The organism is Streptomyces sp. NPDC001549 (assembly GCF_042894025.1).
Classification (GTDB): Bacteria; Actinomycetota; Actinomycetes; order Streptomycetales; family Streptomycetaceae; genus Streptomyces; species Streptomyces kutzneri.
The window spans coordinates 1-56,135 of the sequence record NZ_JBIAVJ010000012.1 but is presented as its reverse complement, the minus strand read 5'-3'; the positions used below and the strand labels follow the sequence as shown (position 1 = coordinate 56,135).

Below are 56,135 nucleotides of genomic sequence, written 5' to 3'. Positions count from 1 at the left end.
GCGCCCGCGCAGAAGGTCGGCCCGGCCCCGGTCAGCACGAGCACCCGTACCGCCGGGTCGTCCGCCAGGCCCGCCACCAGCTCCGGGAGCGCCCGCCACATGGCGGCGGTCATGGCGTTGCGCTTGGCGGGGTGCGAGATGACGATCGTGGCCACCCCGTCGGCGACCGTGTGCAGGAGGGTTGCGTCGATGGCTGCGTCCATGCGCCGGATGCTATCCCGGGCGGTCATACCTATGATCAAGGGAGTCCGTCGGGGGTGCGAGGAGGTGGCACGTCCGTGGGCGCAGACCGTGCAGACGGTACGGGGGCCAGGGCCGGGGGCCCGGAACCGCAGCGGGAGAAGAAGAAGCTCAGCCGCAGTTTCGCGCTGATGACGGCGCTCGGGGTGATCCTGGTGCTGGCCGGTCTGGTCGGTCTGGTCTACACGGGCATCGCCACGCTCACCTCGATGTTCCTCTTCGGCTGGCTGCTGCTGATCGGCGGTGTGGTGGGCCTGCTGCAGGCCGTGCAGTGGCGCAGCAGCAACTACTTCTGGCTCGCCGTCGTCGTCGCCGCGATCAACCTGGCCGCGGGCTTCGTGATCCTGCGCCGTCCCGAGGCGAGCGCCGAGGCGCTGACCATGTTCGCCGCGCTGCTCTTCCTCACGGGCGGGGTGTTCCGGCTGGTCGGGGCGCTGGTGGTGCGCGGCGCCAATTTCGGGCTCGCGGTCGTCCAGGGCGCCTTCGGGATCCTGCTGGGCTTCCTGATCCTCTCCAACTGGCCCGGCAACAGTCTGTACGTGATCGGAACCTTCTTCTCCCTCGCCCTGCTGTTCGACGGGCTGAGCCTGGTGGCCATGGGCATGGGCTCCCGCCGCATCCTGGGGTTGGTCAGGGAGGACGAGGCTCCGGCGGCGGCCGCCGCGGGGGACGGGCCGGGCGAGGCGGCCGTGAAGCGTCCGGCAGAAGATCAGGAATAGTCGAACAACTGACTCTGTCATACGCCAGTGGTCAGAAAGTGTCCGATAGGCGCTGACTTCTGGTCAGCAGTCCGGCCTGGACCAGCCCGTTCCCCACTCTTGTCGCGTGGAGACGATCGAGCGTGAAGACGGGGGACGGAACATGGACGTCAGCGGGAGTGTCCCGCCGGCCAAGGCGGGTGAGGCGGAGGCTCCGGCCGACCCCCTCGCCTACGAGGGAGTGTGGAGGTTCACCGCGCCAGCGGTTGAAGAATCCGTTCCGCAAGCCCGCCGTGCGGTCCGGGACCTGCTCGGGCGCCAGGGGGTGCCGGCCCATCAGGACCTCGTGTACTCCCTGCTCCTGATCGTCTCCGAGCTGGTGACGAACTCGGTCCGGCACGCCGCTCTGCTCTCGCCGGAGGTCGCGGTCGAGGTCGCGATCGGCCGTGAGTGGGTGCGGGTGGCCGTGGAGGACAACCACCCCTACCGCCCCAAGGCGCTCGAGGCCGATTTCGGCCAGACCGGCGGCCGGGGCCTGCTCCTGGTCCGGGAGATCACCCTGGAGGCCGGCGGGGTCTGCGACGTCGAGCACACCTCGACCGGCGGCAAGGTGATCTGGGCGGCTCTGCCGCTCACCGCCCCGCCGTCCGCCGGCTGAGCGGCGGCCGACGGGGCGGCGGACAGCGGGAGGGCGGGACGGTGTACGGGCTACCAGCCCGCGGCGTCGCCGGTCAGCTCGCGGATCGCGGGCCGCGCCGCGTCCAGCACGGTCATGAACCAGGCCGAGAAGGGCACTTCGGCGTGCCGCTTCGCCAGTTCCCCGGCGGTGACGAAGGCGGTGTCCTCGACCTCCTCCGGATCCGGCCGCACGACCGTCTGCGCGAGTCCCACGAACAGGTGGTTGAACTCCTGCTCCACCAGACCCGACGCGGGGTCCGGGTGGTTGTAGCGCACCGTCCCCGCCTGCGCGAGCAGCGAGGGCGACAGGCCCAGCTCCTCATGGGTCCGCCGGGCCGCGGCCGCGAACGGCGACTCCCCGGGATAGGGGTGACCGCAACAGGTGTTCGACCAGACGCCGGGGGAGTGGTACTTCCCGAGGGCCCGCTGCTGGAGCAGCAGACGGCCCTGCTCGTCGAAGAGGAACACGGAGAACGCCCGGTGCAGCTGCCCGGGCGCCTGATGGGCGGAGAGCTTCTCCGCCGTGCCGATGGTGTTGCCGGCCTCGTCGACCAGTTCGAGCATGATCGGTTCTTGAGTACCGGTGCCGTTGGACGCGCTGTTCGCGGCGGTGGCTGGTGTGGTCGGCATACCCATCCTTCGCTTCGGACTTCGGCCTTCAGTCTGCCGTACAAAAGAGGCTTGTCCCCACTTCGGAGATCCACGCATGTCCGCCCCCCGTCGCGTGCTAGGCGACGGGGGGCGGATCACCTCACGTGTCACTCACATGACCTCGTGTGCACGTCAGACTCCGAACGGGGCCGGATACCTGATCGTTCCCGCCGGCACCGGGCGGGAATCATCCAGCACCAGCGCCATCATGGCTTCGTCGGGTACCTCGAAGGGGGCCCGGATCCCGAAGTGCGACGCCGGTACGAAACCGAAGCGCGGGTAGTACCCCGGGTGCCCCAGGACGAGGACCAGTGACTCCCCGCGCTCCCGGGCCGCCGCGAGCAGGGCCCGTACGACCGAGCTGCCCGCGCCCGCGCGCTGCAGCGCGGGATCGGCCGCCACCGGGGCGAGCGCGAGCGCCGGGGCGCCGTCGACCTCGCACCGGGTCAGCAGGGCGTGCGCCGCCACCGACCCGTCCGGGGCCTCGGCCACGTACGACAGCCCGGGCAGCCAGGCACCGTCGGCGCGCAGCGCGTCCACGAGGTCGGCCTCCAGCGGAGTCCCGAAGGCCGCCAGGTTGATCTCCCGTACGGCGGCCGCGTCGGCCGCGGCCTCCGGCCGGGCGGGCCAGGCGTCGCCGTCCCCCGCGCTCACCGGGCGCAGGACGTAGCCCGTGTACCCGTACTCGTGCCCGTGGCGGGCCCGTACGCCGAGCTCCTCGCGCGTCGCGGCCAGGGCCCGCGCCATCGCCGGGCCGCCGGCTCCGGACCGGGCGCGCACCCGCTCGGCGAGCGGGCCGTAGTACTCGGCCCAGTCGGAGTCGGGCAGCTCGTGCACGCCGAGCACCTGGTACCCGGCGGCCTGGGCGGCCGCGAGGTTGCCGGCGGTGGTGCGCAGCGCGTGGTGCGGGTCCCAGAAGGCGCGGGCGCCCGCGGACGGTTCGGGGACCGACCACTGGCACTCGGTCAGGACGAGGGTGCCGCCCGGGGCGAGCAGCCGCTTCCACCGCGCGAGCGCGGCGTCGAAGCCCGGGGGCACCTCCCAGCGGTGGCTGGGGGCGTAGGCGGAGCCCTCCGCCCAGACGAGGTCGAAGGAACCGTCCTCGAAGTCCTCCTGCGGCAGTGCGCCCATGTCGGCCTCGACGGTGCGGACCCGGTCGGCGAGACCGCGGGCCGCGGCAGCCGTACGGAGCTCGCCGAGGAACGGGGCGTGCAGGTCGACGGCGGTCACCTCGGCGCCCGTGCCCGCCGCGCCCGCCTCGGCGGCGAGCAGCAGCGCGCTGCGGCCCGGGCCGCAGCCCAGGTCGAGGACGCGCGGCCGCTCGGGCAGCGGTCCGCACAGGGACAACAGGTGGCGGGTGCTCGCGTCGGAGCCCGGAGCCTGCCGGGGCAGGCCGCGGTGCAGGGCGAAGAAGGCGTGCGTGAAGTCGCCGAGGCCGTCGGGATCGGTGGGGTCGTCGAAGGAATTGCCGTCGGTCAACGTGAACCCTTGGAACGGGGGCTCCGGCCGACGAGGCCCAGCTGTGTGATCAGGCCCGGCCGGATGCCAGGAAGGAAGGGGAGATGCACCGGAGTTCGCTGCGCATGGCCGCGACCACTACGACGGTCATCAACCCACCTCTTTCCACTCGACACGTCCAGGGGCGTGTCCACCGTAACATCCGGGCCGTTTGTGGTACCGCGCCGTGATCGTCAATGATGATCGGAACCCGGCCCGGAGCCCGGATATTCGGCTTATCAGGGCGTAAACGGGTGGTGAACCCCTGCTTCCATTCATCCGATAGCCTCTGCCGACGTGCCGCCGCCCCATAAGGGCGCGCGTTCGGAATCCGTTACAAGGAGTGAGTTCGTCTGCCGACCGTCATCCTCACCGGCCTGCCGGTCCCCGGATCACCGCTCGCGGACGAGCTGCGCTCCCTCGGCTTCGACGTCCGCCCGGCCGCCGGTCCCCAGGACGCCGCCGCCGCGCTGGCGGGCGTACCCGCCGACCAGCGGGTGGCCGTCGTGGACAGCGCCTTCGTCGGGCACGTGCACGCGCTGCGCCTCGCGCTGACCGACCCGCGCTTCGACGCCTGCGCCGTCACCGGCGCCCTCGCCGTCCAGGCCGGGGCCCGCGGGGCCCTGGACAAGGCCGCCGCCGAGGCCGCCGCGGGCGCCGACGGGGCCGGCCCGTACGCGGACCGGCTCGCCGCCGCCGTCGAGGCCGCCGGGACCACCGTGCAGCGCCCCGAACTGGGCACGCTCGTCGCCGCCGTCCCCGCCGGCCCGGCGGAGCGCGACGCGGCGACCGCCGCCGTCGCCGCCGTCGACGACGAGGCCGTACGCCTGCGGACCGCGGTGAAGTCCCGCGACGGCTTCTTCACCACCTTCTGCATCAGCCCCTACTCGCGCTACATCGCCCGCTGGTGCGCGCGCCGCGGCCTGACCCCGAACCAGGTCACCACCGCCTCGCTGATCACCGCGCTCATCGCCGCCGGCTGCGCGGCCACGGGCGAGCGCTGGGGCTATGCGGCGGCCGGTGTGCTGCTCCTCGTCTCCTTCGTGCTGGACTGCACCGACGGGCAGCTCGCCCGCTACTCGCTCCAGTACTCGACGATGGGCGCCTGGCTCGACGCCACCTTCGACCGCGCGAAGGAGTACGCCTTCTACGCGGGCCTCGCGCTCGGCGCGGCCAGGAACGGCGACGACGTCTGGGCCCTGGCCGTCGGCTCCATGATCCTGATGACCTGCCGGCACGTCGTGGACTTCTCCTTCAACGAGGCCAACCACGACGCCACCGCCAACACGAGTCCCACGGCCGCCCTCTCCGGCCGGCTCGACAGCGTCGGCTGGACCGTGTGGGTCCGCCGGATGATCATCCTCCCGATCGGTGAGCGCTGGGCGATGATCGCGGTCCTGACCGCCTTCACCACCCCCCGGATCGTCTTCTACGCCCTGCTGATCGGGTGCGCCTTCGGCGCGCTCTACACCACCGCCGGCCGTGTGCTGCGCTCCCTGACGCGCAAGGCCACCCGCACTGACCGGGCCGCCCAGGCCCTGGCCGACCTGGCCGACTCGGGCCCGCTCGCCGAGCTCCAGGCCCGCCTGCTGCGCGGCCGCGCCGGGTCCTTCGGCTCGGTGTACGTGGCGGCCCTCGGCACGCTGGTGATGATCGCGGGCGCCGTGATCCTGCCCTTCGGCGACCCGCGGCTGACCGCCGTCGCGGTGATCTATGTCATGGCGGCCGGCCTCGCCGTCGCCGCGCCCCTCAAGGGCGCCCTGGACTGGCTGATCCCGCCGCTGTTCCGGGCCGCCGAGTACACCACCGTGCTGATCCTCGCGATGAAGGCGGACGTCCCCGGGGCCCTCCCGGCGGCATTCGGCCTGATCGCGGCGGTCGCCTACCATCACTACGACACGGTGTACCGCATCCGCGGCGGCACCGGCGCGCCCCCGCACTGGCTGGTGCGGACGATCGGCGGACACGAAGGCCGGGTCCTGCTGATCACGGCCCTGGCGGCCGTCCTCGTATCGCGCGAAGCGGACTTCCCCGTCGCGCTCACGGCCGTGGCCGTGTTCGTGGCACTCGTGGTGCTCGTGGAGAGCATCCGATTCTGGGTCTCCTCCGGAGCACCCGCCGTACACGACGAAGGAGAACCAGCATGATCGGCCTTGTACTCGCTGCCGGTGCCGGACGCCGTCTGCGTCCCTACACCGACACCCTGCCCAAGGCGCTCGTGCCGGTCGGCCCCGAGGGTGACGAGGAGAGCCTGACGGTTCTCGACCTGACCCTGGGCAACTTCGCCGAGGTCGGCCTCACCGAGGTCGCCATCGTCGTCGGCTACCGCAAGGAAGCCGTGTACGCCCGCCGCGAGGCCCTGGAGGCCAAGTACGGCGTCAAGATCACGCTGATCGACAACGACAAGGCCGAGGAGTGGAACAACGCCTACTCCCTGTGGTGCGCGCGTGACGTCCTCAAGCAGGGCGTGATCCTCGCCAACGGCGACACCGTCCACCCGGTCTCGGTCGAGCGCACCCTGCTCGCCGCCCGCGGCAACGGCCAGAAGATCATCCTCGCCCTCGACGCGGTCAAGAACCTGGCCGACGAGGAGATGAAGGTCGTCACCGCCGACGGCAAGGGCGTCCAGAAGATCACCAAGCTGATGGACCCCGCCGACGCGACGGGCGAGTACATCGGTGTCACCCTCATCGAGGCCGAGGCCGCCGAGCAGCTGGCCGACGCGCTGAAGACCACCTTCGAGCGCGACCCCGACCTCTACTACGAGGACGGCTACCAGCAGCTCGTCAACGACGGCTTCACCATCGACGTGGCCCCCATCGGCGACGTCAAGTGGGTCGAGATCGACAACCACGACGACCTCGCCAAGGGCCGGACGATCGCATGCCAGTACTGACGAGGCTCATCCCCTCGCCCGTCGTCGTCGACATCAGTCGCGGGGCGATGGACGACCTGGCCGGCCTCCTGGCCGACCAGCGGATCTCCGCCTCCGGCAAGCTGGCCATCGCGATCAGCGGAGGCTCCGGCGTGGCGCTGCGCGCCAAGCTGGAGCCGGTCCTGCCGCACGCCGACTGGTACGCGGTCGTCGACGGCACCATCGACTCCGCGGTCAAGCTGGCCGACGACATAAAGGGCCGCCGCTACGACGCCGTCGTGGGCCTGGGCGGCGGCAAGATCATCGACGTGGCCAAGTACGCCGCGGCGCGGGTCGGGCTGCCCATGGTGGCCGTCGCCACCAACCTCTCGCACGACGGCATCTGCTCGCCGGTGTCCATCCTGGACAACGACAACGGCCGCGGTTCCTACGGCGTGCCGACGCCGATCGCCATGGTGATCGACCTCGACGTGATCAAGGAAGCCCCGGTCCGGTTCATCCGCGCCGGCATCGGTGACGCGATCTCCAACATCTCGGCGATCGCCGACTGGGAGCTCTCGCACAAGATCAACGGTGAGCCCATCGACGGCCTGGCCGCCGCCATGGCCCGTACCGCCGGCGAGTCCGTGCTGCGCCACCCCGGCGGATGCGGCGACGACGAGTTCCTCACCGTGCTCTCCGAGGCGCTGGTGCTCTCCGGCATCGCCATGTCGATCAGCGGGGACTCCCGCCCGTCGTCCGGCGCCTGCCACGAGATCAGCCACGCCTTCGACCTGCTCCACCCGGGACGCTCCGCGCTCCACGGCGAGCAGGTCGGCATCGGCGCCGCCTTCGCGATGCACCTCCGCGGGGCCGCCGAGCAGTCCGGCCTCTTCGTCGAGGTGCTGCGCCGGCACGGCCTGCCGGTCGGGCCCGAGGAGATCGGCTTCAGCGTCGACGAGTTCGTCGCGGCCGTCGAGTACGCCCCCCAGACCCGCCCGGGACGCTTCACGATCCTGGAGCACCTCAACCTGTCCGCCGCCGAGATCAGGGACGCTTACGCCGACTATGTCAAGACCATCCGTAGCTGAACTGAGGCCCGTCGTCCACCCCGCGGGCGTCAAGGACCGGGTCAGCGGCGAGCACTGGGGCGGGCGCCTCTACATGCGCGAGATCTCCCTGCGCATCACCCGCGTCCTGGTCACCACCAAGGTCACGCCCAACCAGCTGACCTACCTGATGACCCTGGCCGGCGTCCTCGCCCTCCCGGCCCTGCTGGTGCCGGGCATCTGGGGCGCCGTCCTCGGCGTGATCGCGGTCCAGATGTACCTGCTGCTCGACTGCGTCGACGGTGAGGTCGCCCGCTGGAAGAAGCAGTTCTCGCTCTCCGGGGTCTACCTGGACCGGGTCGGCGCCTACCTGTGCGACGCCGCGGTCCTGGTCGGCTTCGGCCTGCGCGCCGCCGACCTGTGGGGTCCCAGCGGCGCCGACTGGCTGTGGGCCTTCCTGGGCACCCTCGCCGCGCTCGGCGCCATCCTGATCAAGGCCGAGACCGACCTGGTCGGCGTCGCCCGCCACCAGGCCGGCAAGCCCGTGGTCAAGGACGCGGCCGCCGAGCCGCGCGCGAAGGGCATGGCGCTCGCCCGCCGGGCCGCCGCCGCGCTCAAGTTCCACCGCCTGATCCTGGGTATCGAGGCCTCGCTGCTCATCCTGGTGCTGGCCGTCGTGGACCAGATGCAGGGCGACCTGTACTGGTCCCGGGTCGGCGTCGCCGTACTGGCCGCCATCGCGATGCTCCAGACCGTGCTGCACCTGGTGTCCATCCTCGCCTCCAGCAGGCTCAAGTGAGTGCCCCGCTGCGGCTGGGCGCCGTGATCATCACCATGGGCAACCGGCCCGACGAGCTCAAGGCGCTCCTCGACTCGGTGGCCCGCCAGGACGGAGCCCCCGTCGACGTGGTCGTCGTGGGCCAGGGCGTACAGGTCACCGGCCTGCCCGAGGGCGTCCGCAGCATCGACCTGCCCGAGAACCTGGGCATCCCGGGCGGGCGCAACGTCGGCATCGAGGCCTTCGGCCCCGGTGGCAGCGACGTGGACGTGCTGCTCTTCCTGGACGACGACGGTCTGCTGGAGCGCACCGACACCGCCGAGCTGTGCCGGCAGGCCTTCGCCGAGGACCCCGCGCTCGGGATCATCAGCTTCCGGATCGCCGATCCGGAGACCGGTGTGACCCAGCGCCGGCACGTGCCGCGGCTGCGCGCCTCCGACCCGATGCGCTCGTCCCGCGTCACCACCTTCCTGGGCGGCGCCAACGCCGTCCGCACGAAGGTGTTCGAGCAGGTCGGAGCGCTGCCGGGGGAGTTCTTCTACGCGCACGAGGAGACCGATCTGGCCTGGCGGGCGCTCGACGCAGGGTGGCTGATCGACTACCGGTCGGACATGGTGCTGCTGCACCCGACGACCGCCCCCTCCCGGCACGCGGTCTACCACCGTATGGTGGCTCGTAACCGGGTGTGGCTCGCCCGCCGTAACCTGCCCGCCCCGCTGGTCCCGGTCTACCTGGGCGTCTGGCTTCTGCTGACGCTCGTACGCAGGCCGTCGGCACCCGCGCTCAAGGCCTGGTTCGGCGGTTTTCGGGAGGGATGGACCACTCCCTGCGGACCCCGCCGCCCGATGAGATGGCGAACGGTCTGGCGGTTGACCCGGCTGGGTCGACCTCCTGTCATCTGACCAGCCCGCGTCTGGGAACATGACGCGATCACGGGCCTCGAGCCACCAGCCTGATGCCCACCTGGCCGCATCTTGAAGACGAAAGTTTCAACTTGTGAGTGACACAACCCACGACGGCGCCCTCGCCACGAGCAGGCCGCTGTCCGACGACGCGGGGCTGAGCCCCGCGGAGCTCGCCAGGAAGTACGGCCTCTCGGTCAGCGGCGCCCGGCCCCGTCTGGGCGAGTACGTGCGGCAGCTCTGGGGCCGGCGCCACTTCATCATGGCCTTCTCCAGGGCCAAGCTGGTCGCGCAGTACAGCCAGGCGAAGCTCGGTCAGGTCTGGCAGGTGGCGACCCCGCTGCTGAACGCGGTCGTCTACTGGCTGATCTTCGGCTTGATCCTCAAAGCGGGCAAGGAGATGCCGAAGGACGTCTACATCCCGTTCCTGGTGATGGGCATCTTCGTCTTCACCTTCACCCAGAGCTCGCTGATGGCGGGCGTCCGGGCGATCTCCGGGAACCTCGGCCTGGTGCGGGCGCTGCACTTCCCGCGCGCCTCCCTGCCGGTGTCCTTCTCGCTCCAGCAGCTCCAGCAGCTGCTGTACTCGATGATCGTCGTCTTCGTCATCGCCGTCTGCTTCGGCAACTACCCGCAGCTCTCCTGGCTGCTGGTGATCCCGACCCTGGCGCTCCAGTTCGTCTTCAACACCGGCCTCGCCATGATCTTCGCGCGGGCGGGTTCCAAGACCCCCGACCTGGCACAGCTGATGCCGTTCGTGATGCGTACCTGGATGTACGCCTCCGGCGTCATGTTCCCGATCGGGATCTACCTCAAGGACCAGCCGCAGTGGATCAGCGACCTGCTGCTGTGGAACCCGGTCGCGATCTACATGGACCTCATCCGGTTCGCGCTGATCGACGACTACACCGCCGCCAACCTGCCTCCGCACGTGTGGGCCTTCGCCGTGGGCTGGGCCGTGGTGATCGGCATCGGTGGCTTCGTGTACTTCTGGAAGTCTGAGGAGCGTTACGGCCGTGGCTGACAACACCCAGGGACGCATCCCCACCGTGATCGCGGACGGCGTCCACATCGTCTACCGGGTCAACACCGGCAGCGCCGGCAAGGGCGCGGCCACCGCCGCGCTCAGCAAGATAATCCGCCGGAAGAAGGGCGACTCCCCGGGCGTCCGACGGGTCCACGCCGTGCGCGGCGTCTCCTTCACCGCCTACCGCGGCGAGGCGATCGGACTGATCGGCTCCAACGGCTCCGGCAAGTCCACCCTGCTGCGCGCCATCGCGGGCCTGCTGCCCTGCGAGGAGGGCAAGGTCTACACCGACGGCCAGCCCTCGCTGCTGGGTGTCAACGCGGCCCTGATGAACGACCTCACCGGCGAGCGGAACGTCGTTCTCGGCGGTCTCGCGATGGGTATGAGCCGCGAGCAGATCAAGCAGCGATACCAGAGCATCGTCGACTTCTCGGGCATCAACGAGAAGGGCGACTTCATCTCTCTGCCGATGCGTACCTATTCCTCCGGTATGGCCGCGCGTCTGCGCTTCTCCATCGCGGCGGCCAAGGACCACGACGTTCTGATGATCGACGAAGCCCTGGCCACCGGTGACCGCAGCTTCCAGGTGCGTTCGGAGGACCGGATCCGCGAACTGCGGCAGAAGGCCGGCACGGTCTTCCTGGTGAGCCACAACAACAAGTCCATCCGCGACACCTGTGACCGGGTGCTGTGGCTGGAGAAGGGTGAGCTCCTGATGGACGGGCCCACCGAGGAAGTCGTCTCGGCATACGAGAAGGCCACCAACGGCTGACCTCCGGGTCGCGCGGCGCCCTCTTCCGGCGCTTTTCCGCTTCACCCGAAGGCCCCCGCCGCTCAGCGCGGCGGGGGCCTCAATCGTGTTCTTGCATTTCGCGGCGACATTCGGTGGCGGAGTGAATACCCGAGAGGGCTCCGCGACGTTCTACAGCGTAAGCTGAGGCGGTCCTCAATCGCGGCAAGAGGGGACGATTCCCCGCAGGTGAAGGGCCTTGGGGCAGCCCGGGGAATCCCCCGGCGGCGTGTCCGAAATAGGATGTAATGGGTCGGCAGTGTAGAACGGGAGATGTGACGGCAATGGCTACGGGAATTCTCCGGCCCCCAGGCACGACGGCCGTCCCCGCCCCGGGCGGCGGGCGGTGAACCCGGGGCACGGCATCCGACCCCTGGCCGACACGGTCCACGTGAGCGCCACCCTCGACAAGGCGGCGGCGGAGAACTTCCCCGTCGCCCCCGTCTTCCTGCCCCGCGCCTGGCGCGACGGGCTGACGGCCGTCTACGGGTACGCCCGCCTCGTCGACGACATCGGCGACGGCGACCTCGCCCCCGGCGGACACGACGCCGTACTCCTCGGTCTCGACCCCGCCGTGGTCGACGACCGGCTCGCCATGCTCGACGCCCTCGAGGCCGACCTGCACCGCGTCTTCAACGGTTCCGCCGCCCCCGCAGGCCCGCCGCGGCACCCGCTGCTGCAGGCCCTGCAGCCCGTCGTCCGCGCCCACGGCCTGACCCCCGAGCCGTTCCTCGGGCTGATCGAGGCCAACCGCCAGGACCAGCGGGTCGCGCGCTACGAGACGTACGCCGACCTGGTCGGCTACTGCGAGCTGTCCGCGAACCCGGTCGGCCGCCTCGTGCTCTCCCTCACCGGCACCAGCACCCCCGAACGGATCCGCCGCTCCGACGCCGTCTGCACCGCCCTGCAGATCGTCGAACACATCCAGGACGTCGCCGAGGACCTCGGCCGCGACCGGATCTACCTGCCCGCCGAGGACCTGCGCCGCTTCCACGTGACCGAGGCGGAGCTCGCGGCCCCGTCCGCCGGCGCGTCCGTACGCTCCCTGGTCGCATTCGAAACCGAGCGCGCACGCGAGCTGCTGGACGAAGGCACACCGCTCGTGGGCAGCGTGCACGGCAGACTCCGGCTGCTGCTCGCGGGCTTCGTGGGAGGGGGGCGTGCGGCTCTGCGAGCCGTCACCGCCGCCGGGTTCGACGTACTCCCCGGCCCGCCCAAGCCCACCAAGAGCGGCCTGCTCCGCGAGGTGGCCACCGTCCTGCGCACAGCGCCGAGAAAGGGGTGAGCCCGACCGTGGAGGGCCCCACGCACGTGTCCGCACCGGTCCAGGCCGCCTACAGCTACTGCGAGGCCGTCACCGGTTCACAGGCACGCAACTTCGCCTACGGCATCCGGCTGCTGCCGAACGACAAGCGGCAGGCGATGTCCGCGCTGTACGCCTTCTCGCGGCGGGTCGACGACATCGGCGACGGCACGCTGGCGCCCGAGGCCAAGTTCGCCCGGCTGGAGGAGACCCGCGCCCTGCTCGGGCGGATCCGCGCCGAGGAGGTCGAGGAGGACGACACCGACCCGGTCGCCGTCGCCCTCACGCACGCCGCGCGCCGCTTCCCGATCCCGCTCGGCGGCCTCGACGAGCTCATCGACGGGGTCCTGATGGACGTCCGCGGCGAGACGTACGAGACCTGGGACGACCTCAAGACCTACTGCCGCTGCGTGGCCGGGGCCATCGGGCGGCTCTCGCTCGGCGTGTTCGGCACCGTGAACGGCTCCGGCCTCGGAGCGGCCGACGCCGCGCGCGCCGGGGAGTACGCCGACACCCTCGGCCTCGCCCTGCAGCTCACCAACATCCTCCGGGACGTCCGCGAGGACGCCGGCAACGGGCGCACCTACCTGCCCGCCGAGGACCTCGCCAAGTTCGGCTGCTCGGAAGGCTTCCACAGCGACCGGATGCCGGCCGGCTCCGACTTCGCCGGGCTCGTCCACCACGAAGTCCGGCGCGCCCGCGCCCTGTTCGCCGAGGGCTACCGGCTGCTGCCGATGCTCGACCGGCGCAGCGGTGCCTGCGTGGCCGCCATGGCCGGCATCTACCGGCGCCTGCTGGACCGCATCGAGCGGGAGCCGGAGGCGGTGCTGCGGGGCCGTGTGTCGCTGCCGCCGCACGAGAAGGCGTACGTCGCCGTGCGCGGCCTGTCCGGACTCGACGCGCGGACCGTCACCCGCCAGAACACCCGGAGGCGAGCCTGATGACCGCGATCACCCCGCGTCCGGAGGCGGCAGCCGGTCCCGCCGCCGCCGCGGCGCGTACACACCTGCGCCTGCGCCCGTCGGGCCGTCCCGGCAGGGACGGCGCCCGGGCAACCGCCCCGGCGGCGGGTGCGTCTCTTCCGGCGGACCGCGGCCACGCAGGCCGGGCCGCCGCGCGCCGGGCGGCCCCGCCCGCTCAGGACCGACCGGCCGGCCCGGAGGGCCACCGCACCACGGGGGAGGGCGCATGACCGGCTTCGAACAGCACGCCGTCGTCGTGGGCGGCGGACTCGCAGGGGTCACCACGGCCCTCGAACTCGCCGACGCCGGGCTCCGCGTCACCCTGCTGGAGGGCCGCCCCCGGCTCGGCGGGCTCGCCTTCTCCTTCAAGCGCGGCGACCTAGAGGTCGACAACGGCCAGCACGTCTACCTGCGTTGCTGCACCGGCTACCGGTGGTTCCTCGACCGCATCGACGGCGCCGCCCTCGCGCCCCTCCAGGACCGGCTCGACGTACCCGTCCTGGACGTCGCCCATCCCGGCGGACCGCGCCTGGGCCGGCTGCGCCGCAGCGCCCTGCCCGTCCCCCTGCACCTGGCCGGATCGCTCGCCCGCTACCGGCACCTCTCCCTCGCCGAACGCCTGAGCGTCGGCCGCGCCGCCCTCGCGCTGCGCCGCCTGGACCCGACCGACCCGGCGCTGGACGGCCTGGACTTCGCTACCTGGCTCGGCCGCTACGGGCAGTCCGCCCGCACGATCGAGGCCCTGTGGGACCTGGTCGGCATCGCCACCCTGAACGCCACCGCCGAGCAGTCCTCGCTGGGCCTGGCCGCCATGGTCTTCAAGACCGGCCTGCTCTCCGAGAACGGCGCCGCCGACATCGGCTGGGCCCGGGTACCGCTGGGCGAACTGCACGACACCCTCGCCCGCAAGGCGCTCGACGCGGCCGGCGTACGGACCGAGCTGCGCACCCGCGTCACGGACATCTCCCGTATGCCCGAGGGGGCGTGGCGGATCGACACCGAGGACGAGTCCCTGGAGGCGGGCACCGTCGTCCTCGCCGTCCCGCAGCGCGAGGCGCACGGACTGCTGCCCGCCGGCGCCCTCCCCGACCCCGACAAGCTCCTGGACATCGGCACCGCGCCCATCCTCAACGTCCACGTGGTCTACGACCGCAAGGTGCTCAAGCAGCCCTTCTTCGCCGCCCTCGGCTCCCCGGTGCAGTGGGTCTTCGACCGCACCGAATCCTCCGGCCTCACCGACGGCGGCCAGTACCTGGCCCTGTCCCAGTCCGTCGCCCAGGACGACATCGACGAGCCCGTCTCGGTCCTGCGCGCCAAGTACCTGCCCGAGCTGGAGCGGCTGCTGCCCGCCGCGAGCGGCGCCAAGGTCCGGGACTTCTTCGTCACCCGGGAGCGGACGGCCACCTTCGCCCCCACCCCCGGCGTCGGCCGGCTGCGCCCCGGGGCGCACACCGACACGCCGGGGCTCTACCTCGCCGGTGCGTGGACTGCCACGGGCTGGCCCGCGACCATGGAGAGCGCCGTCCGGAGCGGACTGAGCGCGGCCCACGCCGCACTCGCCGCGCTCGGCCGCCACCGCGAACACCCTCTGCAGGAGGCGGCATGACGAGCACCATCAGCAGCACCGGCACCACCAGCACCGCAAGTACAGGAACAAGAGGAGAGCCAGTGAACCCGGGGAACCCGGCTGTCGAGAACACGGATGCCAGTGCGGGCACAGCCGGAGGGGGCGTGGAGAAGGCGGACACGATCGCGCTCCTGGAACGCGGCCGTACGCTCTCGACCCCCGCGCTCCGCGCCGCCGTCGACCGGCTCGCGGCGCCCATGGACACCGTCGCCGCCTACCACTTCGGCTGGATCGACGCCCAGGGCAACGTGGCGGACGGCGACGGCGGCAAGGCCGTGCGTCCCGCGCTCGCACTGCTCTCCGCCGAGGCGGCGGGCGCCGCGGCCGAGGTCGGCATCCCGGGCGCCGTCGCGGTCGAGCTCGTGCACAACTTCTCGCTGCTGCACGACGACCTGATGGACGGCGACGAGCAGCGCCGCCACCGCGACACGGTGTGGAAGGTGCACGGACCGGCCCTCGCGATCCTGGTCGGCGACGCCCTGTTCGCCCTCGCCAACGAGGTGCTGCTGGAGCTCGGCACCGTGGAGGCGGGCCGTGCGACCCGCCGGCTGACCACCGCCAGCCGCAAGCTCATCGACGGCCAGGCGCAGGACATCTCCTACGAGCACCGCGAGCGCGTCAGCGTCGAGGAGTGCCTGGAGATGGAGGGCAACAAGACCGGTGCGCTCCTCGCCTGCGCGGTCTCCATCGGCGCGGTGCTCGGCGGCGCGGACGACCGTACCGCCGACAAGCTGGAGGAGTACGGCTACCACCTGGGCCTCGCCTTCCAGGCCGTCGACGACCTGCTCGGCATCTGGGGCGACCCGGAGGCGACCGGCAAGCAGACCTGGAGCGACCTGCGCCAGCGCAAGAAGTCCCTGCCGGTGGTCGCCGCCCTCGCCGCCGGCGGGGAGGCCTCCGAGCAGCTCGCCGAACTGCTCGCCGCCGACGCCAAGAGCAGCGACTTCGAGAACTTCTCGGAGGAGGAGTTCGCGGCCCGCGCGGCCCTCATCGAGGCGGCCGGCGGCCGCCGGTGGACCGCCGACGAGGCGCGCCGCCAGCACGCCGTCGCGATCCGGGCCCTGGACGACGTCGACATGCCGCAGCGCGTGCGCGACCAGCTCGTGGCCCTCGCGGACTTCGTCGTCGTGCGCAAGAGGTGATCGCCACCCGACAGCGGATATGAATCGCGAGTCGCCGGCCGGCGCCGCCACCTGAGCGTGGCGCGCACCGGCCGACGGCAGACCCCAGCACAGCAGAGGACACTGTTCTAAGGGGAAGCCATGACAGCGACGACCGACGGCAGCGCCGAGAGCGCCGGCGCCGGCAGCGAATCCACCCCGGGCGCCCAGGGCCTCCCGGCAGGTCCCGGCGTGGGGCGCGCCCGTGGCCCGGCCGCGGAACCGGGGCCGCCTGCCCCGTCCCGTGCGGGCCGGGCAGGCCCGCGGGCCGAGTACGGACCGCCGGGCACGCCCGGCGCGCAGGGCGCCCGTTCCGCCCCACCGGCGGCCGAACCGGGGCAGCTGGCCCCGCCCGCCGGCCGACAGGGCGTGGCCACGATGCCGCCGGCGGCAAAGCCGGGCGGCCCGCCCGCGCCGAACACCGGCCGGGGCGGCGGCCGTGCCCTCACGGCGGACCCGTCCGCCGGCCCGGGGCCCGACCGGCCGGGCCGGACCACGGCGGCCGCCGACCTGCCCCGCCCGCCGGACGGCACCCGGCCGGGGGTGTACGAGGCCGCCGCGCGCGCCACCAGGAACCTGCTGGACCGCCAGGACCCCGAGGGCTGGTGGAAGGGCGACCTGGAGACCAACGTCACCATGGACGCGGAGGACCTGCTGCTGCGGCAGTTCCTCGGGATCCGGGACGAGGCCACCACCCGGGCCGCCGCCCTCTTCATCCGCGGCGAACAGCGGGAGGACGGCACCTGGGCCACCTTCCACGGCGGACCGCCCGAACTGTCCGCCACCATCGAGGCCTACGTCGCGCTGCGCCTCGCCGGGGACGCGCCGGACGCCCCGCACATGACCCGCGCCTCGGCCTGGATCCGGGCCCACGGCGGGATCGCCGCCGCCCGCGTCTTCACCCGGATCTGGCTGGCCCTCTTCGGCTGGTGGAACTGGGAACACCTGCCCGAACTCCCGCCCGAGCTGGTCTTCCTGCCGCCCTGGGTGCCCCTGAACATCTACGACTTCGGCTGCTGGGCCCGCCAGACCATCGTCCCGCTCACCGTGGTCTCCGCCCTGCGCCCGGTCCGCCCGGCCCCCTTCGCCCTCGACGAGCTGCACGCCGACGCGCGCACGCCCAACCCCGCCAGGAGACTCGCCCCGCTGACCAGCTGGGACGGCGCCTTCCAGCGGATGGACAGGGCCCTGCACGTCTACCGGCGGTTCGCCCCGCGCCGGCTGCGCAAGGCGGCGATGGCCACCGCCGGCCGCTGGATCGTCGAACGCCAGGAGAACGACGGCTGCTGGGGCGGGATCCAGCCACCCGCCGTGTACTCGGTCATCGCCCTGCACCTGCTCGGCTACGACCTCGGGCATCCGGTGATGCGCGCCGGACTGGAGTCCCTGGAGCGGTTCGCGGTGTGGCGGGCGGACGGCGCCCGGATGATCGAGGCCTGTCAGTCCCCGGTGTGGGACACCTGCCTCGCCGCGATCGCCCTGGCCGACGCGGGCCTGCGCCCCGACCATCCCGCGCTGGTCAAGGCGGCCGACTGGATGCTCGGCGAGGAGATCGTCCGCACGGGCGACTGGGCCGTGCGCCGGCCCGGGCTCGCCCCCGGCGGCTGGGCGTTCGAGTTCCACAACGACACCTACCCCGACATCGACGACACCGCCGAGGTGGTGCTCGCCCTGCGCCGGATCAAGCACCCGGACCCGGCCCGGGTCGAGGCGGCCATCGCCCGCGGGGTGTCCTGGAACCTCGGCATGCAGTCGAGGAACGGGGCGTGGGGCGCCTTCGACGCCGACAACACCAGCCCCCTTCCGAACAAGCTGCCCTTCTGTGACTTCGGCGAGGTCATCGACCCGCCCTCGGCCGACGTCACCGCCCACGTGGTGGAGATGCTCGCCTTCGAGGGCCGCGCGGGAGACGCCCGGACCCGGCGCGGGATCGCCTGGCTGCTGGCCGAACAGGAGCCGGGCGGCGGCTGGTTCGGCCGCTGGGGCACCAACTACGTCTACGGCACCGGCTCGGTGGTCCCGGCCCTCACCGCCGCCGGGATCTCCCCGGGGCATCCCGCGATCCGGCGGGCCGTGCGCTGGCTGGAATCCGTACAGAACGAGGACGGCGGGTGGGGCGAGGACCAGCGCTCCTACCAGGACCCCTCCTGGGCCGGGAAGGGCGCCTCCACCGCCTCGCAGACCGCCTGGGCGCTCATGGCCCTGCTGTCGGCCGGCGAGCGCGAGGGCAAGGCCGTGGAGCGGGGCATCGCCCACCTGGTGGAGACCCAGAAGGAGGACGGCACCTGGGACGAGCCGTACTTCACCGGCACCGGCTTCCCCTGGGACTTCTCCATCAACTACCACCTGTACCGGCAGGTGTTCCCGCTCACCGCGCTCGGCCGCTACCTGTACGGGGAACCGTTCGCCCCGGCCGGAGCGCACCCTGCAGCGGCCGGGGAGGCGTGATGTCCGCCGCCGGCGGGGACCGGGCCCGCAGGCCCGGCCCGCTGCTGGTGGCCTGTGCGCTGCGCATCGAGCAGGCGGCGCTGCGCAGCACCTGCCGCGGCCCGGGACGCGGACCGGCCGGCGGGCACGTCCTGCTGCGCACCGGGATGGGCCCGCGCGCGGCCGAGCGGGCCGTCGGCCGGGCACTGGACCGGCCGGGAATGGACCTCGCCGCCGTCCTCGCCACGGGGTTCTGCGCCGGGCTGGTCCCCGGCATGCACCCCGGGGACCTGGTCGTCGCCGAGGAGACCCGGGACCCGCAGGGAACCGTCACCTGCACCGGCAGCGCCCTGCTCGCCGAGGCACTGACCCGGGCCGCGCCGGGCCGGACCGTGCACACCGGCGCGCTGACCGGATCCGACCACGTCGTCCGCGGCCAGGAGCGCGCGCAGCTGCGCGCCACCGGCGCCATCGCGGTCGACATGGAGTCCGCGGCCACCCTGTGGACCGCCACCCGGGGCGGTGGCCGTCCGGTTGCGGCCGTCCGGGTGATCGTGGACGCTCCGGAGCACGAGCTCGTCCGTATCGGCACGGTTCGCGGGGGAATATCGGCCTTCCGTGTCCTGCGTGCCGTACTGCCCGCGTTTCATGAATGGCACCGTTCGTTGCTGCTCCCCAGGAGGTGAGCCAGATGGCCATGCCGCTGCGCCAGTCCATCAGGGTCGGGACGTATCTTCTCGAACAGAAGCTCCGCAAGCGCGAGAAGTTCCCGCTGATCGTCGAACTGGAACCGCTCTACGCCTGCAACCTGGCCTGCGAGGGGTGCGGGAAGATCCAGCACCCGGCCGGGGTGCTCAAGCAGCGCATGCCGGTCGCCCAGGCGGTCGGCGCCGTGCTGGAGTCCGGTGCGCCCATGGTGTCCATCGCGGGCGGCGAGCCCTTGATGCACCCGCAGATCCACGAGATCGTCCGGCAGTTGGTGGCGAGGCGGAAGTATGTATTCCTCTGCACCAACGCGATGCTGCTGCGCAAGAAGATCGAGAAGTTCACCCCCTCCCCGTATTTCGCCTTCGCCGTGCACATCGACGGTCTGCGCGAACGCCACGACGAGTCGGTGGCCAAGGAAGGCGTCTTCGACGAGGCGGTCGCCGCCATCAAGGAGGCGAAGAAGCGCGGGTTCCGGGTGACCACCAACTCCACCTTCTTCAACACCGACACCCCGCAGACGATCATCGAGGTACTCAACTACCTCAATGACGACCTCCAGGTCGACGAAATGATGATCTCGCCCGCCTATGCCTACGAAAAGGCCCCCGACCAGGAGCACTTCCTGGGCGTCGACCAGACCCGAGAACTCTTCAGGAAGGCCTTCGCAGGCGGCAACCGGCGGCGCTGGCGGCTCAACCACTCACCGCTCTTCCTGGACTTCCTGGAAGGAAAGGTCGATTTCCCCTGCACGGCCTGGGCCATTCCGAATTACTCCCTCTTCGGCTGGCAGCGCCCCTGCTATCTGATGAGCGACGGCTACGTACCGACGTACCGCGAGCTCATCAACGACACCGACTGGGACAAGTACGGCCGCGGAAAGGACCCGCGCTGCGCGAACTGCATGGCGCACTGCGGCTACGAGCCCACCGCCGTCCTCGCCACCATGGGCTCCCTCAAGGAATCCCTGCGCGCGGCCCGGGAGACCATCGCAAGCAACCGGGGCAAGTCGGCATGACCGGGCAGCCACAGGAGGAAGGGGGCGGCCGGGGCAAGGGCTTCGACCTCGGCGCCCTGCTGGCCGAGCGCGGCGCGGAGCGGTACGAGCTGCACGCCCGGCACCTCAACCACCAGCTGCCCCGCATGCTGCACACCATCGGCTTCGACAAGGTCTACGAGCGGGCCGAGGGTGCCCACTTCTGGGACGCGGAGGGCAACGACTACCTGGACATGCTGGCCGGGTTCGGAGTGATGGGCCTGGGCCGGCACCACCCGGTCGTCCGCCGCGCCCTGCACGACGTCCTGGACGCCCAGCTCGCCGACCTGACCCGGTTCGACTGCCAGCCGCTGCCCGGGCTGCTGGCCGAGAAGCTGCTCTCGTACAGCCCGCACCTGGAGCGGGTCTTCTTCGGCAACAGCGGCACCGAGGCGGTGGAGACGGCCCTGAAGTTCGCCCGGTACGCCACCGGGCGCCCCAGGATCCTCTACTGCGACCACGCCTTCCACGGGCTGACCACCGGCTCCCTCTCGGTGAACGGGGAGGGCGGCTTCCGCGACGGCTTCGCACCGCTGCTCCCCGACACGAAGATCGCGCTCGGGGACCTCGCGGCCCTGGAGCGCGAGCTGAAGCGCGGGGACGTGGCCGCCTTCGTCGTGGAGCCGATCCAGGGCAAGGGGGTCCTGGCCGCCCCGCCCGGATTCCTGCTCGCCGCGCAGGAGATGCTGCACCGGCGGGGGGCGCTGCTGATCGCGGACGAGGTGCAGACCGGCCTCGGACGTACCGGCGACTTCTACGCGTACCAGCATGAGCCGGGCGTGGAACCGGACCTGGTGTGCGTGGCGAAGGCGCTGTCGGGCGGATACGTCCCGGTCGGCGCGACCCTGGGCAAGGACTGGATCTTCAAGAAGGTCTACTCGTCCATGGACCGGGTGCTCGTGCACTCCGCGAGCTTCGGTTCCAACGCCCAGGCCATGGCGGCGGGCCTCGCGGTCCTGTCCGTCATGGAGGACGAGGAGGTCGTGGCGAACGCCCGGGCCATGGGCGACCTGCTGCGCGGGCGGCTTGCCGCGCTGGTGGACGAGTACGAGCTGCTGCACGAGGTGCGGGGGCGCGGGCTGATGATCGGCATCGAGTTCGGCCGGCCGTCCTCGCTGGGCCTGCGCAGCCGGTGGACCATGCTGCAGGCGGCCCGCAAGGGGCTCTTCGCGCAGATGGTCGTGGTGCCGCTGCTGCAGAAGCACCGGATCCTCACCCAGGTCTCCGGGGACCACCTGGAGGTGATCAAGCTGATCCCGCCGCTGATCGTGGACGAGGCGGACGTGGACCGGTTCGTCGGGGCCTTCCGTGAGGTCATGGACGAGGCGCACGGCGGGTCCGGGCTGATCTGGGACTTCGGCCGGACCCTGGTGAAGCAGGCCGTCGCCACGCGCTGACGGCCCGCCCGCCCCGTGGGGGACCGGTCCCCGCCCTCCCGCCCCCGTCAGACGAGGAGCCGGTCCCGCAGCCGGTCGAGGGTCTCGGGCGTCAGCCCGAGGCCCTCCGCCAGGTAGCGGTCCACCTCGCCCCAGATCTCGTCGATGGTGTCGAAGGCGGCCACCAAGTACTCGGCGCGGGCGTCGAAGAGCGGCGCGAGCAGCTCCATCACCTCGGGGGAGCGGGCGCCCTCCGACTCGTCGGTGCGGCGCACGCGGTAGCGGCGGTGCGGGGCGTTCGACTCCAGGTAGTCCGCCACGATCGCCTCGCGCTCGACGCCCAGCGCGAGCAGGGTGACGGCGATCGACAGGCCGGCCCGGTCCTTGCCGGCCGCGCAGTGCATCAGCGCGGGGACGCTGTCCTCGGCGAGGGCGTGCACGACCCGGCTGTGCTCGGCCGTGCGCTGCCGGATGATCCCGCGGTACGAGTTCGACATCCGGGCCGCGGCCTTGCCGTCGCCCAGGAGCTCGCGCAGCTGCACGAGGTCGCCGTCGCGGACCAGCCGCCAGAACTCCCGGCCGTCGGCCGGGTCCGAGAGCGGGATGTTGACGTTCCGCACGCCCTGCAGCTCGACGTCCGGACCCTCCAGCGCGTGGTCGGCGACGTTGCGGAAGTCGAAGATGGTGTGGAGGCCGAGCGAGGCGAGGAACTCTGCGTCGCTTTCAGTGGCATGCGCAAGATGTCCGCTTCGGAACAGTCGTCCCGTCCTGACCGTTCGGCCGTCAGAAGTCGGCAATCCGCCCACATCGCGGAAATTGCGCACTCCGGACAGCTCCGGCTCCTGTATCTGCTGGGTCAAAGCAACTCCTTCGCCACGTCGTGGGCCCTCTGTCCGAATTGCACTGCTTGGCGCCAACTTGCCATATCCGGAGGCGAGATCGGGCGCGTCCCCGTGAGCCAGATCATACGGTGACCGTGAGTGCCTGATCGCTAAAGGCGAATGGCCCCGTCGGGGCGGCTGTTGGCGGCGGGAAATGGACGGAGGGTGACGGTAATTCCGTCGGTCCCTCATGCCTGTTATTCCGTCAGGGAATTCACGGCTTGTTCCGTGTGGCCGCAAGGGATTACCTTCGCGATCGATCCGGGTGGACCGCCAAATCCTGCCGCCTCCCGGAAAACGCATCCGACCTATTCGCGCGGCAGGAGCGGGGGAACCAGGCAAGCCGCCGACCCGGAGATCCTTTCGCCGGGACGGCTCGGGGTGAAGTCGTGCGTGTCCCGTACATGTACGGCCGGACATCTCCAGTCCGAACCCGACAGCTCACCTCGCAGGCGCCGGAGAGGAATTTGTCATGCCTGGTAAGGGTAAGCACCGCCGTCCCAAGTCCCTTTCCCTTTCCCGCGGTTTCGCCGTCGCCGGAACCGGTGGCGCGGCCCTCGCGCTGCCGCTGATCGGTGCCGCCGGCGCCCAGGCGGCCGGTGCCCCGGCCGCCGCCCCCGCGGTGACCCCCGCGGTGACCCCCGCGGTGACCCCCGCGGTGGCCCCGCAGGCCCCCGTCGCTCTGCAGGCGGCCCCCGTCGCCGCCGTGCAGGCCGCACCGACCGTCTACACCGTCGTGCCGGGCGACTACCTCTCCAAGATCGCCGCCGAGCGCCACCTGTCCGGCGGCTGGGAGCAGCTGTACGCCGACAACCGCGAGGCCGTCGGCGGCAACCCGTCGCTGATCCACCCGGGCCTGAAGCTGAACCTCGGCGGTCCCGCCGAGCCGGCTCCGGCCGAGGCGGAGGCCGAGGCCGCCCCGGCCCCCGAGGCCGACGCCGAGCCGGCCGCGCCGAAGCCGGTCCGCAAGCAGGCCGAGCAGGCCGCCCCGGCGCAGCGGGAAGCCGCCGCTGAGTCCCAGGCCGAGGCCCCCGCCGCCGCGCCGCAGTCCGCCGGCGGCTTCGTGGCCCCGGTCGGCGGCGGCGTCTCCACCCAGTACAAGGTCGCCGGCAGCATGTGGTCCTCCGGCTACCACACCGGCGTCGACTTCATCGCGAGCTCCGGCACCACCGTCAAGGCCGTCGGCGCGGGCACCGTGGTCTCCGCCGGCTGGAGCGGCTCGTACGGCAATGAGATCGTCATCCGGCACGCGGACGGCAAGTACTCCCAGTACGCCCACCTGTCCCAGCTCTCCGTCTCCTCCGGCCAGAGCGTCACCGCCGGGCAGGCCATCGGCCTCTCCGGCTCCACCGGCAACTCGACCGGTCCCCACCTCCACTTCGAGATCCGTACGACCCCGTCCTACGGCTCGGACATGGACCCGATCGCCTACCTCCGCTCCAAGGGCGCGAGCCTCTGACGGCACCCGCCGCCGGAGCACCGACACGCGTGAGGCCGGGACCCGAGGGGGGTCCCGGCCTCGCGTGTACTTATTCCTTATCCCTCGCGTGGTATAGATCACGGTCCGTCAACCCCTCATTACGTTGGCGTAGGTTGGTTACGGGAGTGAAGGATGGGTTCTCGTGGCAGCGACGACGACGAAACTCAAGACCATCGGCTCGTACGCGGCGATCGGGGACAGCTTCACCGAGGGCGTGGGGGACCCGGGACCCGGGGATTCTTTTCTCGGCTGGGCGGACCGGCTCGCCGTGCTCCTGGCCGATCAGCGCGAAGAGCATGACTTCCGGTATGCGAATCTGGCGGTGCGGGGGAAGCTCCTCGACCAGATCGTGGCCGACCAGCTTCCGAGAGCCAAGGCCCTCGCACCGGACCTGGTGACCTTCTGCGCGGGCGGCAACGACATCATCCGGCCGGGCACCGACCCGGACGACGTGGCGGAGCGGTTCGAGGCGGCCGTGGCCGACCTCACCGGGTCCGTGGGCCAGGTCATGATCACCACGGGCTTCGACACGCGCGGCGTACCGGTGCTCAAGCACCTCCGCGGCAAGGTGGCGACCTACAGCGCGCACGTCCGCGCCATCGCCGACCGCTACGACTGCCCGGTGCTCGACCTCTGGTCGCTGAAGTCCGTACAGGACCGGCGGGCCTGGGACACGGACCGGCTGCACCTCTCGCCCGAGGGACACACGCGGGTCGCGCTGCGCGCCGCGCAGGTGCTCGGGCTGGACGTGCCGGCCGACCCCGACCAGCCGTGGCCCCCGCAGCGGCCGCGCGGCTCGGTGGACGTGACCCGGGACAACATCCAGTGGGCGCGGGACCACCTCGCGCCGTGGATCGGCCGGCGGCTGCGCGGGGAGTCCTCCGGGGACCACGTGGAGGCGAAGCGGCCGGACCTGCTGCCGCTGTAGCGGGAGCGGGAGCCGGAAGCGGAATCCTTCGGGGCCGGTGTGCGTTGGGATGGTCGTAGAGCGACGACCATCCTGACCCCATCCTCCCTGGAGGCGCTTTGACCGGCTCCCGTCCCCTGCGTCCGCGGCTGCGTGCCCTGCGGCCCGAAGCCTTCGGCGCGGACCCGTCCGGTGCCCGGCTGGAGCGGATCCAGCGCTCGCCGAACTTCGCCGACGGCGTCTTCCAGAACCCGGTCGGGGCCCGGAACAGGCCCTCGGGGTCGATGGCCGAGTTCGCCAAGATCTACTTCCACCGGGAGCAGCGGGTGCGGCGCAGCCCCGCCGCGCCGATCCCGGTCCACCCGACGACCCTCGCGGACCTGGCGAAGCCGCCCGCGAGCGGCCTGCGGCTGACCTGGATGGGGCACTCCAGCGTGCTCGCGGAGATCGACGGGCGCCGGGTGCTGTTCGATCCGGTGTGGGGCGAGCGGTGCTCCCCCTTCCCCTTCGCCGGTCCCAAGCGGCTGCACCCCGTACCGGTCCCGCTGGCCTCGCTGGGCACGGTCGACGTCGTGGTCATCTCGCACGACCACTACGACCACCTCGACGTGCCGACGATCAAGGCGCTGGCCGGTACGGACACGGTCTTCGCCGTCCCGCTGGGCGTCGGCGCGCACCTGGAACGCTGGGGCGTACCGGCCGACCGGCTGCGCGAGCTGGACTGGAACGAGAGCACCAAGATCGCCGGCCTCTCGCTCACGGCCACCCCCGCCCGGCACTTCTGCGGCCGCGGCCTGCGCAACCAGCAGCACACCCTGTGGGCGTCCTGGGTCGTCGCGGGCGACGAGCACCGGATCTACCACAGCGGGGACACCGGCTACTTCCCGGGCTTCGAGGAGATCGGCGCCGAGCACGGGCCCTTCGACGCCACGATGATCCAGATCGGTGCCTACTCGGAGTACTGGCCCGACATCCACATGACGCCCGAGGAGGGCATGCGCGCCCACCTCGACCTGCAGGGCGGCACCCCCCACGGGACGATGCTGCCGATCCACTGGGGCACCTTCAACCTGGCCCTGCACCCGTGGGACGAGCCGGGCGAAGGCACGCTGACCGCATCGAAGAACGCGGACGCCGCCATCGCGCTCCCCATTCCGGGACAGCCCTTCGAGCCCGGCTCGGCGGACGCACCCACCGCACCGTGGTGGCGGCCGTTCGTCGCCGGAAAGGCAGCGGGCGGCCCAGTCGACGGCCGCTCGGCCGTGCCGCCGCTCGGGGCGGGCGGAGCGTCGGCGGCAGCTGCCCGGGTGGTGTCGGCGGCTGTCGACGGCCAGGAGAAGTCGGAGTCCGTCGGCTCGTAACGCACGGCACCGGGGCAGGAACGGGCCGTCCCGGCACATCCGGGCGGCCGGCAGCCCACGAAAGGACCCCCCCACGGGACGTACCCCATGGGGGTCCTTCGTGCTCAGAGCCTGCGACGCTCCCGACCGCCCCTTCGGACGCGCCTGATCCAATCCTTGACGGGCTGGACGTAGCCCGCCGTCTGCCGGCCGGCGAGGAACTGGATGAGCGTCGGCATCAGCGCGAACAGGACCGAGGAGACGAGCCTGCCCCGGAGCTGCGCCAGTGCCTCCTTCTTGGCGCGCTCCTCCGAGGCCGCCTCCGCGGCCACAGCCGCCGGATCAGGTGCGGCCGGAGCCGCGGCGGTCGTTCCCGTGGGGGATGGTGCCGGGGTGACACCTTCGCCCGAAGGGGGAACCGAAGTGGTCATTCGTCGTGCTCCAGAGTGCGGACCAACTGCCGACAGCCACAGTTCTACCCCAAGTCGCCGGCAGCGGGAGTCAGTTCCCGTCCGGCGGTCCGCCGGCCGGTGTGACCGGCCGCCGTGGGGCGCCGCCGGGGCGGTCCACAGGGCCCGACCGGCGCATTCGGGCTGCTGTACGAGCGCTCCACCGGGAGCGGGAAGCACCCCCGCGAAGTTCGCCAACTGGCGGTCCGGGGTGCTGCGATGGGGTCTAGCGTGGGTATTCGGTGATCAACACCGGGCCCCGGGAACGCTGGGGGCCGGGCCCCACGTACCGAGGACGCAGATGTCCGGACTCCGCGCCGCCCGCCATGCCCCGTCGAGACACGCCGTCACCGGTCCCGGCCGGCAGATACGCCCCCTGCTGGTGCGTTCCTCCGTACTGCCCACACTCGCCGCCGGGCTCAGCGGCGCGGCCGCGGTGATCTTCACCCTCCAGCTCGGCGGGGGAGCCGGCGACCGCGACGCCCGGCTGTGGCCCGTGCTCACCGGCTGCGCCCTCCTCGTGGTCGGCGCCCTCGCCGCGGCCCTGCTCGGCGCCCAGCGCGCCGCCAAGGCCGTACGCGACCGGTGCGAGGCGCTGCGCCGCTCCAGCGTGCGCGGCCGGGGCGAACTGCGCACGGCCGCCGACCGGCTGGAACGGGGCGAGACCCCGGCCCGCCCGGTGCGCGGCGGGCCGAGTTCGCCGCTGCCCGGCGGGGATCCGGCCGGGGTGGACGAGTTCTGGCTGCTCTCCCAGGAGCTGCGGGGCGCCCGCGAAGAGGCGCACACGACCCTCCTGCGGCTGGCCGGACCGGCCGCCCCGACCGACAGCGAGCGCAAGGTCGAGGTCTTCGTCAACCTCGCGCGCCGGCTTCAGTCCCTCGTGCACCGCGAGATCTCGCTGCTGGACGATCTGGAGGACACGGTCGAGGACCCGGACCTGCTCAAGGAGCTCTTCCACGTCGACCACCTCGCCACCCGCATCCGCCGTCACGCCGAGAACCTCGCCGTACTGGGCGGCGCCGCGTCCCGCCGCCAGTGGACCAGGCCCATCGACCTGAGCGAGGTGCTCCGCTCCTCGGTCGCGGAGGTCGAGCAGTACACCCGGGTCAAGGTCGTGCCCCCGGCCGGCGGCAGTGTCCGCGGGCACGCCGTCGCGGACGTGGTGCACCTGCTGGCCGAACTCGTCGAGAACGCCACGGTCTTCTCCGCCCCCGACACCGATGTGGTGCTGCGCGCCGAGCGGGTCACCGCCGGGATCGCGGTCGAGGTGGAGGACCGGGGACTCGGCATGCCGGCCGAGGAGCAGCACCGGATGAACGCCCTGCTCGGCGACCCCGACCAGATCAGCGTCCGGCACCTGCTGGCGGACGGCCGGATCGGCCTGTTCGTGGTGTCGGCGCTGGCCCGCCGGCACGGGATCGCCGTCGAGCTCAAGTCCAACATCTACGGCGGTGTGCTCGCCGTGCTGGTGCTGCCGCAGGAGCTGCTGGGCGCGGAGGCGCCCACCGCGGCCGACGCGGCGGGCGGCTCGCGGGCCACCTCGTGGGGGACCGGTCACGGGTCGGCGATGCCGCCGCTGGAGCCGGTACGGATGCCCCTGCCGACGCCCCTGCCGGAGGCCTGGCAGGCCCCCGGCGGCCCGGGGGCCACGGCCCCGCACGACCCCGAGCCGCACCCCGCACCTGCACCCGGACCCGCACCCGCGCCCGCCTCCCCGTCCCTCGCCCCGTCCGCCCCCGTGCCCCTGGCGGGCACCGGCACCCGGCCGGGGCCCGGAGCGGCGACCCCGTCGGAACCCGCGCCCCAGCCCGTGCCCCGGCCCCGGACGGAACCCCGGCCCCAGCCCCGCCCCGCGTCCCTGCCGTCGCCCCGGTCCGGGGCGACGGACGGGCCCGGTGCGGTGGCCTGGTCGGCGCCCGCGGCCGATCCCCGGGTCGGGTCCGCGCCGGGTTCGCCGGCCGGAGCGGTGGCCTGGTCGGCGCCCGCACCCGAACCGGCGCCCGCGGCCGATCCCGTATCCGGCGCACCCGGCGAGCCCGCCCCGGGCGACCGGCCACGGCTGCCCCGGCGCCGCGCCCAGGAGCACCTCGCGCCCCAGCTGCGGGAGGCCCCCGCCCCCCGGCGGGCCGCGGACCCCGGGCAGCCGGTGCACGACCCGGGCCTGATGGCCGCCTTCCAACGGGGCTTTGGCCTGGCCCAGTCGGAGAACCAGGTATGACCCCGACCCCTCACCTCATCAGCAAGGAGCTCACCCCCATGGGCGGCGAAGTGGCGACGAAGACCGGCGGCCGGCTCTCTGACCTCGACTGGCTGCTCAGCGGCCTGGTGCAGCGCGTGCCGTACACACGAAGCGCCGTGATCCTCACCGCCGACGGGCTCGTGACCTGCGTGCACGGGCTGGACGCCGACAGCGCCGACCACCTGGCCGCCCTCGCCTCCGGGCTGTACTCCCTGGGCCGCAGCGCGGGCTCCCGCTTCGCGGACGGCGCCGAGGTGCGGCAGGTCGTGGTCGAACTCGACAGCGCGCTCGTCTTCGTCTCCGCGGCCGGATCCGGAACCTGCCTGGCCGTCCTCGCCGACCGGGAGGCCGACGCCGGGGTGCTCGGCTACGAGATGGCGATGCTGGTCAAGAGCGTACGTCCGTACCTCGCGGCCCCGCCGCGGCGGCCCGTCGCCGACGTGGAGCGATGAGGGCCCGCGGGACGGGGGCGTACGCGAAGGGGCGGGACACACCGTGGCTCGACGACTCGGCGGGCCGCGTGATGCGCCCGTACACCGCCAGCGGGGGGCGGACCAGGCCGGGCTTCACGCTCGACCTGCTCTCGCTGGTGAGCGCGACCGGGGTGCGGCCGCACGTCCCGCTCGGGGCGGAGCACACGCTCGCCCTGCGGATGTGCGCGGGCGCCACCACCGTCACCGTCGCCGAGGTGGCCGGGCAGCTGCGGCTGCCCGCCGTCGTGGTGAAGGTGCTGCTGTCCGACCTGATGGAACACGGGGCCGTCCTGGCGCAGGCGCCGCGGTTCCCGGGCGGGGGCTCGTTCGCCGCCGACGACCGGTCCCTGCTCCTGGCGGTGCTCGATGGCCTGCGTAAACGACTGTGACGCCCCCGCTCCCGCCCCGGCCCCGGCCGCCGGAGCCCCGCCCGCGACCTTGAAGATCCTGGTCGCGGGCGGGTTCGGGGCGGGCAAGACCACCTTCGTGGGCGCGGTGAGCGAGATCGAACCGCTGAGCACGGAGGAACTCCTCAGCGGACTCGGCGCGGGCTCCGACCCGCTGCACGGCGTCGAGGAGAAGACCACGACGACCGTCGCGCTCGACTTCGGCCGGATCACCCTGGACGAGCGCCACGTGCTCTACCTCTTCGGCACCCCGGGGCAGCACCGCTTCTGGTTCCTCTGGGAGGAGCTGTGCGCGGGCGCGCTCGGGGCGGTGGTGCTCGCCGACACCCGGCGCCTGGCCGACTGCTTCCCCGCCGTGGACTTCTTCGAGCGGCGCGGGATCGGCTTCATCGTCGCCGTCAACGAGTTCGACGGCGGTCACCGCTACGGGCCCGAAGAGGTCCGCGAGGCGGTGGGGCTCGGGCCCGAGGTGCCCGTCGTTCGGTGCGACGCGCGCCTCGCGAGCTCCGGGACGGGGGCGCTGGCCGCCCTCGTCCGCCACCTGCTCTGCATGTCCACAGCCAGCTCTTCGTCTTCGGAGTCGGGGGAACCGCCATGACGTACTACGAATCGACCGGGCACCTGCTGCTCACGCCGGTGGACCGGGAGGCACCCGCACGTGCCGTCCGGCTGCGCGAGCTGGGCCTGGGGGAGCGTACGGACGCCGAACTGGACGCCTTCGCGCGGCGCGTCGCCGACGTGCTCGGCGCACCGTACGCGGGGGTCAACTTCATCGGCGAGGAACGGCAGTTCTTCGCCGGGCTGCACCACGCTGCCGAGGCCCCGGCGAGCGGATACCCGGCGCGGGTGCTGGCCCGCGACCACGGCTACTGCCCGCACGTGGTGGTGCGGCGGCGGGCACTGGTGCTGGAGGACGTACGGGACTTCGCGCGCTTCGCGGGCAACGCGGTGGTGGACGAGAGCGGGGTGCGGTCGTACGCGGGCGCGCCGCTGACGGACCGGCGCGGGATCGTCCTGGGCACGGTGTGCGCGGTGGACGTGGTGCCCCGGCGGTGGGGGACGGAGGGCCTCGCCACGGTGAAGGCGCTCGCGGCGGAGCTGGTGGCGCTGGTGCACGAGCGGGAGGACCGGCGGGGGTGAGCGGCATGGCCGGTGGCGGGGGCTACGGTCATCGGACAAGGGTTCACCGGTGGCTGGAGAGGAGTCTCGGGGATGGCCACGACCGCGCAGGACGTCCGCCTGATCGCGCTGTCGCTTCCGGACAGCAGCGAGAAGCTCGCATGGGGCATGCCGACCTTCCGGGTGGGCGGGAAGATCTTCGTCTCGCTCGCCGACGACGACACCTCGATCGGGGTGAAGTGCCCCAAGGAGGACCGGGCCGAGCTGATCGCGGCGGAACCCGAGAAGTTCTTCCTGCGGGCGGGCCACGACGACAACTACGCCTGGATCCGGGTCCGGCTCGCGGCCGTGCGGAACGAGGCCGAGCTGCGCTCCATCCTGACCGATTCCTGGCTCCAGGCTGCCCCCAAGCGCCTGATCGCCGCGCATCCGGAGCTGACTGTGGACGCCGGCTGACGGCGGCTGACGCCGGCTGACGGCGGCGACACGGCCGCGCGGACCCGGAGACGGAAAAGGTGCGCGCAACCACCCCACGAAGTGCGGTATCGTTCTCCTGCGCGTTCAACCAGGGGAAACCCCAGGTCAGCGCGCATCGGGACGTGGCGCAGCTTGGTAGCGCACTTGACTGGGGGTCAAGGGGTCGCAGGTTCAAATCCTGTCGTCCCGACTCGTGAGAGTCGTAGATCGAAGGGCCGCTTCGGAGCAATCCGAAGCGGCCCTTCGATCGTTCTCCGACCTTCCCCGGGTGTTCCGGCCGAGGTCAGGGGGTCATGCTCGCGTCGGCCTCCCGGTGCATGCCCGTGCACAGCGCCCAGACCACGAACAGGTTGACGACGACCAGGGTCAGGGCCCACCAGGGGTAGTACGGCACCCACAGGAAGTTGGCGATCGCCGCGAGTCCGGCGACGGCCACTCCGAAGAAGCGCGCCCACAGGGCTCCGGTGAACACGGCGCAGCCGGCGAGGACGAGGGCGATGCCCACGATCAGGTGGACCCAGCCCCAGCCCGTCACGCTGAACTCGAACACGTAGTGCCGCGTCACGACGAACAGGTCGTCCCTGGCGAGGGCCGCGATCCCTTCGAAGATCGCCATGGCGCCCGCGAAGACCATCAGGGCGCCTGCCGCGATCGTCCTGCCCGATGTGGGCGCATGCCAGGCGCTGGGCTGCGGTGCACTGGTCCGGGGTCTGCTGGCGTCACTGGCCATGTCGGTCTCCTCGGTGGCAGAGCCGACCCGGCGCACCGGAATCGGCGTTCCCCCGATTCAGCGTGGCACGATCACCCTCCGTCGGCACTCCGGCCACAGGAGGGGGCCGTTCCGGAGGAATCCGGAACGGCCCCTCGTCGCCGGGGACGCCCGCTAGTGCGGACCCGCCAGGACGGGGTGCGCCGCCCGGGGACCCGGCGGGCGGGCGGGCCGTTCGCGGTGCGGCCGGGCCGCCGGGGTGGCCGGCCGTCGGGACAGGTTCGCACTGATCATCGCCGCCGCCCGGGCCACGGACCCGCCCAGCGGGGCGATCTGGCCGGCGTCCGGGCTGGTCGCCGCCACGGCGGCGACCACCTGCCCGGACGCGGAGAGTACCGGCGCCGACACGCACGAGAGCGAGCTCACGCACTCCCCGTACTGGAAGGCGAACCCCCGCTCCCTGGCCTGCGCGACCTCACGGGCCCAGGAGGCCGCCGTCCGTCCCTCGGGCGGCTCCGCCGCCGGGGCGGAAGCCGCCAGGATCAGCTCGGCCGCGCTCCCGGGCGGCAGCACGACGCCCGGTCTCAGCGGAAAGACGTCGTCCGCCTCGCCGCGCAGACCCGCGACGACGATCGTCTGTCCCGCCTCCGCGACCGACAGGCTGAGGGTCAGCCGGCCGTTCGCCGAGGCGAGCTCACGCAGCGGCCGGGCCGATGCCGCGCGCAGTGCCCGCGCCGGGTGCCATGCCTGTCCCAGGCGGAAGGCCCTCGCCCCGAGCCGGTAGCGGCCGGAGCGGCTCTGCACCGCACCCAGTGCCACCAGCTGGCCCAGCAGCCGGTGGGCGGTGGCCTTCGGCAGCTCCGCGTCCGTCGCCAGGCGGGTCAGCCCGACTTCCTCGCCCTCCGCGAGCACCTCCATCAACGCGAACGCGCCTTCCAGTACGCCCCGCCCCTCTGCGCCGGATCTGGCCATGGGCGGTCCCCCTTTCACGCCTGGCCCCATCGGTCGGACGGAACCAGAACTCCCCGTTCGTACCGGCTCGTTGGAGGGATCGGTGGTGCCTTCCCCCGTTCACCGGTCCGTTGAATGGACCAGATCATTGCCCGTGCGATGCGATCGCGCCATTGTGCTCTCGTCCAAGTGACGGAACGTTACGGCGACTTCAGGGGAGCCCGAGGGACCGTCCGACCGGAACGAACAAGGAGGATCCGATGAGCGCGATCAAGACGAGCGCCAAGCAGTTCAAGTACGTCATGGGCGCCATGACGGCGGTCTTCTTCGCCACCTGTTCCGCCAGCTGACGAAGAAGTGAGGGGTGGGGGCGGCGCGTCGCTCCCACCCCTCCGCCACGCCCCAGGGAGGCAAGAGTGCTGGAGACCGGTGTCCGCCAGGTACGGGTGGCCATGGCGATGGTGTTCGGCCGGCGGCTGAACGTACGGGCCGTCGAGCGACTGGTCGCCGACGCGCTCCTCACGCTGGAGGAGTTCGGCTCGCTCGGCGACGATGTCGACGAACTGGCCGACGGACCGTTCGCCGATCCCGACGAGCGCAGGGACCTGCAGGACCGCGCGCTCCGGCGGACCGTACGCAGGCTCGCCAGGCACTCCCCGTTCTACCGGGAGCGGCTCGCCGGCATCGACCTCGACGGCGTGACCGCCGCGACGCTCACCGGGATCCCGGTGACCCGCAAGGCCGACCTCGTCGAACGCCCCGCCGACTTCCTGTGCGGTACCCCCTACCTGGCGACCCAGACGACCGGCACCACCGGCCGACCCGTGCAGATCTGGCTCTCCCGCTACGAGATGGAACTCTGGCCCGCGCTGATCGCGCTGTCCCTGGTGCTGCGCGGCGATCTCGGGCCCGGCGACCGGATGCAGATCAACCTCAGCTCCAGGGCGACGGCCGCCGTGCAGGAGGACGTCGAGGTGTGCCGGCTCGCCAACGCCTCGTGCCACGTCGTGGGGCAGATCCCGCCGGACGAGTCCGTCGAGCACCTGCTCACCGCGGTCGGTGGCACCCGGCCCACCATCCTCACCGGCAACCCCAGCTACCTCGGCCAGATGGTCACCGCCGCCCGGCAACGCGGCTGCGGACCCGCCGACTTCGCGCTGCGCGCGATCTACGCCGGCGGGGAGATGCTGTCGCGGAGCCTGTCGGACGCCCTGCGCGAGACCTTCGGCGCCCCGACCGTCGGCGACGCCTTCGGCATGACCGAACTGCTGCCGGTCGGCGGCCGCACCTGCAGCGAGCGGCACCTCCACATCGACCCCAACATGGGGTACACCGAGGTGCTCGACCTGGTGACCGGCGAGCCCGCCGCCCCCGGCCGGCTCGGCGAACTGACGGTCACCCCCTACTTCCCCTACCGGGAGTGCATGCCGGTCCTGCGGTACAACACCGGTGACGTGGTCCGCACCCTGGACGGCGAACCGGACTGCGAGCTGGCGGCCGTGCCCGCCGTCTCCCACATCCTCGGCAAGGCGGGCACACTGCACCGCACCGTCGAGGGCATCGTGACCCCGCGCGACATCCTGGAGGCCCTGGACGGCACCCCCGGCCTGCCGTTCCCGCTGCGCCACCGGGCGGAGGCCGGGGCCGACGGCCGGCTCCACGTGGAGGTCGCCTCCAAGGAGGTCACCGAGGCGGAGGTGACCGAGCGGCTGCGGGCCCGGGACATCGACGCCCGCGTCACGGTCCTGCCGGTGGACGCGGAGGAGGCCGCGCGCCTCTTCCCCCTCCGCTGCGACCTGTCGGAGCACACCTTCACCCGGAGCCACGCATGAGCGTCTTCTTCCAGCTCGCGGTCACCATCGCCCTGGCGGTCGGGGTGTGCGCCGGTGCGATCGCCTACTTCCGTGCCGTACGCACCCCGAGGCCGCCCGTCGGCGTCTTCAACGGCAGCGACATCTTCATGATGATGGGCTTCGTCCTGGCGCTGCCGTACATCTACCTGACGCTGCCCGGAGCGGTCCTCCCGGTGGTGCTCGCGCTCGTCTTCGCGGGCGGACTGTCCGTCGGCTACCAGCCCGTGATCGGGAACGGCCGGCTGCGCTGGGCGCTGATCGCCGTCCTGATCGCGAGCGTCCTCTTCTCGCACCTGGCCTTCGGTGAGACCGCGCCGCCGTACTGGGTGGCGAACAGCGCCGTCGTCGCACTGATCGTCGTCTCCGCCACCAACCTCAACGTGCAGGGCGGCATGCGGCTGAAGAACGTCGCCTGGTTCCTGCTCGCGCTCACCGCGTACGACGCCTTCTTCGCCTGGGCCGTACCGCTGACCCAGCAGCTGTCCGACGCCATCCAGGGGTATCCGTACGCCCCCGCCGCGGGCCTGCGCATCGGCGAGGACCTGGGGGCGGTGGTCGGCATGGGTGACCTGCTGGCGTACGCCCTGTTCACCACCACCGCCTACAAGGCGTACGGGAAGCCGGGGCTGCGGACCGGGATCGCGCTGGTCACCCTCTTCGGCGCGGTGGCCCCGGTCGCCACGCTGCACGTCCTCGCCGCGGCCACCGACCACGCGCCGGCCCTCGTCCCGGCCCAGGTGTTCTTCGGCCCGGCGGCCTTCCTCGGCTACCGCTACCTGCGCCGGAGGGGCCCGGAGCGGCGGATGGCCGACGTGGTCCTGCGCGGGACGCGCCGGGGCGCGGCGCCGCAGGCGCCGGCCAGCCGCGGTGCCGCCGTCGAACCCGTGGCCTGAGCGGGCCGCACCGCCCGGGCGCGGCTAGCCTGAAACTGCGGGACACCGGCGCGATCGGAGGACCACATGACCGCCGTCACTCCTGGTAGCGCGCGGGCGGGGAGCCGGTGCCGTGACACACGCCGACTGGCTCCTGCTTCCCGCTGAACGCGGCAACCCCGCGACGCGCCTGGACCGGCGCCGGCCCGACGGCACGGCCTGGTCCACGGGCAACCACGTGCGGCCCCTGGTCCACGGAGCCGTGTACTTCGCGGAGCTCCTGGCCGCCGTCCGCGCGACGGCCCCGGGCGATCTGCTGCTGTTCACCGACTGGCGCGGCGATCCCGACGAGCGGCTCGCCGGACCCGGCACCGAGATCGGCGCCGTCCTGTGCCGGGCGGCCGAGCGCGGCGTCATCGTCAAGGGGCTGCTGTGGCGGTCCCACCTGGACAGCCTTCACTTCAGCCAAGAAGAGAACCTCCACCTCGGCAAGGAGCTCGCGCGGGCCGGCGGTGAGTGCCTGCTCGACATGCGGGTGCGGCCGGGCGGCTCCCACCACCAGAAACTGGTCGTGCTGCGCCACCCCGGCCGCCCGGAGCTCGATGTGGCCTACGTCGGCGGGATCGACCTCTGTCGCAACCGCAACGACGACGCTTCGCACCGCGGTGACCGTCAGTCGCTGCCCCTGGCGGCCGCCTACGGGCCGCACCCGCCGTGGCACGACGTCCAGCTCGCCCTGCGCGGGCCGGTCGTGGGCGATGTCGAGGCCGTCTTCCGCGAGCGCTGGGAGGATCCGGCTCCGCTCAGCCGGAGCCCGCTCACCCGCCTGCGGGAGCTGATGCACCGCGAGGACGTCAGCGCGGACCCGCTGCCACCGCAGACACCCGATCCGGAGCCCTGCGGCACGCACACCGTCCAACTGCTGCGGACCTATCCGAACCGGCTGCTGCGCGGCTACCCCTTCGCCCCCGACGGAGAGCGCAGCATCGCGCGGGGGTACACCAAGGCCCTGCGGCGGGCCCGGGCGCTGATCTACCTGGAGGACCAGTACCTGTGGTCCCCCCGGGTGGTGGAGAGCTTCGCACGGGCGCTGGCCAGGCACCCGGAGCTGCGGCTGATCGGGGTCGTCCCCACCGTCCCGGAGCAGGCCGGCCGGCTCACGCTGCCCATGAACCTGATCGGACGGATCAACGCCCTGGCGGAACTGCGCCGGGCCGGCGGCGACCGGGTCGCGGTGTACGGCCTGGAGAACCGGGCGGGAACACCGGTCTATGTCCACGCCAAGGTGTGCGTGATCGACGACGTCTGGGCCTCGGTCGGCTCCGACAACATCAACCTCCGTTCGTGGACGCACGATTCCGAGCTGGGCTGCGCCGTGTACGACGAGGACCCCGACCCGCGGCGGCCGGCCGATCCGGGAGGACTGGGGGACGGCGCGCGGGCCTTCGCCCGGAAACTGCGGCTGGAGCTCATGTGCGAGCACACCGAGGCCGGGGCGGCGGACGAGCTGTGCGACCCAGAGTCCGCTTTCGATGCCTTCGCCGCGAGCGCGGCAGCCCTGGACGGCTGGTACGCGGGCGGCCGCCCCGGTCCGCGGCCGCCGGGCCGGCTGCGCCGATACGAGCCCCCGGAGCTGGCCGTGACCCGGCGGGCGCTCGCGACCCCCCTGCACCACCTGCTGGTCGACCCGGACGGTCGTCCGCTCGGCATGAGGATCCGGGGCACGTTCTAACGGCGAACCATTGAAAATCCGTACAAATTCATGTCACATAGTGCCCGTTCCCGACACGGTGGGTACCGCTTAAGTGATCAAAATGGCGGCGGGTTAGCATATGAGCACCGCCTAGCTCGAAAGATAATCCTGTGACTGTCAATGAGGACTCGTTCACCAGCTGGAAGAACCGCGAGGAGATCGCGGAGTCGATGATCCCGATCATCGGGAAGCTGCACCGGGAGCGGGACGTCACGATCCTGCTCCACAGCCGTTCCCTGGTGAACAAGTCGGTGGTCAGCATCCTCAAGACCCACCGATTCGCCCGGCAGATCGACGGTGAGGAGCTCTCGGTCACCGAGACGCTGCCGTTCCTGCAGGTGCTCACCACCCTCGATCTCGGCCCGTCCCAGATCGACATCGGCATGCTCGCCGCGGAGTACAAGAGCGACGACCGCGGCCTCTCGGTGGCCGAGTTCACCGCCGAGGCCGTGGCCGGCGCCACCGGCGCGAACAAGCTCGAGCGCGGCGACGGCCGCGACGTCGTCCTGTACGGCTTCGGCCGCATCGGCCGCCTCGTCGCCCGCCTGCTGATCGAGAAGGCCGGCTCCGGCAACGGTCTGCGCCTGCGCGCCATCGTCGTCCGCCAGGGCGGCGACCAGGACATCGTCAAGCGCGCCTCGCTGCTGCGCCGCGACTCGATCCACGGCCAGTTCCAGGGCACGATCACCGTCGACGAGGCGAGCAGCACGATCATCGCCAACGGCAACGCCATCAAGGTGATCTACGCGAACGACCCGTCCGAGGTGGACTACACCGAGCACGGCATCAAGGACGCCATCCTCATCGACAACACGGGCAAGTGGCGCGACCGCGAGGGTCTGTCCAAGCACCTGCGCCCCGGCATCGACAAGGTCGTGCTGACCGCCCCGGGCAAGGGCGACGTCCCGAACATCGTCCACGGCGTCAACCACGACACCATCAAGCCGGACGAGCAGATCCTGTCCTGCGCCTCCTGCACCACCAACGCGATCGTCCCGCCGCTCAAGGCCATGGACGACGAGTACGGTGTCCTGCGCGGTCACGTGGAGACCGTCCACTCGTTCACGAACGACCAGAACCTGCTGGACAACTACCACAAGGCCGACCGTCGTGGCCGCTCCGCGCCGCTGAACATGGTCATCACCGAGACCGGTGCCGCCTCCGCCGTCGCCAAGGCGCTGCCGGAGCTGAAGGCGCCGATCACCGGCAGCTCGATCCGCGTCCCCGTCCCGGACGTCTCGATCGCCATCCTGAGCCTGCGCCTGGGCCGTGAGACCACCCGCGAAGAGGTCCTCGACTACCTCCGCGACGTCTCGCTGCACTCGCCGCTCAAGCGCCAGATCGACTTCACCACGGCTCCCGACGCGGTCTCCATGGACTTCGTCGGTTCGCGCCACTCCTCGATCGTCGACGCGGGCGCCACCAAGGTGGACGGCGACAACGCCATCCTCTACCTCTGGTACGACAACGAGTTCGGCTACTCCTGCCAGGTCATCCGTGTGGTCCAGCACGTGTCCGGCGTCGAGTACCCGACCTACCCGGTTCCGGCGGTCTGATCCGTCGCACCACCGTCACACCGTTCGACCGGCTGATCCGACAGGCGGGGCGGCGGTGGGCGGGCCCCCGATGCCGACCGGCACCGGGACGCCCCGCCCATCGCCCCCCGCCTGTCGTGCGCCACGAGATGCCGGGCCAGGGCGATCGCGGCGAGCAGGGCCACGAGCGCGCACACGCCCTGCCAGCCGGCCCGGCCGTAGATCCGCACGCCCAGCCAGGACCCGCCGCTGCCGCCCAGGTACGCGCAGGTCATGTACGCGGTGTTGAGCCGGCTGCGGGCATCGGGCCGCACGGCGTACACCCGGGCCAGGTTGGCGACCGTGCCGCACTGCATCGAGACGTCGAGCAGCAGCGTGCCGCCCGCCAGCGCGGCCAGTCCCGCCGCCCCGCCGCCGGCACCCGCCGCGAGGACCGCGGCCGAGACGAGGACCCCGAGCAGGCAGCCGAGGTTCACCCGGTCCGCTCCCGTGCGGTCCACCAGGCGCCCGGCGTACGGGGTGCACAGCATGGTCACCGCGCCCACCAGGGCGAGCATCCCCACCGCGTCGGCGCCCAGGCCGTAGGCCGGACCGGTGAGCAGCAGCGCCAGGCAGGTCCACACCGCCGAGAAGGCGCCGAAGACCGCCGCCTGGTAGAGGCAGGAGCGGCGCAGTTCCGGCTCGGTGCGCAGCAGACGCAGCGGCTCGGCCAGCAGCGCCGGGTACGGCCGGTCCGAGGCCGGGGCGGTGACCGGCAGGGCGCGGGCCAGGACGGCCGCCAGCAGCAGGGCCACGGCCCCGGCCGCCAGGTAGGGGGCCCGCCACCCCAGCCGTTCACCGAGCGTCCCGCCGAAGGTGCGGGCCAGCAGCATGCCGCCGGTCGAACCGCTCAGCAGGGTGCCCAGGACGGCTCCCCGGCGGTCGGCGGCCACCAGACCGGCCGCCAGCGGACCGATGACCTGCGCGGCCACGGTGGTCACACCGACGACGGCCGCGGCGGCCAGGAGCGGCGCCAGCCCCGGCGCGCAGCCCGCGGCCAGCAGGCCGGTGCCGGTCAGGGCGAGCAGGGTGACGAGGAACGGGCGGTGCGGGAGCCGGTCGCCGAGCGGCACCAGCAGGAAGATCCCGGCCGTGTAGCCGATCTGGACCGCGGTCACCACGAGGGCGGCGGAGCCGGGCGACACGTGCAGGGCCGAGACGACCAGCGGGCTGACCGCCTGCGGGAAGTAGACGGTGCCCACGCCGACGGCGCAGGTCAGGGTGAGGAGCAGGAGCAGCCGGCGGCTCATCCCGGACCCCCGGTGAACAGCGTTCGCCATGGTGGGAGTTGTCATGGGGGGAGTTCACGGCACGTCCCCGCCCGCGACAATCGATGTAGCGTATGCCTTGATGATCAGCTTCGAGCTCGGCGTCGAGGACCTCGCCGACACCCGGTTCGCGCTCTCACCCCTCTACGAGACCGTGCTCAGCCTGCGCGTGCTGCGCGAGCCCGGGCTCTCCGCCCTGCACCTCCCGTGGCGCAGGACGGTGCTCGGCGCACTGGACGCACTCGACGGGCTCGACACCGAGCTGCTGATGTCCGTGGTCGCGGTACGGCGCACCCTGCCCGACTTCCTCACCCCGCGGCCCGCGAGCTTCGCGCCCTCCTTCGAGGAGGAACTGGCCGCCGTCGGCCGGACGCCCCCCGGCCTGGTCCGCCGCGATCTGCTGGCCGCGCACGCCCCGGACCCGCTCCCCGCCCCGCTGCGCGCCGCCCTCGCCCCCGACGACGGGCCCGTCGTCGTACTCCGCGACGCCCTCTGCGCGCTGCTGCGCCGGTACTGGGAGGCCGCCGTCCGGCCGATGTGGCCGCGGATGCGCCTCCTGCTGGAGGCCGACATGACCTACCGCGCGCGGCAGCTGGCCATGGGCGGTGCCCGCCTCCTCTTCGCCGACATCCACCCGAACCTGCGGTGGCACGACGGCGTGCTGCACATCGGACAGATGGTCAGCCGGCACCGCGTCGTGGCGTCCGGCCGCGGGCTGCTCCTCGTACCGTCGGTGTTCGCGCACAAGCCCGCACCCCCGGTCAGTCCCGAGGAAGCGCCGACGCTGGCGTACCCGAGCCGCGGCGTGGCGACCCTCTGGGTGCGCGAGCCCGTCGCCGGGACGGCCGCCCTGGTGTCCCTGCTGGGCGCGCCCAAGGCGAGACTGCTCGGCCTGCTCGACGAGCCGCTGCCCACCGTCGAGCTGGCCCGCCGCCTCGGGGTCACCGCGAGCGCCGTGTCCCAGCACCTGGGCGTGCTGTACGCCACCGGCCTCGTCTCCCGGGCGCGCGACGGACGGCAGGTCCTCTACCGCCGCAGCCCGCTCGGCGACGAGCTGAGCGGCCGGGGCCGGCCGGGGTGACGCGCGGCGGCCGCCGCACGGGGCCCCGCGCAGGCGCGTACGCGCTCAGGCGCTCGTCCGCGCGGGCCGGCGCAGCAGGTAGCCGGCCGCGGCCGTGACCAGGACGGCCATGCAGGCGATGAACACCAGCCCGGCACCCTCCAGACCGGTCGGGCCCACCAGCAGCCCCACCCCGATCACCGGCAGCGAGATGCCCGCGTACGCCACCACGAACAGCATCGAGATCACCGCCGCGCGCCGGTCCGGCGGCGAGGCCGCGGCCACCGTGGCCAGCGCCCCGCGGAATGCCAGCCCCTGCCCGGCCCCGCCGACGACGGCGCTCGCCACCACCAGCGCCAGCAGGTCCCACCACAGCGCGCCCGCGAGCAGCGCCAGCCCGGCGAGCAGCCCCGCGCAGCCCAGCGGCAGCGACCGGGCCACCCCGACCCGGCCGACCGCCAGTTGACCGGCGGTCGAGGCGAAGAAGGCCAGCGCGACGATCAGCCCGCTCACCGCGCGGTTGTGCACGTCCAGGGACTGCGCGAGGAAGGCCGGGCTGACCGAGGTGAACACCCCGAACAGCGCGAAGCCCACGAAGGAGGCGATCGCCGCGGGCACGAACACCGACCGCACCTGCGCGGGCAGGCCGGGGCGCTGCGGCCGTACGGCACTCAGCGGCTGCCGGTCGCGCACGGTCTCGGGGAGCCGCGCCAGGACGACGGCCGAGACGGCCACCAGCGCGAGGTGCACGGCGAACGGCAGGTACAGCGGCCAGGCGGCGTACTGCGCGAGCACCCCGGCGAGCAGCGGACCGCAGCCCAGCCCGCCCATGTTGGCGGCCGTCGCCACGAACGTGGCCCGCGTGGCGCCGCCGCTCGGCGCCAGTTCGATCACATAGGCCGTGGCGGCCCCGGTGAACAGCCCGGCGGACAGTCCCGACAGCAGCCGGCCCGCGTACAGCCACCCCATGCCGGTCGCGCACAGGAAGCAGACGGCGCTGGCCGCCGAGAAGGCCAGGCCGGCCAGCAGCACGGGCCGCCTGCCGACGGTGTCCGAGGCGTTGCCCGCCAGCAGCAGTACGCCGATCACCCCGAAGGCGTACACGGCGTACACGACGGTCACCACCAGCTCGGAGAACCCGAACTTCTCCTGGTAGAGCCCGTACAGGGGGGTGGGCAGCGTGGTGCCCGCCATGCACACGGCGAACACCGCTCCGCCGAGCAGGCACTGGCGCCACCGTCGGCGATCACCGTCCATGCCGCCGACGGTAACCCCGCCGCCGCGGCCCGGCGCGGCGGCGGCCGGGCCCGCCCGTCAGGGGCGGCCCGCGTGGAGTTCCAGCGGGCCGGTGCCCGCGGCGCGGGCGGCCAGGCAGGCGGTGATCTGCCGCCGCAGGGCGGGTTTGACCAGGCCGGGGAGCTCCGCGGAGGTGACGGTGCGCCACTGGAGCAGCTCGGCCCGGTCCAGCCGGATCCGGGCGAGGGTGGGGGCGTCGAGGACGCCGCCGTCGTAGAGGAACCGGATACGGGCCGGACGGCCGGGCTTGTGGGACCAGTTCACGGCGAGCAGCCGGCCCGGGGCGAGGTCGAGGCCGAGCTCCTCGTGGACCTCCCGCCGGGCGGCGGCGCGCGGGATCTCGCCGAGGTCGCTGTCGATGCCGCCGCCGGGCAGGTTCCAGCGGTCGGACCTGCCGTACGCGGGCTGCACCAGCAGGATCCGGCCGTCGGGGCCGGTGAACAGCACGCTCGCCGCGGTCACCGCCTTGGGGCGGCTGGCCCGGTGGCTGGCCGGGTCGAGGGTGCCCGAGTGCTCCAGGGCCACCCGCCGGGCCGGGTCCAGACCGGCCGGGGAGCCCGGCTGGGGCACCCCGTCGACGAGGTGGGCGAAGGACCCGGTGTGCAGGGCGGCCAGCGCGGCGCGCAGCCGGGGCGCGGTACGGGCGGGCAGCAGCGCACAGGCCGCCTCCGGCGGGAGCCAGCGGGCCCCGGTCGTCGCCCCGGCGGGGAGGGAGATCGCCGCGGCCTCCGGCGGCGGGAGCGGGCCGACGAGGTGGACGTGCACGATCAGGGAGCGGCCGGGCGGGCCGGACGAGCCGGGCGGGCCGGGCGGCCGGGAGTCCACCGCCAGCAGCCGGCCGGCCGGGCGGGCCAGGTTCAGTCCCTCCCGCAGCGCGCGGGCCAGCCCTTCCTCCGGGGTCTCGGTGTCCTGGACCGCGCCGCCCGGAAGCTCCGGGTCCGTCCGGCCCGGGGTGGTCAGTACGAGGACCCGCCCGCGCGTGTCCAGCACGACCCCGGTGGCGGCCACGAGCGGGGAGGGACGGTCGGGCACGGCGGGCTCCTGGGGATCGGGTCGGCGGCACCAGCACTATGCCCCGGCCGCGGCGGGTGCCCGGCTCCGACATGCGGGCTCAGGCGCGGGCCACCAGCAGGCCGCCCATGGTGACCATGGTCGCAGCGACGAGCCCGTCCAGGACCCGCCAGGAGGCCGGGCGGGCGAGCAGGCCGCTCAGCAGCCGGGCCCCGTAACCCAGACCGGCGAACCAGGTCAGGCTGGCCAGCACGGCCCCGATGGCGAAGGCCCAGCGCAGGTCGCCGCGGTCGGCGGCGAGGGAACCGAGGAGCAGCACGGTGTCCAGGTAGACGTGCGGGTTGAGCCAGGTCATGGCCAGAGCGGTCAGCGCGGCCCGGCGGGCGGACCCGCTCGCCGCCCCCTCCGTGGTGAGCGCGGCGCCGGGGGCGGGCCGCAGCACCCGGCGGGCGGCCAGGACTCCGTAGCAGATCAGGAACCCGCCCCCGGCCAGCCCGACCACCGTCAGCGCGGCCGGCCAGGCGGTGACGAAGGCGCCGACACCGGCGACGCCGAGGGCGATGAGGACCGCGTCGGAGACGGCGCAGATGGCGACCACGGCGAGGACCGCGTGGCGGCGCGCGCCCTGGCGGAGGACGAAGGCGTTCTGCGCGCCGATGGCGACGATAAGGGAGAGTCCGCTGCCGAAGCCGGCCAGGGCGGCGGTGACGATGCCGTAGTTCATGACCCGACGGTAGGCAGCGAGGCCGGTTCAGTACAGCTAAAGATTTTTACGTACCATTAGCGCTTGTGATGGACGAGCTTCCGCTGGACCAGGTACGCACGCTGCTCGCCGTGGTGGACGAGGGCACCTTCGACGCGGCGGCCGCCGCCCTGCACGTGACCCCCTCCGCGGTCAGCCAGCGGGTCAAGGCGCTGGAGCAGCGGACCGGGCGGGTCCTGCTGATGCGGACGAAGCCGGTGCGGGCGACCGAATCCGGGGAGGTGGTGATCCGCTTCGCCCGGCAGCTGGCCCGCCTGGAGCGCGACGCGCGCGCCGAGCTGGGGATGGCCGACGGGATGGGCCCGGTGCGGCTGCCGATCGCGGTGAACGCGGACTCCCTCGCCACCTGGTTCCTGCCCGCGCTCGCGCGGGTGCCGCAGGATCCGCCGGTCTGCATCGAGCTCCACCGCGAGGACGAGTCGCATACGACGGCGCTGCTGCGGGAGGGGCAGGTGATGGCGGCGGTGACCTCATCGCCCGACCCGGTGGCCGGGTGCAGCGTACGGATGCTGGGACTGGCCCGGTACCTGCCGACGGCGAGCCCCGCGTTCGCGGCCCGGTACCTGGCGGGGGAGCCGGAGCGGGATCTGCGCGAGGCGCCGACGATCGTGTTCGACCGCAAGGACGACCTCCAGGACGCCTTCGTCCGCGCGCTGACGGGGGACCCGGCGGCCGGGGCGGGGCCGGTGCGGCACTACATACCGACGTCGGAGGGGTTCCGGGACGCGGTGGTCGCAGGGCTGGGGTGGGGGCTGGTGCCGGAGCAGCAGTCGAGACCGCTGGTGCGGACGGGGCAGCTGGTGCTGCTGGAGCCGCTGCGGCCGATGGATGTCCCGTTGTACTGGCAGCAGTGGAGGCTCGACTCGCCCGCGCTGTCGATGGTCGCGGAAGTGATCGCGGCGGCGGCCCGGGAGTCGCTCCGGCACCCTCCCGTCCGCCCCGGCCGCCTGCGGCCCGGCCCGGCCTGACCCGCCCCGGCCTGACCCGGCCCGGTCCGGCATGATCCATAAAGCACCCCCTAAGCTGCGGACCATGGAGTCCTACACGATCGGCCAGGCGGCCCGGCTGCTCGGCGTCAGCGTCGACACGGCCCGGCGCTGGGCGGATGCCGACCGGTTCCCCACCCACCGCGAGGGCACACGGCGGATGGTGGACGGACCCGATCTGGCCGCCTTCTGCGTCGAGGCCGCACAGGAGGGTGCCGAGGGCGAGGAGGCCCCGTACACCTCGGCCCGCAACGCCTTCCCCGGCATCGTCACCGGGGTGAAGCTGGGCACGGTCGACGCGCAGGTCGAGATCCAGGCCGGGCCGCACCGGATCGTGTCGCTGCTGACGCGCGAGGCGGTGGAGGAGCTCGGGCTGGAGGTGGGTTCGCGGGCCACGGCGCGGGTGAAGTCGACGAGCGTGTTCATCGACAAGGTCTGACGCGGACGGGGGAGTTCCCCCGAGGCGGTGAGCCCGGACGCAGGCGTTCCGGTGGCGATGGCAGACTGGCCGCTGATCCGCCGAAGGGGAGTACGTCTTGTCCATGTTCAGCAACCTGCGCCGGGTCGTGCGGCGCAGCTACCGGCGGGCCGTCGACCTCAGCCACCCGGCCCGCTCCCCGCTCGGCAGCGCGGTGGTCAACTGCGTGATCTACCGGGACGGCGTCCGGCAGGACGACTGCGCGGAGGTCGAGGAGGCGCTGCGCCGGGTCCGCAAGACGGGTGACGGCTTCGTCTGGATCGGCCTGCACGAGCCGGCGAGGTCGGAGCTGGCCGGGCTCGCCGAGCTGTTCGGCCTGCACCCCCTCGCGGTCGAGGACGCCGTGAACGCGCACCAGCGCCCCAAGGTGGAGCGCTACGACGACACGCTGTTCTCCGTCTTCAAGACCGTGCGCTACGTGGAGCACGAGGAGCTCACCGCGACCAGCGAGGTGGTGGAGACCGGCGAGCTGATGGCCTTCACCGGCCAGGACTTCATCATCACCATCCGGCACGGCGGCCGCGGCACGCTGGGCCCGGTCCGCGAGGAGCTGGAGGCTGCCCCGGACCAGCTGGCCAACGGGCCCGCGGCCGTTCTGCACGCCATGGCCGACCACGTGGTCGACGACTACGTGGCCGTGACGGACGCGGTGCAGAACGACATCGACGCCGTGGAGACCGCGGTGTTCAGCGAGGACGGCGGCCGCGGCGACGCGGGGCGGATCTACCAGCTCAAGCGTGAACTCCTGGAGCTGCGGCGGGCGGTGGCGCCGCTGAGCCGCCCGCTCCAGCAGCTGGCCACGCAGCCGATACCGGTCATCCCGCCCGAGACGCGCGCGTACTTCCGGAACGTGGCCGACCATCTGACCCGGGCCACGGAACAGATCGGCGCCTACGACAACCTCCTCGACTCCATCCTGCAGGCCCACTTGGCGCAGGTGACCGTCGCCCAGAACGAGGACATGCGCAAGATCACGGCATGGGCGGCGATCGTCGCCGTCCCGACCATGGTCTGCGGGGTGTACGGCATGAACTTCGACCACATGCCCGAACTGCACTGGACCTACGGCTACCCGCTGGTCCTCGGCGTCATGGTGCTCGCCTGCTTCGTCATCCACCGGGGCTTCAGGCGTAACGGCTGGCTCTGACCGGACGGGGTCATTCCTTGGGGTGCGCCCGGGTATTGAGCTGCCGTCAGCTCTGGTAGTAAAGTTTCCTAACGAAGCTGGGACGCCTCAACTACCAGATGGAGGCCTTGTGTTCACCCCCCGCCGCAAGATGCTGGCGATCGGCGCACTGCTCGGCAGTGCGCTGATCGCCGTCCCCGTCGCCGCCCACGCCACCACGGCCCCCGCCCCCACGGCGGAGACCGCGGTGGCGGCAGCCGCAGGACTCGACGATCCGGCGAAGAAGGAGATCGCCATGAAGATCGTCTCCAGCGCGGAGAACTCCTCGCTGGACTGGAAGGCGCAGTACAAGTACATAGAGGACATAGACGACGGCCGCGGTTACACGGCCGGCATCATCGGATTCTGTTCCGGCACCGGCGACATGCTCGACCTCGTCGAGTACTACACGCAGATCAAGCCGGGCAACGCCCTCGCCAAGTACCTCCCCGCCCTGCGCAAGGTCGACGGCGGCGACTCGCACGCCGGCCTCGATCCGAACTTCACCAAGGACTGGGCGAAGGCGGCCCAGGACGCCGACTTCAGGAAGGCCCAGGACCACGAGCGCGACCGGGTCTACTTCAACCCGTCCGTGAACCAGGGCAAGGCCGACGGGGTCGGCGTGCTGGGCCAGTTCATCTACTACGACGCCATCGTCATGCACGGCGACGGCGGTGACTCCACCAGCTTCCGCAACATCCGCAAGCGCGCGCTGTCCAAGGCCAAGCCCCCGTCCCAGGGCGGCAACGAGACCGCTTACCTGAACGCCTTCCTCGACGCCCGGGTCTGGGCGATGAAGCAGGAGGAGGCGCACAGCGACACCAGCCGGGTCGACACCGCGCAGCGGGTCTTCCTGAAGAAGGGCAATCTGAACCTCAATACGCCGCTCGACTGGAAGGTCTACGGGGACTCCTTCCACATCGGCTGACGGTGTGCGCCACCGCGGGCCGGGGCCGGAATCTTCCTTTCCGCCCCGGTTCGCGTCGTCCCAGGCTGCAGGAAGGTAACGATCTGTGAGGCGACCCGGCTGTCGCCCGTGGCGCAGGCCCGCGAACACCCCGGACATTGCGGGCTTTTCGCCATCCGTGAGGGGCCGTACACCTCACGGCGAGACTTCCTTCCCTCCCGAACACGGCCCATTTCGTCACGCCTTGTGGTCAAAGGCGCTCCGTGGGCGTCAAGTGGCGCCAGGTACCAATGTGTTTAGCCGGAGAAGCGAAGGAAAGTTCCTATTCTGACGTCTTGTGAACTCGCTTGACCGCGCCGTAAGGGGGGCATAAGTTCTGCCCCGGCTTGCTCCAGCAGGACGGGCCCGACGATCGTCCTCTGGGGGGACCCTCATGAACCACTACCTCGACGTTCTGAAGAAGTACGCCGTCTTCTCCGGCCGCGCGCGCCGCCAGGAGTACTGGATGTTCTTCCTCTTCAACATGGCCGCAGCGATCATCCTGATGATCCTCGACGGCGTGCTGGGCACCTCCCCGGTCCTGTACAGCATCTACGTGGTCGCCGTCCTCCTGCCGAACCTGGGCGTCACCATCCGCCGCCTGCACGACACCGGCAAGTCCGGCTGGTGGATCCTGATCAACCTGGTGCCCTTCGTCGGCTTCATCTGGTTCATCGTCCTCGTGGCGACCGCCGGTCAGCAGCAGCAGAACCAGTACGGCCCGGACCCGAAGGCCTACGGCGTCTGATCTGCCGTACGGGCCTGATCAAGGCCTGAATGCCTGAGCGCCGCCCCTGGCCGGGAACAGCCGGGGGCGGCGCTTTCGCCTTTTCCGGGGCGCGCCGGGGCCCGCGTGACACGCGTCTCCCGGACTGGCGGCAGGGGGCTGTCCAGAGCGGCCCGATCACGAGATATCTTGATGTCGAGCAATGTTGCAGACGAGAGACGCAGACTGTGGAGCGGAGCATCCGGTGACTGACTCGACCATCATCTACACGCACACTGACGAGGCCCCGGCCCTCGCGACGTATTCCTTCCTGCCTGTGATCCAGGCATACGCGTCGACGGCCGGTGTGAATGTCGAGACCCGTGACATCTCCCTGGCCGGTCGGATCATCGCCGTCTTCCCGGAGTACCTCCAGGAGAGCCAGCGGATCGCCGACGCCCTCGCCGAGCTCGGCGAGCTGGCGAAGACCCCGGAAGCCAACATCATCAAGCTTCCGAACATCTCGGCCTCGATCCCGCAGCTCAAGGCCGCGGTCGCCGAGCTCCAGGGCCAGGGCTACGCCCTCCCGGACTACCCGGACGACCCGAAGACCGACGAGGAGCGCGACATCCGCGCCCGCTACGACAAGGTCAAGGGCAGCGCCGTCAACCCGGTCCTGCGCGAGGGCAACTCCGACCGCCGCGCCCCCGCCTCGGTCAAGAACTACGCCAAGACGCACCCGCACCGCATGGGCGCCTGGTCCACCGAGTCGAAGACGAACGTCGCCACCATGGGCGAGAACGACTTCCGCTCCACCGAGAAGTCCACCGTCATCGCCGAGGCCGGCACCCTGCGCATCGAGCACGTGGCCGCCGACGGCGCCACCACCGTGCTGCGCGAGTCCGTACCGGTCCTCGCCGGTGAGGTCGTGGACGCGTCCGTCCTGCACGTCGACGCGCTGCGCACCTTCCTGAACGACCAGATCGAGCGTGCCAAGGCCGAGGGCGTGCTGTTCTCCGTGCACCTCAAGGCCACGATGATGAAGGTCTCCGACCCGATCATCTTCGGCCACGTGGTCCGCGCCTTCCTCCCGAAGACCTTCGCCCGCTACGGCGAGACCCTGGCCGCCGCCGGCCTGTCGCCCAACGACGGTCTGGGTGCCATCCTGAACGGCCTGGGCGCGCTGCCCGACGGTGACGCGATCAAGGCCTCGATCGACGCCGAGATCGCCGAGGGCCCGGTCCTCGCGATGGTCGACTCCGACAAGGGCATCACCAACCTGCACGTGCCGTCCGACGTCATCGTCGACGCCTCGATGCCGGCCATGATCCGCACCTCCGGCCACATGTGGGGCCCGGACGGCGCCGAGGCCGACACCCTCGCCGTCCTCCCGGACAGCAGCTACGCCGGCGTCTACCAGGTCGTCGTCGACGACTGCCGCACCCACGGCGCCTTCGACCCGTCCACCATGGGTTCGGTCCCGAACGTCGGTCTCATGGCGCAGAAGGCCGAGGAGTACGGCAGCCACGACAAGACCTTCGAGATCGCCACCGCGGGCACCGTCCGCCTGGTCGACGCCGCGGGCAACACGGTCCTGGAGCAGGAGGTCGCCGCCGGCGACATCTTCCGCGCCTGCCAGACCAAGGACCTTCCGGTCCAGGACTGGGTCAAGCTCGCCGTCACCCGCGCCCGCGCCACCGGCGTCCCGGCCGTCTTCTGGCTGGACGAGAACCGCGCCCACGACGCGCAGCTGATCGCCAAGGTCAAGACGTACCTCGCCGAGCACGACACCGAGGGCCTGACCATCAAGATCCTCTCCCCGGTCGAGGCCACCGCCTTCTCCCTGGAGCGCATCCGCCGCGGCGAGGACACCATCTCGGTGACCGGCAACGTGCTGCGTGACTACCTGACCGACCTCTTCCCCATCCTGGAGCTGGGCACCAGCGCCAAGATGCTGTCGGTCGTCCCGCTGATGAACGGCGGCGGCCTCTTCGAGACGGGCGCCGGCGGCTCCGCCCCGAAGCACGTCCAGCAGCTGGTCAAGGAGAACTACCTGCGCTGGGACAGCCTGGGCGAGTTCTTCGCGCTGGCCGCCAGCTTCGAGCACCTCGCGACCACCACCGGCAACGCCCGCGCCCAGGTGCTGGCCGACACCCTGGACCGCGCGACCGGCACCTTCCTCAACGAGGACAAGTCGCCGAGCCGCAAGCTGGGCGGCATCGACAACCGCGGCAGCCACTTCTACCTCGCCACCTACTGGGCGCAGGAGCTGGCCAAGCAGACCGACGACGCCGAGCTGGCCACGGCCTTCGAGCCGGTCGCCAAGACGCTGTCGGAGCAGGAGGAGGCCATCATCGCCGAGCTCGTCGCGGTGCAGGGCTCCCCGGCCGACATCGGCGGCTACTACCAGCCCGACGCCACGAAGGCCGCGGCGATCATGCGCCCGTCCGCGACCCTCAACCAGGCACTCGCCCTCCTGGGCTGATGCCGACAGCCGTACCCACGCGTCCCTGAAGACGTGACCCGCTCCGCCCCGGCCGGCCCCGTGCCCGGCCGGGGCGGAGCCGTATCCGCAGCCGTGTCCCAGGCGGGGCCCGAAACCCGATTGCGGCCCGCGCCCGGCGGCGGCTAGGAAGGGCCGGTGATCAGCGGACCCCTGGCCGGCCTGCGCGCCCGCCTCCCCGAGGACGTACCCCTTCTGCACGCCGAGCTGTACGACGACGTCGTCACCCGCTCCCGGGCCGATTCCCGCCCCTGGACCCCACGTCCGGCCACCGGCGGCCACTCCCCGTACGAGGCGGGCGCGCCCACCGAGGACGCGGCCGTCTTCACCGTGGTCGAACTGGCCTCCGGCGAGCCCGCCGGAGAGGCCCTGCTCTGGGGCATCGACACCCACAACCGCTGCGCCCACCTCGGGATCTCCCTGCGGCCGGGGATGCGCGGGCGGGGGCTGGGCCAGGAGGTCGTCCAGCTGCTGTGCCGCTACGGATTCCTCGTGCGCGGGCTCGGCCGCCTCCAGCTGGAGACCCTCGCCGACAACACGGCGATGATCCGCGCCGCGCGCACCGCCGGCTTCGTACAGGAGGGCCTGCTGCGCCGTTCGGCGTGGGTCCACGGCGCCTTCGAGGACGAGGTCGTCATGGGACTCCTGGCCGAGGAGTGGGCCCTGCGCTAGCGTTCGGGGTCGGTGCCCCGGGGGGCTTCACCGAAAACGCTCTGGGGGTTCTGTGGCACGCCGTTCCGACACGTCCTGCGGCGGCATCGGCTGCCTGGCACTCCTGCTCGTGCTGTTCGTCCTGCCCACCGTCGGCTATCTGCTGGCGGTGCCGCTGGCGCTGCCCGATCTGCTGGCCGAGCAGTCACCGCCGCAGCAGCTGCAGGGCTTCGGCCAGTACCTCATCGTCTACGCCATCCCGGCCGTCGTGGCCCTGCTGCTGGCCCTGTTCGCCTCGCGCCGCCGGGCCGGCGGCTGGTGGCTGGTCCCGGCCCGGGCGGCGGGCCTGCTCGCGCTCGTCGCCGGGGCGCTGTGGTGGACGGAGAGCAAGGTCGGGGAGTACCCGGTGTGGAACGTCCGGGCCACGGCCGAGAGCATGGCCGCCGGACTGGTGGCGCTCGCCTTCGTCGTGGCGGTCCGCAGGTGGGACGCCTCCCGCGGCGGCCCGCGCGTCGCCGCCGGCACCCACCGGCCGGCGCCGGGGGAGATCTGGCTGGCCATGGTCCCGCTGCGCGAGGACCCGGCGCGGCAGCTGCGGCACTACTGCGTGGTGCTGGCCGTCCATCCCGGCCACGCGGAGGTCGCCCAGATCACCACCAAGGACAAGGACGGGCGCTCCGACCACATCCGGATGCCCAACGACGGCTGGGACAAGGCCTCCGGCCGCGCGCACTGGGTGGAGTTCGGCCGTCCGCCGCGCCGGGTCGACTACGGGATGTTCCTCAAGTCCCGGCCGCAGGGGCGCTGCCCGGCCCCGGTGTGGCGGCAGCTCAGCCGGCAGCTCGGCTGATCCCGGCGGCCACGTCCGGAGCCCCGTCCGGAGCCACGTCCGCGGCCACCCGGAAGCCGATCAGGGCCGGCGGACCAAGGCCGGTGGATCAGGGCCGGCGCATCAGAGCCGGTGGATCCGTTCCTGTTCGAAGGCCAGCGGGGACCGACCGGCCGCGAGGATCCGCAGCCCCGGCGCGACGGCCAGCAGGTTCCGCAGCCAGGCCAGGGCGTCCGGGCCGAGCTGCTCCGCACCGTCCAGGACGAGCAGCATGTCCCGTTCGGCCAGCCACGAGGCGGTGTTCGCCGTCCCGCAGGCCGGGGCGGGCATGCCGGGCACGGAGCCCAGTTCGGCCGTCAGCTCGCGGACTCCGTAGCCGCCGTGCTGCGGATTCATGGCGACGACGGCCACCCCGTCGTAGAAGTTGGACGCGATCCGCCGCGCGATCTCCCGTACGAGCAGGCTCCGCGGCTCGCGGAAGGCTCCCGCCACGGTCAGGACGCGCCCCCGACGGACGGCGGTGAGCAGCCGGGACATTTCGGCGGACGTCGCCGGCAGCGTTCCGGATAAGCCATTTTCCCTCATCGACCCGGCTTCCCCCATGGCCCCGGATTCCCTCATCGGCACGATGCCCCCATTGCATGCGTGACCAAGTGCGGCAAGAGGGTTTTTTCGAGCCGCGTGACGACGATTATGCGCCACTTGCGCCGTAAGGCTAGGGGAATGTCGCATTCCGAAGCATGCGTTCGCTCCGTCCCAGGTGGGGACACCGCCCGGGCCGCCGGACGGGCGGCGTAGTTCCCGTGGTCCGTGTGACGTACGCACCCGAACTCCGGCTCCTGGGAACGGTTGTCCGGAAGCCGGGATTGGGCTCTACTGCTGTGCAGCCCCTGCGAGGGGCATATTCGCGGGAGGGACCAGAATGACAGCGGACCGGCGAACGGACCGGCGAGCACAGCGTCGTGCGGGCCGGCGGGCACAACGCGCGGGCCGGGCGGCCGGACCCGTGTCGCACCGGCGCCGGCCGGCCTTCCGGGGCCGCAGGCCGCTGCTCGCCACGCTGCTCTCCGCCTTCTTCCTGGTCGGTGTCTGCGCGGCCACCGGAATCGCCTGGGACCCCCGCGACGCGGGTTCCGTACAGGAGGCCTCGGCCCCCCGCGGCGGACTCCCGGCGCCCACCGGGACCGGCGCGTCCGGCACTCCCGGCGAGGCCACCCCCTCACCCACCGAGCCCCCGGCGCCCACCAAGGGCGCGGACGCCGAGGGCAACCCCAAGGGCGCGGTGGACTCCGGGGCCGAACGCCCCACCGGAGCCCTGCCCTTCGACATGCCCTCGCCGGCCGCCCTGCGCTCCGGCGGAGCGGGCAAGAAGCTGGTGTTCGCCCACTACTTCACCCCCTACCCGCTCTCCCTCGACAACGCCGCCGCGGACCGGGACTACTACACCCGCAACTACCTCGACCCCGACGGCGAGAGCGGCAAGCACGGCCGGTACGGCGGCCTGCTGCGCGACCGGCCGCTGCCCGTGGCCCCGAAGAGCGGCGACTGGGAGTACGCCAACCTCCAGCAGGAGGTGCGCACGGCCCGCGCGGCGGGCATCGACGGCTTCACCCTCGACCTGCTCTCCCTCTCCGGCAAGAACTGGGACCGCTGCAACCTGCTGATGGCGGCCGCCCGTTCGGTGGACCCGGCCTTCAAGATCATGCTGATGCCGGACATGACCTCGTTGAAGACCGAGGACCCCGCGGTGCTCGCCGGCGCGATCGCCACGCTCGCCGACACCTCCGCCGCGCACCGGCTCCCCGACGGCCGCCTCGTGGTCTCCCCGTTCAAGGCGGAGGAGAAGAGCGTCGCCTGGTGGACCGAGGTCATCGCCCTCCTGAAGTCCGAGCACGGCATCCGCACCGCCTTCGTCCCGCTCTTCCTCGACTTCGGCGCCCACAGCGGCGAGTTCGCCCCGATCAGCCACGGCTTCTCCGAGTGGGGCAGTCGCAGCTACGTCGGCCAGGAGAGCTCCACGCGTGACGTCCAGCGGGCCCACGGCATGGGCAAGATCTGGATGCAGCCTGTGTCGGTCCAGGACGCGCGCCCCAACCAGGGCATCTACGACGAGGCGGGGAACACCGCGACCCTTCGCTCGACCTGGACGCGCGCCATCGAGGACGGCGCCGACTGGGTGCAGCTCACCACCTGGAACGACTACTCGGAGGGCAGCCAGTTCGCACCCTCCCTGCACAACGGCCACGCGTACCTGGACCTGACCTCGTACTACCTGACCAAGTTCAAGACGGGCGGCTGGCCGGAGATCGTCCGGGACACCCTCTACCTCTCCGCGCGCACGCAGTTCGCGGACGCCGACCCGACGGGCGACCAGTCGCTGGTCATGTCGCTCCGCAAGGGGAGCGCCCCGCCCCGGGACAAGGTGGAGGTGCTGAGCTTCCTCACCGGGTCCGGAGCCGTCCGGACGACCGTCGGCACCGCGGAGGGCAGTTACGAGGCCCCCGCCGGGATCCACTCACAGCTGCTCCCGCTGAAGGCGGGCACCAGCACGGCGCAGGTCGTCCGGGACGGCAAGGCCGGAGTGAAGGTCGACCTGCCGTACCGGGTGGACCACAAGGTGGAGGTGCAGGACCTCCAGTACTACGCGGCGACCAGCGGCCGGGACTCGTAGGGGGGCGTCTTGCCCATCAGACCGGAGGGGTGAATTCCGGCTGGTCGAGCAGGCGCAGCCAGCTGCCGTCGGGCTGGCGCCGGACGACCTGCGCGCGAGCTCCGGAACCGTCCTTCGGCGGGGTCGAGGTGAGCGCGATGTCACCGCTGACCAGCGTCGGCAGCGGGGCCTCCGGCTCGAAGACCGGGCGGTGGGCCAGCACCTTCTCCCACAGTGCCCGGATCGCCTCGCGGCCCACCGTCCGCTCCCCGGGCGGGTACGCCATCACCGCGTCCTCCTCGTAGAGCGCGGCGACCCCCGCCGCGTCCCCGGCGTTGGAACGCTCGACGAACAGGCGGGTGATGTCCTCGGGCCGCATCGCCTTCTCGTACACGACTTCCTCCAGGGGGTGTGCGCGTCGCCGCGCTTCGTACCTCCAGCCTGATCTCCCGGCAATCAGAAGTCCAACAGATGGATCTTCTGGTATTGAGCCGAAACTGATGGGTTTCCTATTGGATCGTGTAGCGGACGTGCCGGCCGTGGAAGTAGCCGGTCACGATGTGGGGTTGCCGCTGCCGG

53 protein-coding genes, 1 tRNA gene and 1 riboswitch (1 of these 55 running past the window's edge) are annotated in these 56,135 nt (G+C 72.3%); of the genes, 41 read left to right on the top strand and 13 right to left on the bottom strand.

The genetic code is table 11. The annotated features are described in order from the left end of the window. Window positions 1–203, bottom strand: the beginning of a protein-coding gene (locus ACFY04_RS20755) for an enoyl-CoA hydratase/isomerase family protein (protein ID WP_389118589.1). 601 nt of this gene lie to the left of the window's left edge; only the first 203 of its 804 coding nucleotides appear in the window; it begins with the start codon at window positions 201–203; its stop codon lies beyond the left edge, outside the window. 168 nt (window positions 204–371) lie between these two features. On the opposite strand from ACFY04_RS20755, the gene ACFY04_RS20750 reads away from it, so the two are divergent. Beyond that, entirely contained in the window at window positions 372–959 is a 588-nt protein-coding gene (locus ACFY04_RS20750; RefSeq protein ID WP_389118807.1) for an HdeD family acid-resistance protein, read from the top strand. A 142-nt stretch (window positions 960–1,101) separates the two neighbouring features. Further along, on the top strand, window positions 1,102–1,596 hold the full coding sequence (locus tag ACFY04_RS20745; protein WP_314246964.1) for an ATP-binding protein: 495 nt from the start codon (window positions 1,102–1,104) through the stop codon (window positions 1,594–1,596). 50 nt (window positions 1,597–1,646) lie between these two features. Here the strand turns inward: ACFY04_RS20745 and idi are convergent, their stop codons facing one another. Both idi and ACFY04_RS20735 read right to left on the bottom strand, forming a co-directional pair. Further along, window positions 1,647–2,246 carry an isopentenyl-diphosphate Delta-isomerase gene (gene idi, locus ACFY04_RS20740; RefSeq protein ID WP_314246487.1) on the bottom strand — a complete coding sequence of 200 codons (600 nt, stop codon included), beginning with the start codon at window positions 2,244–2,246 and terminating at the stop codon, window positions 1,647–1,649. A 153-nt stretch (window positions 2,247–2,399) separates the two neighbouring features. After that, window positions 2,400–3,746, bottom strand: a complete 1,347-nt coding sequence (locus ACFY04_RS20735) for a GNAT family N-acetyltransferase (protein WP_389118588.1) — start codon at window positions 3,744–3,746, stop codon at window positions 2,400–2,402. Window positions 3,747–4,117: 371 nt separating this feature from the next. On the opposite strand from ACFY04_RS20735, the gene ACFY04_RS20730 reads away from it, so the two are divergent. The 15 genes from ACFY04_RS20730 (at window position 4,118) to ACFY04_RS20660 (ending at window position 21,781) form a co-directional block, all read left to right on the top strand. Next, on the top strand, window positions 4,118–5,911 hold the full coding sequence (locus ACFY04_RS20730; RefSeq protein WP_389118805.1) for a DUF5941 domain-containing protein: 1,794 nt from the start codon (window positions 4,118–4,120) through the stop codon (window positions 5,909–5,911). Continuing rightward, complete coding sequence (locus ACFY04_RS20725) at window positions 5,908–6,660, top strand: sugar phosphate nucleotidyltransferase (RefSeq protein WP_389118587.1); 753 nt, start codon at window positions 5,908–5,910, stop codon at window positions 6,658–6,660. The genes ACFY04_RS20730 and ACFY04_RS20725 overlap by 4 nt, the downstream gene beginning before the upstream one ends. Beyond that, window positions 6,648–7,709 (top strand): iron-containing alcohol dehydrogenase family protein, encoded by a 1,062-nt coding sequence (locus ACFY04_RS20720; RefSeq protein ID WP_389118585.1) that lies wholly within the window; start codon window positions 6,648–6,650, stop codon window positions 7,707–7,709. Before ACFY04_RS20725 ends, ACFY04_RS20720 begins: the two co-directional genes overlap by 13 nt. After that, window positions 7,687–8,466 carry a CDP-alcohol phosphatidyltransferase family protein gene (locus tag ACFY04_RS20715; RefSeq protein ID WP_389118584.1) on the top strand — a complete coding sequence of 260 codons (780 nt, stop codon included), beginning with the start codon at window positions 7,687–7,689 and terminating at the stop codon, window positions 8,464–8,466. Before ACFY04_RS20720 ends, ACFY04_RS20715 begins: the two co-directional genes overlap by 23 nt. Beyond that, window positions 8,463–9,347 (top strand): glycosyltransferase family 2 protein, encoded by an 885-nt coding sequence (locus tag ACFY04_RS20710; RefSeq protein ID WP_389118582.1) that lies wholly within the window; start codon window positions 8,463–8,465, stop codon window positions 9,345–9,347. Before ACFY04_RS20715 ends, ACFY04_RS20710 begins: the two co-directional genes overlap by 4 nt. 94 nt (window positions 9,348–9,441) lie before the next feature. Then, on the top strand, window positions 9,442–10,371 hold the full coding sequence (locus tag ACFY04_RS20705; protein ID WP_389118581.1) for an ABC transporter permease: 930 nt from the start codon (window positions 9,442–9,444) through the stop codon (window positions 10,369–10,371). Further along, a complete protein-coding gene (locus tag ACFY04_RS20700; protein ID WP_389118579.1) occupies window positions 10,364–11,146 on the top strand; it encodes an ABC transporter ATP-binding protein in 783 nt (260 codons plus the stop codon). Before ACFY04_RS20705 ends, ACFY04_RS20700 begins: the two co-directional genes overlap by 8 nt. A 409-nt stretch (window positions 11,147–11,555) precedes the next feature. Next, window positions 11,556–12,449 carry a squalene synthase HpnC gene (gene hpnC / locus ACFY04_RS20695; RefSeq protein WP_389118577.1) on the top strand — a complete coding sequence of 298 codons (894 nt, stop codon included), beginning with the start codon at window positions 11,556–11,558 and terminating at the stop codon, window positions 12,447–12,449. After that, entirely contained in the window at window positions 12,446–13,408 is a 963-nt protein-coding gene (gene hpnD, locus ACFY04_RS20690) for a presqualene diphosphate synthase HpnD (protein ID WP_389118575.1), read from the top strand. Before hpnC ends, hpnD begins: the two co-directional genes overlap by 4 nt. A gap of 247 nt (window positions 13,409–13,655) precedes the next feature. Then, entirely contained in the window at window positions 13,656–15,035 is a 1,380-nt protein-coding gene (gene hpnE, locus ACFY04_RS20685; RefSeq protein WP_389118573.1) for a hydroxysqualene dehydroxylase HpnE, read from the top strand. After that, the gene (locus ACFY04_RS20680) at window positions 15,032–16,198 is read left to right on the top strand and encodes a polyprenyl synthetase family protein (protein ID WP_389118571.1); all 1,167 of its coding nucleotides are present in this window, start codon (window positions 15,032–15,034) and stop codon (window positions 16,196–16,198) included. Before hpnE ends, ACFY04_RS20680 begins: the two co-directional genes overlap by 4 nt. 120 nt (window positions 16,199–16,318) lie before the next feature. Further along, entirely contained in the window at window positions 16,319–18,664 is a 2,346-nt protein-coding gene (gene shc, locus ACFY04_RS20675) for a squalene--hopene cyclase (RefSeq protein WP_389118569.1), read from the top strand. After that, window positions 18,664–19,329: a 1-hydroxy-2-methyl-2-butenyl 4-diphosphate reductase gene (locus ACFY04_RS20670; protein WP_389118567.1), complete on the top strand. Its 666-nt coding sequence runs from the start codon at window positions 18,664–18,666 to the stop codon at window positions 19,327–19,329. Before shc ends, ACFY04_RS20670 begins: the two co-directional genes overlap by 1 nt. Window positions 19,330–19,334: 5 nt before the next feature. Then, complete coding sequence (hpnH, locus tag ACFY04_RS20665; RefSeq protein ID WP_389118565.1) at window positions 19,335–20,366, top strand: adenosyl-hopene transferase HpnH; 1,032 nt, start codon at window positions 19,335–19,337, stop codon at window positions 20,364–20,366. Next, the gene (locus tag ACFY04_RS20660) at window positions 20,363–21,781 is read left to right on the top strand and encodes an aspartate aminotransferase family protein (RefSeq protein ID WP_389118564.1); all 1,419 of its coding nucleotides are present in this window, start codon (window positions 20,363–20,365) and stop codon (window positions 21,779–21,781) included. The genes hpnH and ACFY04_RS20660 overlap by 4 nt, the downstream gene beginning before the upstream one ends. 47 nt (window positions 21,782–21,828) lie before the next feature. Here the strand turns inward: ACFY04_RS20660 and ACFY04_RS20655 are convergent, their stop codons facing one another. After that, window positions 21,829–22,620, bottom strand: coding sequence for a tyrosine-protein phosphatase (locus ACFY04_RS20655; RefSeq protein WP_389118563.1), 792 nt, complete (start codon window positions 22,618–22,620; stop codon window positions 21,829–21,831). A gap of 292 nt (window positions 22,621–22,912) precedes the next feature. Then, window positions 22,913–23,111, top strand: a riboswitch (cyclic di-AMP (ydaO/yuaA leader). A gap of 2 nt (window positions 23,112–23,113) precedes the next feature. On the opposite strand from ACFY04_RS20655, the gene ACFY04_RS20650 reads away from it, so the two are divergent. The 3 genes from ACFY04_RS20650 to ACFY04_RS20640 all read left to right on the top strand — a co-directional run bounded on the left by ACFY04_RS20650 (window position 23,114) and on the right by ACFY04_RS20640 (window position 26,389). After that, the gene (locus ACFY04_RS20650; protein ID WP_389118562.1) at window positions 23,114–24,100 is read left to right on the top strand and encodes a LysM peptidoglycan-binding domain-containing M23 family metallopeptidase; all 987 of its coding nucleotides are present in this window, start codon (window positions 23,114–23,116) and stop codon (window positions 24,098–24,100) included. Window positions 24,101–24,263: 163 nt separating this feature from the next. Continuing rightward, window positions 24,264–25,049: an SGNH/GDSL hydrolase family protein gene (locus tag ACFY04_RS20645; protein WP_314246523.1), complete on the top strand. Its 786-nt coding sequence runs from the start codon at window positions 24,264–24,266 to the stop codon at window positions 25,047–25,049. Between the two features lie 98 nt (window positions 25,050–25,147). After that, window positions 25,148–26,389 (top strand): MBL fold metallo-hydrolase, encoded by a 1,242-nt coding sequence (locus tag ACFY04_RS20640; RefSeq protein ID WP_389118561.1) that lies wholly within the window; start codon window positions 25,148–25,150, stop codon window positions 26,387–26,389. Window positions 26,390–26,493: 104 nt separating this feature from the next. On the opposite strand, the gene ACFY04_RS20635 is transcribed toward ACFY04_RS20640, so the two are convergent. Beyond that, window positions 26,494–26,799 carry a hypothetical protein gene (locus ACFY04_RS20635; RefSeq protein WP_389118560.1) on the bottom strand — a complete coding sequence of 102 codons (306 nt, stop codon included), beginning with the start codon at window positions 26,797–26,799 and terminating at the stop codon, window positions 26,494–26,496. A 319-nt stretch (window positions 26,800–27,118) separates the two neighbouring features. On the opposite strand from ACFY04_RS20635, the gene ACFY04_RS20630 reads away from it, so the two are divergent. From ACFY04_RS20630 to ACFY04_RS20600, 7 genes are all read left to right on the top strand, one after another. Then, the gene (locus ACFY04_RS20630; RefSeq protein WP_389118559.1) at window positions 27,119–29,035 is read left to right on the top strand and encodes an ATP-binding protein; all 1,917 of its coding nucleotides are present in this window, start codon (window positions 27,119–27,121) and stop codon (window positions 29,033–29,035) included. Between the two features lie 38 nt (window positions 29,036–29,073). Then, window positions 29,074–29,508, top strand: a complete 435-nt coding sequence (locus tag ACFY04_RS20625; protein WP_314246967.1) for a roadblock/LC7 domain-containing protein — start codon at window positions 29,074–29,076, stop codon at window positions 29,506–29,508. Continuing rightward, a complete protein-coding gene (locus ACFY04_RS20620) occupies window positions 29,505–29,918 on the top strand; it encodes a DUF742 domain-containing protein (RefSeq protein ID WP_389118557.1) in 414 nt (137 codons plus the stop codon). The genes ACFY04_RS20625 and ACFY04_RS20620 overlap by 4 nt, the downstream gene beginning before the upstream one ends. Beyond that, a complete protein-coding gene (locus ACFY04_RS20615; protein WP_389118555.1) occupies window positions 29,896–30,534 on the top strand; it encodes an ATP/GTP-binding protein in 639 nt (212 codons plus the stop codon). Before ACFY04_RS20620 ends, ACFY04_RS20615 begins: the two co-directional genes overlap by 23 nt. Further along, window positions 30,531–31,076 carry a GAF domain-containing protein gene (locus tag ACFY04_RS20610; protein WP_389118553.1) on the top strand — a complete coding sequence of 182 codons (546 nt, stop codon included), beginning with the start codon at window positions 30,531–30,533 and terminating at the stop codon, window positions 31,074–31,076. The genes ACFY04_RS20615 and ACFY04_RS20610 overlap by 4 nt, the downstream gene beginning before the upstream one ends. Before the next feature lie 72 nt (window positions 31,077–31,148). Next, window positions 31,149–31,511, top strand: a complete 363-nt coding sequence (locus ACFY04_RS20605) for an MmcQ/YjbR family DNA-binding protein (protein WP_314246537.1) — start codon at window positions 31,149–31,151, stop codon at window positions 31,509–31,511. 137 nt (window positions 31,512–31,648) lie between these two features. After that, window positions 31,649–31,722: transfer RNA gene (locus ACFY04_RS20600), tRNA-Pro, on the top strand. 93 nt (window positions 31,723–31,815) lie between these two features. On the opposite strand, the gene ACFY04_RS20595 is transcribed toward ACFY04_RS20600, so the two are convergent. Both ACFY04_RS20595 and ACFY04_RS20590 read right to left on the bottom strand, forming a co-directional pair. Continuing rightward, entirely contained in the window at window positions 31,816–32,262 is a 447-nt protein-coding gene (locus ACFY04_RS20595) for a hypothetical protein (RefSeq protein ID WP_389118552.1), read from the bottom strand. Window positions 32,263–32,415: 153 nt separating this feature from the next. Next, window positions 32,416–33,213, bottom strand: a complete 798-nt coding sequence (locus tag ACFY04_RS20590) for an IclR family transcriptional regulator (RefSeq protein WP_389118550.1) — start codon at window positions 33,211–33,213, stop codon at window positions 32,416–32,418. Window positions 33,214–33,608: 395 nt separating this feature from the next. On the opposite strand from ACFY04_RS20590, the gene ACFY04_RS20585 reads away from it, so the two are divergent. From ACFY04_RS20585 to ACFY04_RS20570, 4 genes are all read left to right on the top strand, one after another. Beyond that, window positions 33,609–35,024, top strand: a complete 1,416-nt coding sequence (locus tag ACFY04_RS20585; protein ID WP_389118548.1) for a phenylacetate--CoA ligase family protein — start codon at window positions 33,609–33,611, stop codon at window positions 35,022–35,024. Continuing rightward, a complete protein-coding gene (locus ACFY04_RS20580; RefSeq protein ID WP_389118546.1) occupies window positions 35,021–35,938 on the top strand; it encodes a hypothetical protein in 918 nt (305 codons plus the stop codon). Before ACFY04_RS20585 ends, ACFY04_RS20580 begins: the two co-directional genes overlap by 4 nt. Window positions 35,939–36,050: 112 nt before the next feature. Next, complete coding sequence (locus ACFY04_RS20575; RefSeq protein ID WP_389118544.1) at window positions 36,051–37,649, top strand: phospholipase D family protein; 1,599 nt, start codon at window positions 36,051–36,053, stop codon at window positions 37,647–37,649. Window positions 37,650–37,780: 131 nt separating this feature from the next. Continuing rightward, window positions 37,781–39,226 carry a glyceraldehyde-3-phosphate dehydrogenase gene (locus tag ACFY04_RS20570; protein ID WP_389118542.1) on the top strand — a complete coding sequence of 482 codons (1,446 nt, stop codon included), beginning with the start codon at window positions 37,781–37,783 and terminating at the stop codon, window positions 39,224–39,226. Here ACFY04_RS20570 and ACFY04_RS20565 read toward each other — a convergent pair. Next, a complete protein-coding gene (locus ACFY04_RS20565; RefSeq protein ID WP_389118541.1) occupies window positions 39,205–40,539 on the bottom strand; it encodes an MFS transporter in 1,335 nt (444 codons plus the stop codon). The two genes, ACFY04_RS20570 and ACFY04_RS20565, sit on opposite strands and share 22 nt — an antisense overlap. A 55-nt stretch (window positions 40,540–40,594) precedes the next feature. Here ACFY04_RS20565 and ACFY04_RS20560 point away from each other — a divergent pair, with 55 nt between their 5' ends. Next, window positions 40,595–41,593: a helix-turn-helix domain-containing protein gene (locus ACFY04_RS20560; protein ID WP_389118539.1), complete on the top strand. Its 999-nt coding sequence runs from the start codon at window positions 40,595–40,597 to the stop codon at window positions 41,591–41,593. A 45-nt stretch (window positions 41,594–41,638) separates the two neighbouring features. On the opposite strand, the gene ACFY04_RS20555 is transcribed toward ACFY04_RS20560, so the two are convergent. The 3 genes from ACFY04_RS20555 to ACFY04_RS20545 form a co-directional block, all read right to left on the bottom strand. Then, a complete protein-coding gene (locus tag ACFY04_RS20555; protein ID WP_389118538.1) occupies window positions 41,639–42,829 on the bottom strand; it encodes an MFS transporter in 1,191 nt (396 codons plus the stop codon). A gap of 57 nt (window positions 42,830–42,886) precedes the next feature. Beyond that, a complete protein-coding gene (locus ACFY04_RS20550; RefSeq protein WP_389118536.1) occupies window positions 42,887–43,900 on the bottom strand; it encodes an NUDIX domain-containing protein in 1,014 nt (337 codons plus the stop codon). Between the two features lie 79 nt (window positions 43,901–43,979). After that, entirely contained in the window at window positions 43,980–44,603 is a 624-nt protein-coding gene (locus tag ACFY04_RS20545) for a LysE/ArgO family amino acid transporter (protein ID WP_389118535.1), read from the bottom strand. A 68-nt stretch (window positions 44,604–44,671) separates the two neighbouring features. Here ACFY04_RS20545 and ACFY04_RS20540 point away from each other — a divergent pair, with 68 nt between their 5' ends. The 8 genes from ACFY04_RS20540 (at window position 44,672) to ACFY04_RS20505 (ending at window position 52,927) form a co-directional block, all read left to right on the top strand. Then, entirely contained in the window at window positions 44,672–45,610 is a 939-nt protein-coding gene (locus ACFY04_RS20540; protein WP_389118533.1) for a LysR family transcriptional regulator ArgP, read from the top strand. A 64-nt stretch (window positions 45,611–45,674) separates the two neighbouring features. Beyond that, entirely contained in the window at window positions 45,675–46,067 is a 393-nt protein-coding gene (locus ACFY04_RS20535) for a molybdopterin-binding protein (RefSeq protein ID WP_389118531.1), read from the top strand. A gap of 103 nt (window positions 46,068–46,170) precedes the next feature. Further along, the gene (corA, locus tag ACFY04_RS20530; protein ID WP_389118803.1) at window positions 46,171–47,253 is read left to right on the top strand and encodes a magnesium/cobalt transporter CorA; all 1,083 of its coding nucleotides are present in this window, start codon (window positions 46,171–46,173) and stop codon (window positions 47,251–47,253) included. 130 nt (window positions 47,254–47,383) lie between these two features. Further along, entirely contained in the window at window positions 47,384–48,199 is an 816-nt protein-coding gene (locus ACFY04_RS20525) for a chitosanase (protein ID WP_389118801.1), read from the top strand. A 412-nt stretch (window positions 48,200–48,611) separates the two neighbouring features. Further along, window positions 48,612–48,965 carry a DUF805 domain-containing protein gene (locus tag ACFY04_RS20520; protein ID WP_389118529.1) on the top strand — a complete coding sequence of 118 codons (354 nt, stop codon included), beginning with the start codon at window positions 48,612–48,614 and terminating at the stop codon, window positions 48,963–48,965. Window positions 48,966–49,188: 223 nt separating this feature from the next. Continuing rightward, the gene (locus ACFY04_RS20515; RefSeq protein ID WP_389118527.1) at window positions 49,189–51,408 is read left to right on the top strand and encodes an NADP-dependent isocitrate dehydrogenase; all 2,220 of its coding nucleotides are present in this window, start codon (window positions 49,189–49,191) and stop codon (window positions 51,406–51,408) included. Window positions 51,409–51,564: 156 nt separating this feature from the next. Beyond that, a complete protein-coding gene (locus ACFY04_RS20510) occupies window positions 51,565–52,098 on the top strand; it encodes a GNAT family N-acetyltransferase (RefSeq protein WP_389118525.1) in 534 nt (177 codons plus the stop codon). Between the two features lie 52 nt (window positions 52,099–52,150). Beyond that, the gene (locus tag ACFY04_RS20505) at window positions 52,151–52,927 is read left to right on the top strand and encodes a hypothetical protein (protein ID WP_389118523.1); all 777 of its coding nucleotides are present in this window, start codon (window positions 52,151–52,153) and stop codon (window positions 52,925–52,927) included. Window positions 52,928–53,029: 102 nt separating this feature from the next. Here ACFY04_RS20505 and ACFY04_RS20500 read toward each other — a convergent pair whose 3' ends face one another. Further along, on the bottom strand, window positions 53,030–53,443 hold the full coding sequence (locus tag ACFY04_RS20500) for a hypothetical protein (RefSeq protein ID WP_189741309.1): 414 nt from the start codon (window positions 53,441–53,443) through the stop codon (window positions 53,030–53,032). A gap of 469 nt (window positions 53,444–53,912) precedes the next feature. Between ACFY04_RS20500 and ACFY04_RS20495 the strand changes: the two genes are divergently transcribed. After that, a complete protein-coding gene (locus ACFY04_RS20495; RefSeq protein ID WP_389118521.1) occupies window positions 53,913–55,577 on the top strand; it encodes an endo-1,3-alpha-glucanase family glycosylhydrolase in 1,665 nt (554 codons plus the stop codon). Window positions 55,578–55,593: 16 nt separating this feature from the next. Here the strand turns inward: ACFY04_RS20495 and ACFY04_RS20490 are convergent, their stop codons facing one another. Beyond that, window positions 55,594–55,935 (bottom strand): YybH family protein, encoded by a 342-nt coding sequence (locus ACFY04_RS20490; protein ID WP_389118800.1) that lies wholly within the window; start codon window positions 55,933–55,935, stop codon window positions 55,594–55,596. Between the last annotated feature and the right edge of the window lie 200 nt (window positions 55,936–56,135).

Excerpts from the sequence above, each read along its gene's own strand:
- ACFY04_RS20490 (WP_389118800.1), bottom strand. The coding sequence starts at position 55,935 with ATGCGGCCCGAGGACATCACCCGCCTGTTCGTCGAGCGTTCCAACGCC.
- ACFY04_RS20525 (WP_389118801.1), top strand. The coding sequence starts at position 47,384 with ATGCTGGCGATCGGCGCACTGCTCGGCAGTGCGCTGATCGCCGTCCCC.
- ACFY04_RS20660 (WP_389118564.1), top strand. The coding sequence starts at position 20,363 with ATGACCGGGCAGCCACAGGAGGAAGGGGGCGGCCGGGGCAAGGGCTTC.
- ACFY04_RS20565 (WP_389118541.1), bottom strand. The coding sequence starts at position 40,539 with ATGACAACTCCCACCATGGCGAACGCTGTTCACCGGGGGTCCGGGATG.
- ACFY04_RS20720 (WP_389118585.1), top strand. The coding sequence starts at position 6,648 with ATGCCAGTACTGACGAGGCTCATCCCCTCGCCCGTCGTCGTCGACATC.
- ACFY04_RS20620 (WP_389118557.1), top strand. The coding sequence starts at position 29,505 with ATGAGGGCCCGCGGGACGGGGGCGTACGCGAAGGGGCGGGACACACCG.
- idi (WP_314246487.1), bottom strand. The coding sequence starts at position 2,246 with ATGCCGACCACACCAGCCACCGCCGCGAACAGCGCGTCCAACGGCACC.
- ACFY04_RS20625 (WP_314246967.1), top strand. The coding sequence starts at position 29,074 with ATGGGCGGCGAAGTGGCGACGAAGACCGGCGGCCGGCTCTCTGACCTC.
- ACFY04_RS20750 (WP_389118807.1), top strand. The coding sequence starts at position 372 with ATGACGGCGCTCGGGGTGATCCTGGTGCTGGCCGGTCTGGTCGGTCTG.
- ACFY04_RS20635 (WP_389118560.1), bottom strand. The coding sequence starts at position 26,799 with ATGACCACTTCGGTTCCCCCTTCGGGCGAAGGTGTCACCCCGGCACCA.
- shc (WP_389118569.1), top strand. The coding sequence starts at position 16,319 with ATGACAGCGACGACCGACGGCAGCGCCGAGAGCGCCGGCGCCGGCAGC.
- ACFY04_RS20725 (WP_389118587.1), top strand. The coding sequence starts at position 5,908 with ATGATCGGCCTTGTACTCGCTGCCGGTGCCGGACGCCGTCTGCGTCCC.
- ACFY04_RS20605 (WP_314246537.1), top strand. The coding sequence starts at position 31,149 with ATGGCCACGACCGCGCAGGACGTCCGCCTGATCGCGCTGTCGCTTCCG.
- ACFY04_RS20580 (WP_389118546.1), top strand. The coding sequence starts at position 35,021 with ATGAGCGTCTTCTTCCAGCTCGCGGTCACCATCGCCCTGGCGGTCGGG.
- ACFY04_RS20745 (WP_314246964.1), top strand. The coding sequence starts at position 1,102 with ATGGACGTCAGCGGGAGTGTCCCGCCGGCCAAGGCGGGTGAGGCGGAG.
- hpnH (WP_389118565.1), top strand. The coding sequence starts at position 19,335 with ATGGCCATGCCGCTGCGCCAGTCCATCAGGGTCGGGACGTATCTTCTC.
- ACFY04_RS20670 (WP_389118567.1), top strand. The coding sequence starts at position 18,664 with ATGTCCGCCGCCGGCGGGGACCGGGCCCGCAGGCCCGGCCCGCTGCTG.
- ACFY04_RS20555 (WP_389118538.1), bottom strand. The coding sequence starts at position 42,829 with ATGGACGGTGATCGCCGACGGTGGCGCCAGTGCCTGCTCGGCGGAGCG.
- ACFY04_RS20715 (WP_389118584.1), top strand. The coding sequence starts at position 7,687 with ATGTCAAGACCATCCGTAGCTGAACTGAGGCCCGTCGTCCACCCCGCG.
- ACFY04_RS20545 (WP_389118535.1), bottom strand. The coding sequence starts at position 44,603 with ATGAACTACGGCATCGTCACCGCCGCCCTGGCCGGCTTCGGCAGCGGA.
- ACFY04_RS20615 (WP_389118555.1), top strand. The coding sequence starts at position 29,896 with ATGGCCTGCGTAAACGACTGTGACGCCCCCGCTCCCGCCCCGGCCCCG.
- ACFY04_RS20680 (WP_389118571.1), top strand. The coding sequence starts at position 15,032 with ATGACGAGCACCATCAGCAGCACCGGCACCACCAGCACCGCAAGTACA.
- ACFY04_RS20500 (WP_189741309.1), bottom strand. The coding sequence starts at position 53,443 with ATGTCCCGGCTGCTCACCGCCGTCCGTCGGGGGCGCGTCCTGACCGTG.
- hpnE (WP_389118573.1), top strand. The coding sequence starts at position 13,656 with ATGACCGGCTTCGAACAGCACGCCGTCGTCGTGGGCGGCGGACTCGCA.
- ACFY04_RS20535 (WP_389118531.1), top strand. The coding sequence starts at position 45,675 with ATGGAGTCCTACACGATCGGCCAGGCGGCCCGGCTGCTCGGCGTCAGC.
- ACFY04_RS20560 (WP_389118539.1), top strand. The coding sequence starts at position 40,595 with ATGATCAGCTTCGAGCTCGGCGTCGAGGACCTCGCCGACACCCGGTTC.
- ACFY04_RS20520 (WP_389118529.1), top strand. The coding sequence starts at position 48,612 with ATGAACCACTACCTCGACGTTCTGAAGAAGTACGCCGTCTTCTCCGGC.
- ACFY04_RS20650 (WP_389118562.1), top strand. The coding sequence starts at position 23,114 with ATGCCTGGTAAGGGTAAGCACCGCCGTCCCAAGTCCCTTTCCCTTTCC.
- ACFY04_RS20630 (WP_389118559.1), top strand. The coding sequence starts at position 27,119 with ATGTCCGGACTCCGCGCCGCCCGCCATGCCCCGTCGAGACACGCCGTC.
- corA (WP_389118803.1), top strand. The coding sequence starts at position 46,171 with ATGTTCAGCAACCTGCGCCGGGTCGTGCGGCGCAGCTACCGGCGGGCC.
- ACFY04_RS20590 (WP_389118550.1), bottom strand. The coding sequence starts at position 33,213 with ATGGCCAGATCCGGCGCAGAGGGGCGGGGCGTACTGGAAGGCGCGTTC.
- ACFY04_RS20610 (WP_389118553.1), top strand. The coding sequence starts at position 30,531 with ATGACGTACTACGAATCGACCGGGCACCTGCTGCTCACGCCGGTGGAC.
- ACFY04_RS20540 (WP_389118533.1), top strand. The coding sequence starts at position 44,672 with ATGGACGAGCTTCCGCTGGACCAGGTACGCACGCTGCTCGCCGTGGTG.
- ACFY04_RS20595 (WP_389118552.1), bottom strand. The coding sequence starts at position 32,262 with ATGGCCAGTGACGCCAGCAGACCCCGGACCAGTGCACCGCAGCCCAGC.